General features: G+C 73.5%; 45 protein-coding genes and 4 pseudogenes (1 of these 49 cut by a window edge). 25 read left to right on the forward strand and 24 right to left on the reverse strand.

All coding sequences use genetic code 11. The annotated features are described in order from the left end of the window. Positions 1-93 precede the first annotated feature (93 nt). Positions 94-552 (reverse strand): universal stress protein, encoded by a 459-nt coding sequence (locus ABZ449_RS04555; RefSeq protein WP_360340067.1) that lies wholly within the window; start codon positions 550-552, stop codon positions 94-96. A gap of 236 nt (positions 553-788) precedes the next feature. Next, positions 789-1,034 (reverse strand): annotated as a pseudogene (locus ABZ449_RS04560) (ATP-binding cassette domain-containing protein); the annotation flags it as partial. A gap of 238 nt (positions 1,035-1,272) precedes the next feature. Between ABZ449_RS04560 and ABZ449_RS04565 the strand changes: the two are divergent. From ABZ449_RS04565 to ABZ449_RS04580, 4 genes are all read left to right on the forward strand, one after another. After that, positions 1,273-2,061, forward strand: coding sequence for a class I SAM-dependent methyltransferase (locus tag ABZ449_RS04565; protein WP_360340070.1), 789 nt, complete (start codon positions 1,273-1,275; stop codon positions 2,059-2,061). Between the two features lie 265 nt (positions 2,062-2,326). Further along, positions 2,327-3,826: a Y4yA family PLP-dependent enzyme gene (locus ABZ449_RS04570; RefSeq protein WP_360340073.1), complete on the forward strand. Its 1,500-nt coding sequence runs from the start codon at positions 2,327-2,329 to the stop codon at positions 3,824-3,826. Further along, positions 3,823-5,157 (forward strand): pyridoxal-phosphate dependent enzyme, encoded by a 1,335-nt coding sequence (locus tag ABZ449_RS04575; protein ID WP_360340076.1) that lies wholly within the window; start codon positions 3,823-3,825, stop codon positions 5,155-5,157. Before ABZ449_RS04570 ends, ABZ449_RS04575 begins: the two co-directional genes overlap by 4 nt. Before the next feature lie 12 nt (positions 5,158-5,169). Continuing rightward, the gene (locus ABZ449_RS04580; protein ID WP_360340079.1) at positions 5,170-6,369 is read left to right on the forward strand and encodes an aminotransferase class V-fold PLP-dependent enzyme; all 1,200 of its coding nucleotides are present in this window, start codon (positions 5,170-5,172) and stop codon (positions 6,367-6,369) included. Positions 6,370-6,417: 48 nt separating this feature from the next. Here the strand turns inward: ABZ449_RS04580 and ABZ449_RS04585 are convergent, their stop codons facing one another. Continuing rightward, a complete protein-coding gene (locus tag ABZ449_RS04585) occupies positions 6,418-7,131 on the reverse strand; it encodes a BTAD domain-containing putative transcriptional regulator (RefSeq protein WP_360340082.1) in 714 nt (237 codons plus the stop codon). Between the two features lie 505 nt (positions 7,132-7,636). On the opposite strand from ABZ449_RS04585, the gene ABZ449_RS04590 reads away from it, so the two are divergent. The 7 genes from ABZ449_RS04590 to ABZ449_RS04620 all read left to right on the forward strand — a co-directional run bounded on the left by ABZ449_RS04590 (position 7,637) and on the right by ABZ449_RS04620 (position 14,196). Beyond that, entirely contained in the window at positions 7,637-10,186 is a 2,550-nt protein-coding gene (locus tag ABZ449_RS04590) for a S8 family serine peptidase (RefSeq protein ID WP_360340085.1), read from the forward strand. A gap of 68 nt (positions 10,187-10,254) precedes the next feature. Further along, positions 10,255-10,437, forward strand: a complete 183-nt coding sequence (locus tag ABZ449_RS04595) for a hypothetical protein (RefSeq protein ID WP_360340088.1) — start codon at positions 10,255-10,257, stop codon at positions 10,435-10,437. Positions 10,438-10,504: 67 nt separating this feature from the next. After that, positions 10,505-10,705: a hypothetical protein gene (locus tag ABZ449_RS04600; protein WP_360340091.1), complete on the forward strand. Its 201-nt coding sequence runs from the start codon at positions 10,505-10,507 to the stop codon at positions 10,703-10,705. 112 nt (positions 10,706-10,817) lie between these two features. Further along, on the forward strand, positions 10,818-11,168 hold the full coding sequence (locus ABZ449_RS04605; protein WP_360340094.1) for a hypothetical protein: 351 nt from the start codon (positions 10,818-10,820) through the stop codon (positions 11,166-11,168). Between the two features lie 42 nt (positions 11,169-11,210). Continuing rightward, positions 11,211-11,414 carry a hypothetical protein gene (locus ABZ449_RS04610; RefSeq protein ID WP_360340097.1) on the forward strand — a complete coding sequence of 68 codons (204 nt, stop codon included), beginning with the start codon at positions 11,211-11,213 and terminating at the stop codon, positions 11,412-11,414. 169 nt (positions 11,415-11,583) lie between these two features. After that, entirely contained in the window at positions 11,584-11,874 is a 291-nt protein-coding gene (locus ABZ449_RS04615; RefSeq protein WP_360340100.1) for a hypothetical protein, read from the forward strand. 15 nt (positions 11,875-11,889) lie between these two features. Then, positions 11,890-14,196 carry an SAM-dependent methyltransferase gene (locus ABZ449_RS04620; protein WP_360340103.1) on the forward strand — a complete coding sequence of 769 codons (2,307 nt, stop codon included), beginning with the start codon at positions 11,890-11,892 and terminating at the stop codon, positions 14,194-14,196. A gap of 68 nt (positions 14,197-14,264) precedes the next feature. On the opposite strand, the gene ABZ449_RS04625 is transcribed toward ABZ449_RS04620, so the two are convergent. After that, complete coding sequence (locus tag ABZ449_RS04625) at positions 14,265-15,107, reverse strand: PIG-L family deacetylase (RefSeq protein WP_360340106.1); 843 nt, start codon at positions 15,105-15,107, stop codon at positions 14,265-14,267. A gap of 83 nt (positions 15,108-15,190) precedes the next feature. Further along, complete coding sequence (locus ABZ449_RS04630; protein WP_360340109.1) at positions 15,191-15,850, reverse strand: hypothetical protein; 660 nt, start codon at positions 15,848-15,850, stop codon at positions 15,191-15,193. A gap of 155 nt (positions 15,851-16,005) precedes the next feature. Between ABZ449_RS04630 and ABZ449_RS04635 the strand changes: the two genes are divergently transcribed. From ABZ449_RS04635 to ABZ449_RS04645, 3 genes and pseudogenes are all read left to right on the forward strand, one after another. After that, entirely contained in the window at positions 16,006-16,434 is a 429-nt protein-coding gene (locus ABZ449_RS04635; RefSeq protein WP_360340112.1) for a hypothetical protein, read from the forward strand. Further along, positions 16,431-19,205, forward strand: a complete 2,775-nt coding sequence (fxsT, locus tag ABZ449_RS04640) for an FxSxx-COOH system tetratricopeptide repeat protein (RefSeq protein ID WP_360340115.1) — start codon at positions 16,431-16,433, stop codon at positions 19,203-19,205. Before ABZ449_RS04635 ends, fxsT begins: the two co-directional genes overlap by 4 nt. Positions 19,206-19,313: 108 nt before the next feature. After that, positions 19,314-19,508: pseudogene (locus tag ABZ449_RS04645) on the forward strand (SAM-dependent methyltransferase); the annotation flags it as partial. 91 nt (positions 19,509-19,599) lie between these two features. Here ABZ449_RS04645 and ABZ449_RS04650 read toward each other — a convergent pair. Beyond that, a complete protein-coding gene (locus ABZ449_RS04650) occupies positions 19,600-20,679 on the reverse strand; it encodes an inosamine-phosphate amidinotransferase 1 (RefSeq protein ID WP_360340118.1) in 1,080 nt (359 codons plus the stop codon). A gap of 533 nt (positions 20,680-21,212) precedes the next feature. Next, positions 21,213-23,057, reverse strand: coding sequence for a hypothetical protein (locus ABZ449_RS04655; RefSeq protein WP_360340121.1), 1,845 nt, complete (start codon positions 23,055-23,057; stop codon positions 21,213-21,215). Positions 23,058-23,300: 243 nt separating this feature from the next. On the opposite strand from ABZ449_RS04655, the gene ABZ449_RS04660 reads away from it, so the two are divergent. The 3 genes from ABZ449_RS04660 to ABZ449_RS04670 are packed head-to-tail and all read left to right on the forward strand — an operon-like array spanning position 23,301 to position 26,047. Further along, the gene (locus ABZ449_RS04660) at positions 23,301-24,260 is read left to right on the forward strand and encodes a CoA ester lyase (protein WP_360340124.1); all 960 of its coding nucleotides are present in this window, start codon (positions 23,301-23,303) and stop codon (positions 24,258-24,260) included. 2 nt (positions 24,261-24,262) lie between these two features. Further along, positions 24,263-25,498, forward strand: coding sequence for an aminotransferase class I/II-fold pyridoxal phosphate-dependent enzyme (locus ABZ449_RS04665; RefSeq protein ID WP_360340127.1), 1,236 nt, complete (start codon positions 24,263-24,265; stop codon positions 25,496-25,498). An 18-nt stretch (positions 25,499-25,516) separates the two neighbouring features. Next, positions 25,517-26,047 carry a MaoC family dehydratase gene (locus ABZ449_RS04670; protein WP_360340130.1) on the forward strand — a complete coding sequence of 177 codons (531 nt, stop codon included), beginning with the start codon at positions 25,517-25,519 and terminating at the stop codon, positions 26,045-26,047. Positions 26,048-26,169: 122 nt separating this feature from the next. On the opposite strand, the gene ABZ449_RS04675 is transcribed toward ABZ449_RS04670, so the two are convergent. The 3 genes from ABZ449_RS04675 to ABZ449_RS04685 all read right to left on the reverse strand — a co-directional run bounded on the left by ABZ449_RS04675 (position 26,170) and on the right by ABZ449_RS04685 (position 29,328). Continuing rightward, on the reverse strand, positions 26,170-27,261 hold the full coding sequence (locus ABZ449_RS04675) for a zinc-binding dehydrogenase (RefSeq protein ID WP_360340133.1): 1,092 nt from the start codon (positions 27,259-27,261) through the stop codon (positions 26,170-26,172). Between the two features lie 32 nt (positions 27,262-27,293). Beyond that, positions 27,294-28,616, reverse strand: a complete 1,323-nt coding sequence (locus ABZ449_RS04680) for a peptide ligase PGM1-related protein (protein ID WP_360340136.1) — start codon at positions 28,614-28,616, stop codon at positions 27,294-27,296. A gap of 223 nt (positions 28,617-28,839) precedes the next feature. Then, the gene (locus ABZ449_RS04685) at positions 28,840-29,328 is read right to left on the reverse strand and encodes an ArsI/CadI family heavy metal resistance metalloenzyme (protein ID WP_360340139.1); all 489 of its coding nucleotides are present in this window, start codon (positions 29,326-29,328) and stop codon (positions 28,840-28,842) included. Positions 29,329-29,477: 149 nt separating this feature from the next. On the opposite strand from ABZ449_RS04685, the gene ABZ449_RS04690 reads away from it, so the two are divergent. The 4 genes from ABZ449_RS04690 (at position 29,478) to ABZ449_RS04705 (ending at position 32,332) form a co-directional block, all read left to right on the forward strand. Beyond that, positions 29,478-29,810 (forward strand): metalloregulator ArsR/SmtB family transcription factor, encoded by a 333-nt coding sequence (locus tag ABZ449_RS04690; protein ID WP_360340337.1) that lies wholly within the window; start codon positions 29,478-29,480, stop codon positions 29,808-29,810. Continuing rightward, the gene (locus ABZ449_RS04695) at positions 29,807-30,559 is read left to right on the forward strand and encodes an MIP/aquaporin family protein (RefSeq protein ID WP_360340142.1); all 753 of its coding nucleotides are present in this window, start codon (positions 29,807-29,809) and stop codon (positions 30,557-30,559) included. Before ABZ449_RS04690 ends, ABZ449_RS04695 begins: the two co-directional genes overlap by 4 nt. Before the next feature lie 37 nt (positions 30,560-30,596). Next, positions 30,597-31,019 (forward strand): arsenate reductase ArsC, encoded by a 423-nt coding sequence (locus ABZ449_RS04700; protein ID WP_360340145.1) that lies wholly within the window; start codon positions 30,597-30,599, stop codon positions 31,017-31,019. Positions 31,020-31,288: 269 nt separating this feature from the next. Then, entirely contained in the window at positions 31,289-32,332 is a 1,044-nt protein-coding gene (locus tag ABZ449_RS04705; protein ID WP_360340148.1) for an NAD(P)-dependent alcohol dehydrogenase, read from the forward strand. 179 nt (positions 32,333-32,511) lie between these two features. Here ABZ449_RS04705 and ABZ449_RS04710 read toward each other — a convergent pair. Both ABZ449_RS04710 and ABZ449_RS04715 read right to left on the reverse strand, forming a co-directional pair. Further along, positions 32,512-33,468, reverse strand: a pseudogene (locus ABZ449_RS04710) (chitinase); the annotation flags it as partial. A gap of 201 nt (positions 33,469-33,669) precedes the next feature. Continuing rightward, positions 33,670-34,401, reverse strand: a pseudogene (locus ABZ449_RS04715) (carbohydrate binding domain-containing protein); the annotation flags it as partial. A 149-nt stretch (positions 34,402-34,550) separates the two neighbouring features. On the opposite strand from ABZ449_RS04715, the gene ABZ449_RS04720 reads away from it, so the two are divergent. Beyond that, a complete protein-coding gene (locus tag ABZ449_RS04720; RefSeq protein WP_360340151.1) occupies positions 34,551-37,253 on the forward strand; it encodes a glycosyl hydrolase in 2,703 nt (900 codons plus the stop codon). 106 nt (positions 37,254-37,359) lie between these two features. Here ABZ449_RS04720 and ABZ449_RS04725 read toward each other — a convergent pair whose 3' ends face one another. The 6 genes from ABZ449_RS04725 to ABZ449_RS04750 all read right to left on the reverse strand — a co-directional run bounded on the left by ABZ449_RS04725 (position 37,360) and on the right by ABZ449_RS04750 (position 44,845). Then, a complete protein-coding gene (locus ABZ449_RS04725; protein ID WP_360340154.1) occupies positions 37,360-38,727 on the reverse strand; it encodes a hypothetical protein in 1,368 nt (455 codons plus the stop codon). 57 nt (positions 38,728-38,784) lie between these two features. Beyond that, a complete protein-coding gene (locus ABZ449_RS04730; protein ID WP_360340157.1) occupies positions 38,785-40,392 on the reverse strand; it encodes a S8 family peptidase in 1,608 nt (535 codons plus the stop codon). A gap of 370 nt (positions 40,393-40,762) precedes the next feature. Continuing rightward, the gene (locus ABZ449_RS04735) at positions 40,763-41,386 is read right to left on the reverse strand and encodes a CE1759 family FMN reductase (RefSeq protein WP_360340160.1); all 624 of its coding nucleotides are present in this window, start codon (positions 41,384-41,386) and stop codon (positions 40,763-40,765) included. A gap of 17 nt (positions 41,387-41,403) precedes the next feature. Then, positions 41,404-42,486, reverse strand: a complete 1,083-nt coding sequence (locus tag ABZ449_RS04740; protein ID WP_360340163.1) for an LLM class flavin-dependent oxidoreductase — start codon at positions 42,484-42,486, stop codon at positions 41,404-41,406. A 277-nt stretch (positions 42,487-42,763) separates the two neighbouring features. Beyond that, complete coding sequence (locus ABZ449_RS04745) at positions 42,764-43,291, reverse strand: MarR family transcriptional regulator (protein ID WP_360340166.1); 528 nt, start codon at positions 43,289-43,291, stop codon at positions 42,764-42,766. A 162-nt stretch (positions 43,292-43,453) separates the two neighbouring features. Then, entirely contained in the window at positions 43,454-44,845 is a 1,392-nt protein-coding gene (locus tag ABZ449_RS04750; RefSeq protein WP_360340169.1) for a DUF3533 domain-containing protein, read from the reverse strand. A gap of 271 nt (positions 44,846-45,116) precedes the next feature. On the opposite strand from ABZ449_RS04750, the gene ABZ449_RS04755 reads away from it, so the two are divergent. Further along, the gene (locus ABZ449_RS04755; RefSeq protein WP_360340172.1) at positions 45,117-45,791 is read left to right on the forward strand and encodes a MerR family transcriptional regulator; all 675 of its coding nucleotides are present in this window, start codon (positions 45,117-45,119) and stop codon (positions 45,789-45,791) included. 281 nt (positions 45,792-46,072) lie between these two features. Here the strand turns inward: ABZ449_RS04755 and ABZ449_RS04760 are convergent, their stop codons facing one another. Continuing rightward, a complete protein-coding gene (locus tag ABZ449_RS04760; RefSeq protein WP_360340175.1) occupies positions 46,073-47,674 on the reverse strand; it encodes a sialidase family protein in 1,602 nt (533 codons plus the stop codon). A gap of 594 nt (positions 47,675-48,268) precedes the next feature. On the opposite strand from ABZ449_RS04760, the gene ABZ449_RS04765 reads away from it, so the two are divergent. Beyond that, positions 48,269-49,567, forward strand: coding sequence for a hypothetical protein (locus ABZ449_RS04765; RefSeq protein ID WP_360340178.1), 1,299 nt, complete (start codon positions 48,269-48,271; stop codon positions 49,565-49,567). Between the two features lie 9 nt (positions 49,568-49,576). Here the strand turns inward: ABZ449_RS04765 and ABZ449_RS04770 are convergent, their stop codons facing one another. Continuing rightward, positions 49,577-50,785, reverse strand: coding sequence for an alpha/beta hydrolase (locus tag ABZ449_RS04770; protein ID WP_360340181.1), 1,209 nt, complete (start codon positions 50,783-50,785; stop codon positions 49,577-49,579). Positions 50,786-51,055: 270 nt separating this feature from the next. Between ABZ449_RS04770 and ABZ449_RS04775 the strand changes: the two genes are divergently transcribed. Beyond that, positions 51,056-51,802, forward strand: coding sequence for a SpcZ (locus tag ABZ449_RS04775; RefSeq protein WP_360340184.1), 747 nt, complete (start codon positions 51,056-51,058; stop codon positions 51,800-51,802). Positions 51,803-51,920: 118 nt separating this feature from the next. Here the strand turns inward: ABZ449_RS04775 and ABZ449_RS04780 are convergent, their stop codons facing one another. The 4 genes from ABZ449_RS04780 to ABZ449_RS04795 all read right to left on the reverse strand — a co-directional run. Beyond that, the gene (locus ABZ449_RS04780) at positions 51,921-52,793 is read right to left on the reverse strand and encodes a TauD/TfdA family dioxygenase (protein ID WP_360340187.1); all 873 of its coding nucleotides are present in this window, start codon (positions 52,791-52,793) and stop codon (positions 51,921-51,923) included. A gap of 33 nt (positions 52,794-52,826) precedes the next feature. Then, positions 52,827-53,522, reverse strand: coding sequence for a hypothetical protein (locus tag ABZ449_RS04785; RefSeq protein ID WP_360340190.1), 696 nt, complete (start codon positions 53,520-53,522; stop codon positions 52,827-52,829). Further along, positions 53,485-54,534: a GSCFA domain-containing protein gene (locus ABZ449_RS04790; protein ID WP_360340193.1), complete on the reverse strand. Its 1,050-nt coding sequence runs from the start codon at positions 54,532-54,534 to the stop codon at positions 53,485-53,487. The genes ABZ449_RS04785 and ABZ449_RS04790 overlap by 38 nt, the downstream gene beginning before the upstream one ends. Positions 54,535-54,687: 153 nt before the next feature. Beyond that, positions 54,688-57,671, reverse strand: partial view of an amino acid adenylation domain-containing protein gene (locus tag ABZ449_RS04795; protein ID WP_360340196.1) — the final stretch only. Its footprint extends 6,583 nt past the window's final position; 2,984 of the gene's 9,567 nt are visible here — the last part of the coding sequence; its start codon lies beyond the right edge, outside the window; the stop codon is at positions 54,688-54,690.

Genomic DNA, 57,671 nt, shown 5'->3' on the forward strand with positions numbered 1-57,671 from the left:
GGGCGGGGGGGGGGGCGGGGGCCGGGCCGGGGGCCCCCGGCCGCCCTGTGGGGCGGCCCGGGGGGCCGGGCCGGGCCCGGGCACCACGGTCGCTCACTTCTCCTCGTCGCGGACCACCACGACCGGGACGGTGGCGTGCCGGGTGCAGTGCTGGGCCACCGAGCCGATCAGCATCCCCGCGAAGCCCCCGAGGCCACGGCTGCCGACCACCAGCAGGTCCGCCCCCCGGGCCGCCTCGACCAGTGATCCTGCCGGGGAGCCGTAGCGCGCCTCGGTGCGCACCTCGACCGGCGGGTCCTCCCCCACGGCCTGCCGGACGGCCCGGTCGGCCTCCTGCCGCGCCCGGCTCTCCAGCGCCGCCTCGTCGGTGACTCCCGGGGGGAACCAGCCGCGCGCCCCGTGGTAGGTCGGGTACTCCCAGGCGATCACCGCCACCACCTCCCCGCCGGTGAGCTCCGCCTGGCGCACGGCCCAGCGCAGGGCCCGCTCGGACGACTCCGAGCCGTCCACCCCGACCACGATGCGGCCCTTCTCCTCAGGCTGGTCGGCCATCTGTCCTCCTCGACTCGACGGCGGCGGAGGATCGCACCGGGCGGTGGCCCGCCGTCACCGGGCTCGGGGTCCAGCCTGGTACCGACCGCACCCGGTCCGCAGTCCGGCTGGTCCGGGCGGGTGCGTGTGCCGGGGCCGGCGCGGGTGCCGGGGCCCGGGTGTGTGCCGCGGCCGGTGACCGGCGGGCCCCGGGTCGGCGGCGCGACCCGGGGCCCGGGGAAGGCGGAACGGGATCAGCCGTCGTTCTCCGGCGCCGGCAGCGCCCGGCCGACCGGCCTGCCCAGGACCTCCAGCTCGCCGCCGTCGGCGACGGCCAGCCCGAGCAGCAGCCCGAGCAGCGTGGTCTTCCCGGCGCCGTTCGGCCCGGCCAGCCCGTGGATCCGGCCGGGCGTCAGCTCCAGTCCGATGGCGTCGAGCGCCACGACGTCGCCGAAACACTTCGTCAGTCCCCGTGCGCGTACGGCGGGTTGGGTTCGGTTCATGGCTCCTTCTCGCAGGTCCCCAGGGAACCTAGGGGGTTGACGGGGCGCCGTCAGGAGCGCCTGGTTGAACTCCGTCGGAACAGCAGCGGCCGGGCCTGTGGCGGTCCTGCGGCCATCCCCGGGGCACCGAGTGGAAACCTTCAGATGAAAACGGATATCGTTTCGCTGGATCGCCCGCACCGAACCGGTTGCGGGGTTTGATGAACATGACAAACATTGGCAGAAGGCGAAGCCTCGAATGCGCACGGACACGGCGGCGGGAGTCGGGATGCGAGTGGACGCCGTTCTGGCCGAAACCTGGGTGGACCGCTGGGAACGCCAGCAGGAGCGGTACGCGGTGGAGCGCGAGGAACGCTTCACCGTCATCACCGACGTGCTGGAACAGACCGTCGGCCACCACGAACGGCCGCTGATCGCCGACCTCGGCAGCGGGCCCGGCTCGCTGTCGGCGCGCGTCGCGGCCCGCCTGCCGCACGCCGAGATCCTCGCCGTCGACATCGACCCGCTGCTGCTCGCCCTCGGCCGCGCCCGGCACCCCGAGGTCGCCCGCTGGGTCGAGACCCTGATCGGCCGCCCGGGCTGGGTCGAGGAGCTCGGCCTCGACCGCCCGCTGGACGCCGTGATGTCCACCACCGCGCTGCACTACCCGCCGCCGGACGCGCTGCTCGGGATCTACCGCGACCTCGCCGGCGCACTGCGGCCCGGCGGCGTGCTGGTCAACGGCGACCACCTCATCCCCGAGGACCGGCCGCTGGCCGAACTCGCCCTCGCGATCGGCCGGCGCCGGGCCCAGCGCCGGGGCGCCGACGCCGCCGAGGACTGGTCCCAGTGGTGGGCCGCGGCCGGGCGGGTCCCCGAGTTCGCCGACCTGCTGACGGCCCGGGAGCGCCAGCTGCCCCCGACCGACGGCGCCGGCAACGGCCTGTCGGCGGCCCGGCACGGCGAACTGCTGCGCGAGGCCGGCTTCCGGCAGGCCGGACCGGTGTGGCAGTACGGCACCAGCTCCGTCCTGGTCGCCCTGCGCTGACCCCGCCCGCGAACCGTCCGGACCGGCCGGTTCCGCCCGGCACAGTCTTTGCGATGGCATGGCGGACGCGCCCTGTCGATCACCCGGGGAAAGGGTTACGGTTTCCCTCGGTCGCCGACGCCCGCCGCGGTGGGAGCCGCACGCGGCGTCCGACCGCGCGCGCCCACGCCGACGCGCGGACCGCCGGGGGACGCGGGCCGACACGGGGCAGCCTGTCGGCGGCTGCGGACCCCGCACGCCGACTTCGACGGAGAGCTGGTTTCGCATGCGGCCCTTACCGCTGTATCTCGAACCACGGCTGGAGGCCCCGCTCCGATCCCTCCTGGAGGAACACGACCTCCTGCACACGCTGACCGACGCCCTGGGCTCGCCCCTCAACCTGCTCCTGCCCGAGCAGATCGCACGGAACCTGGAGCGCTTCCAGGCCGTCTACCGCAAGCACCACCTCACCGGCCGGATCCACTTCGCCCACAAGGCCAACCGCTCCAGCGCCCTGGTCCGCCGGCTCGCCGCCACCGAGGCCGGACTGGACGTCGCCTCGCTCGCCGAACTCCAGCACGTCCTCGGGGCCGGCTGCCCGCCCGAGCGGATCATGGCGACCGGGCCGAAGAACCGCGAGTACCTCTGGCTGGCGGCCCGCACCGGCGTCACCGTCCACCTGGACTCCCGCGCCGAACTCGACGACCTGGCCGACCTGGTGCGCAAGCAGGCCCTGCCCCCGGTACGCGTGATGCCCCGGCTGTCGGGCTTCCGGGCACCAGGGGTCACGGTGCTCACCCGGCCGAGCCGGTTCGGCACCGACATCGGCGAACTGGACGAGCTGCTCGACGCGCTCGAACGCCACCGCGACGCCGTGGAGACGACCGGCGTCGCCTACCACCTGGACACCACCGGCATGGCCGAGAAGGCCGTCGCCCTGGAAACCTGCGTCACGGTGATGAACGAGTGCCGGCGCCGGGGACTGCGGCCCCGCACCATCGACATCGGCGGCGGCTTCGGAGTCGACTACCTGGCCGACGGCGCCCAGTGGGAGCGGTACACCACCGAGCTGACCAACGCCGTCCTGGGCAAGCGCCCCCCGCTGACCTGGCAGGGCCACGGCTACGGGCTGCGCGCCGAGTCCGGCCGGCTGCGCGGCGCCCTCGGCCTGTACCCGGCGCACCGCCCGGTGGCCGCCGCGGACTACCTGGACGAACTGCTCTCCTGCCCGGCGCCCACGCTCGGACGGCCGCTCGGCACCCTGCTGCTGGAGAACCTCTACGACCTGGCGGTGGAGCCCGGCCGGGCACTGGCCGACCAGTGCGGGGCCACGCTCGCCCGCGTCCTGGAGGTCCGGCACACGGCGGGCGGCGAGCCCCTGGTGCGGCTGGAGATGAACGCGCGGGACGTCGGCCTGGAGGAGCACGGGGTGCTGATGGACCCCCTGCTGGTCCCCCGGCCCGGAGCGCCCGGGGCCTCTGCCGGGGCCTCTGCCGGGGACCCGGTCGGGGTCTACCTGATCGGCAACCTCTGCCTGGAGACCGACCTGATCACCCGCCGGACGGTCTTCCTGCCCCGCCTCCCCGCACCCGGCGACCTGCTCGCCTTCGCCAACACCGCGGGCTACCTCATGGACTTCAGTGCCGGCCGGGCGCTGCGCCAGCCCGTGGCGCGCAAGGTCGCCGCGTACCGGCAGGACGGCGCCTGGCGCTGGCGCCTGGACGAGCAGTACTGGCCCGTCGACGTGACGACGGGCGGAGAACACCGGGGGGACGGACAGCCATGAGGTACGACAGCATCACCGACGCCATCGGCAACACCCCGCTGGTCCGGATCGACCCGGCGGTCACCGGCCTGCGGCACATCGACCTGTACGCCAAGCTGGAGATGCTCAACCCCTTCGGATCCGTCAAGGACCGCGCCGCCTGGAACATGACCCGCGAGGCCCTGCCCGGCGCCGTCGAACGCGGCGACACCATCGTGGAACTGTCCAGCGGCAACACCGCCAAGGCCCTCGCCCTGATCGCCGGCCTGCACGGACTGCCGTTCAAGAGCGTCACCAACCGGATGAAGGTCCCCGAGATCAAGGACCTGCTCCTGCTGCTGGGCGCGGAGATCGAGGAACTCCCCGGCCGCACCGAGTGCCTCGACCCGACCGACACCGACGACCCGCTCACCCGCATCCACCGGATGCTCACCGAGGCCGACTCCGGCTACCTGCACACCGACCAGTACTACAGCCCGCTCAACCTCGACGCCCACCTCACCGGTACCGGGCCGGAGATCGTCCGGGACCTCGACGGCCGCGCTCCGGACCACTTCGTCGCCTGCGTCGGCACCGCCGGTTCGTCCACCGGCGTCGCGGCCGTGCTGCGCGCCCACAACCCGGCCGTCGAGGTGCTCGGACTCGTCGCCCACAAGTCCGACTTCATCCCCGGCATCCGCACCATCGACGAGGTGCACGAGGTCGGGCTGTTCGACCCCGCCACCTACGACACCATCGCCTCGGTCACCTCCGACCAGGCCATCGAGGGCATGCTCACCCTGGTACGCCGCTGCGGCCTGCCGGCCGGCCCCACCAGCGGCGGCGCCCTCTTCGGCGCACTGCGCCACCTGCGCACCGTGGACGCCGAGTCGACGCGACGGGCGACCGGCGAACGGCGCACCGCCGTCTTCATCGCCTGCGACCGGGTGGAGAGCTACCTCAGCTACGTCCGCCGCCGGCGGCCCGAGCTGTTCAACCAGCCCGCCCGCCCGAACTCGGTGGAGGCCGTGACACCGGCCGAGCTGGCCGCCGCCCGGACCATCGAGGTCGACGCCGCGCGCAAGTGGATCGCCGAGGAACGGCCGCTGGTGGTCGACCTGCGCGGCCCGCACGCCTACGCGGCCCTGCACATCGAAAGCTCGATCAACATCGTCGACGAGCTCTTCGACGAACTCCTGTACGGCGGCCTGCCGTTCGGCACCCACCAACCCGTGCTGCTGGCCTGCCCGGTCGGCGAGAAGTCCGCCCGGTACGCCGCGCTGCTCGGCCGGATGGGACACCGGGACGCGCGCAGCCTGACCGGCGGCGTCATCGCCTGGCGCGACGCGGGCGCCCCGCTGGTCCGGGACTGAACGGAGCCCGCCATGACGACCCACGACACGCTCCTCGCCGAACTCCGCGACTGGCACCGCGAACTGCGTGCCCAGTTCCCCATCGTCACCGGCAACCCGGACCAGGCCTACCTGGACAGCGCGGCCACCTCGCAGAAGCCCCGCGCGGTGCTCGACACCGTCCAGCGCTACCTGACCACCGCCAACGCCAACGCCGGCCGCGGCACCTACACCTGGGCCAACGCCACCACGGCGCTGGTCGACCGGACCCGCACCCGGGTCGCCCGATTCCTCGGCGACCCGGCACCGCAGCAGCGCTCCGGCGTCCACTTCGTCAGCGGCGCGACCGAGGGGCTGCGCACGGTGGCCCGGGACTGGCTCCCCCACCACCTGCGGGACGGCGACGAGATCATCGTGCCGTTCGCCGACCACCAGGCGAACGCCCTGCCCTGGTTGGAGGCACAGCGGCTGCTGGCCGCCCAGGGCGTGCGCATCACGGTGCGCGAGCTGCCGTACGACCCGGCCTCGCACGACTACGACCACCGGGCGCTGGCCGAACTCGTCACCCCGCGCACGGCGTTCGTCGCCGCCACCCATGTGCACCACGTGTACGGCGGCGACATGAACGTCCACCGCATCCGGGCCGCCGTCGGCCCGCGGGTGCCGATCTGCCTGGACGCCGCGCAGAGCGTCGGCCACCTTCCGGTGGACGTCGGCACGCTGGACGTCGACTTCGTCGTCTTCTCCGGGCACAAGGCCATGGCCCTGCCCGGCACCGGAGCGGTGTGGGCCCGCAACACCCGGGGCCCGGTCTTCGCCCCCGGCGGCTGGAGCGGCACCCCCAACACCAGCGGGATCGCCGGCCTGGAGGCCGCCCTGGACTGGCTCGAGGCCGCCGGGCCGGACCGCATCCAGCGCTGGAACACCGCCCTGGCCGCCCGGCTCACCGACGGGCTGCGCACCCTGGCCCCGTACGAGGTCCTCGGCTGCCAGTCGAGCCTGGCCGCCGACTCCGAGGTCCAGCGGCGCGAGGGCATCGTCACCTTCCGGCACCGCGGGATCGGCTCCAACGACCTGGGGTTCATCCTCGCCAGCCACGGCCTGATGGTGCGCGCCGACGGCCACTGCCAGGCACGCGCCGGCGAGAGCGAGAGCTCGGTGCGGGTCAGCCTGCACGTCTACAACACCCCGGAGGAGGTCGACCTGCTGCTCTCCGTCCTGCGCGGGCTGTAGCGACCGGGCCCGGCACCTCCCGTCGGACCGACGACTCCCGCCGGGCCGTCACATCCGCTGGAGGTTGCGCACCAGGCCGGTCATCTTCGGCGAGGGGGCGACGTTGAGCTCCCGCTGCAGGAACGAACGGTAGTGCTGGTAGGAGCGCAGCGCGCTGGCGAGGTTGCCCTCGGCGAGGTGCACCTCGACCACGATCCGGTGGGCCGTCTCCCGGACGGGGTCGATGGCGATCGCCGCCAGCGCGGTCTGGAGCGCCGACAAGTAGCGCTCCGCGTCGCACAGTTGGTGGGCCAGACCCTCCAGGGCGTACAGCCGCAGCTGATCCCACCGCTCGCGTTCCAGGGTCAGCCACTCCTCCTCCCAGCCCGGCAGGAGTTCGGCGGCGAGGTCGTCCACGATCTCGTCGCAGCTCGTCGGCAACTGGTCGAGCCCGGCGACGACTTGCCGCGCCGAGCGGCGGGCGGCGCGCAGGTCCACCCGGACCGCCGGCGCGAGGCGCAGCCACTGCCCAGGGCTCTCGACCGGTACGGCATGCGCGCGCCGCCGCACGTGGTAGAGGGCGGTGCGCAGGTTCGCGGCCGCACGGCGCTGGGTGCAGTCCGGCCAGAGCCGCTCGGCGGCCGCGCCGCGCGGCACACCGTCGTCGTGCAGGGCGAGGAAGGCCAGCAGGTGCTGCGCACTCACCGGGAGGGCGATGCGGTATCCCTCACCGGTGGCCTCGAAGCCCCGCAGCAGCTCGATGCTCGGACCGTCCCACAACACACCCCCACTCTGGCGCGGTACGCCGTCGCCCGCACCCGTTCGGGCGCGATCCGGTTGCGGCCGAGGCCCGTCACGGCCGTGTCCGTCCGGCTCCGGATCTCCGTCGCGCGCGCGTCACGCGGACGTTGCGGCGACGTCACGGCGCCGCCGCCCGGGCGTCGCGGCCGTCGTCGCCGACCGTCACGGCCACGCCCCGCAGTCGACCGGCCGACACCCTAATGGGCCGCCCCCGAACGGGTGTTGGAGCAACCGCCGGTCCGTCGCGGACATGCCGTCCGGTCCGCGGACACGCCGGCGGTCACGGTGCGTGCATCGACCGGCCCGTGACGAGGAGAACGTCCACGGCGGATCCGCCACGCGGAGGCGACGCGTCCGCGACGGCGCCCCGGCGCCGGCCGTGACGCTCCCGGGCACACCCGTGCGACGGGCGGCCCGTTGACTGGCACCACCTGCTGATCGGCGGGACGCACCCAGCGCACCGCCCGACGTCGGAAGGCGATCCCCCATGAAGGCCAGATCGGTGCTGCGCGGCATCCCCGCCCCCGAGGACGGACTCCTCGGTGACCCGGCCGTGTGCATCGCCGTCCTGGACGGTCCCGTCGACCTGTCGCATCCCTGCTTCGAGGGCGCGGACCTGACCCGGCTGGACACGCTCGTCACCGAACCCGCCGGCCCCGGCCCGATGTCGCTGCACGGCACCCACGTCGCGGGCCTGCTCTTCGGCCGGCCCGACGGCCCGCTGCCCGGGATCGCCCCGCGGTGCCGCGGACTGATCCTGCCGGTCTTCACGGACGCGGGCGAGGGACGGGTGCCCCAACTCGACCTGGCCCGGGCCGTGGAGCGTGCCGTGCAGGAGGGGGCGCACATCATCAACATCAGCGGCGGCGAGGCCGGCACCGGCGAGCAGCCGGATCCCCTGCTGGAGCGGGCGCTGCGGCTGTGCGAGGACAGCGGGGTCCTGGTGGTCGCGGCCGTGGGCAACGACGGCTGCGACTGCGCCCAGGTACCGGCCTCCGTGCCGACGGTGCTCGCCGTCGGCACGGCCGGCCCGGACGGCGAGCCGCTGGACATCAGCAACTGGGGCTCCGCGTACGCCACCCACGGTGTCCTCGCCCCCGGGAGCGACATCGAGGGCGCCGTACCTGGCGGGGGCAGCGCCGAACTGACCGGCAGCAGTTTCGCCACACCGCTGGTGGCCGGGGTCGCCGCCCTGCTGCTCGGCGCGCAGGTGCGCGCGGGTCGCCCGCCCGACCCGCGGGCGGCCGGCCAGGCCCTGTTGCGGGGCGCGCGGACCGTGCCCTGCGAACCCGCCGACGCACCCCAGTGCCGGCGCCGGCTGGTCGGCCACCTGGACGCGGCCCGTGCCTACCAGCTGATCACCCGATCAGACCTGACGGACCGGCCGGCCAGTGCCGGGTCCACGGCGGACGGCACCCGCCGCACCACCCTCTCCCCCGAGATCGGGCTCGCCACGGCCGGCGCACCCGCACTGCTCGGGACCTCCCCTTACGACTCGCACGAGGGAGCCAGCACCATGGACACCCAGAGCGTTCCCGTCGCCACCCCCGAGGCCGTTCAAGCCGCCCAGGCCGCACCGGCCGCACAGACGGCCCCCGTCGCCCAGGCCGCACCGGGCCCGGAGGCCGCCCAGGCCTACCAGGCCGCGCAGACCTCACCGGCCGCACAGGGCGCACCGTACGAAGCCCTCGCCACGGCCGCAGCCGCCGCCGGGGTGACGGGTGCCACCGCCGCGGGCATGCAGCCCGCCGGCGCCACCGCCGTCCCGCCGCCCATGCCACTGGCCGCGCCCGCCCCGGCCGCGCCCGCGCCGTCCACCGGCGCGACGGTGCTCGGCCAGGCCCCGGCGGCCCCCTGCGCGTGCCAGGGCGGCGGGCCTTCGGGGGCCGGGCTGCCGGGGGCCGTGCCGTCAGGGTCCGTACCGTCCGGGGCCGTGCCGTCGGGCGGCGCACCGTCGGGCGGCGGCGTCCGTCCCTCCTGCGCGTCGACCAACAACCGCCCGCTGGTGTTCGCGATCGGTCAGGTCGGGGTGGACTTCCAGACCGAGGCCCGCCGGGACAGCTTCCGCCAGCTGATGGACCCGGTCGAGCGGGAGGTCGAAGGCCATCCCGGCGTGACGAAGGAACTGCCCGCCAACCCCTACGACGCCGAGCAGCTGCACAAGTACCTGACCGCCAACCCGTGGGCCTCCGACAAGGTCACCTGGACGCTGAACCTGGAGAGCACACCGGTCTACGCGATGGAGGCCGAACCCGCGGCCGGCATGGACTGGACCAGCAACCCCCTGGTGCAGCTCGGGTCGAAGGCGGAGGTGGAGGCGATCGTCAACGACCGCAGCAAGCTCGCGGACGCCCTGCTGGCACTCGCCGCGCCCGCCGCCCCGGTGTCCACGATCTACCGGTCCTTCCGGGACGCCTACCTCGGCCAGAACAAGTACACCCAGGACGAGGACGGCTACATCTCCCGGATCTCGATACCCGGCCGACTGACCGACCGGACCGTCCGGCTGTTCTCCGGACAGGTCGTGCCGGTCGTCGAGGTCAAGAGCCGCGGCGTCTACATCTGGTACCAGAAGCAGCTGGTGGACGCCGTGGTGAAGGCCGTCCTGACCCAGGCGCACCACGATTCGCTGACGGTCGACGAGACCTACATCCGCAAGACCATGGACGCGTTCCTCGACAAGGTCTACTACCAGTTCCGCAACCTCGGGCAGACCTCCGCCGACCGGGCGCTCAACTCCGCCGGGACGAACGCGTTCTCGGTCGCCGGCCCGATCAGCAAGGCCATGCTGCTGGGCCAGAGCGTCCCCAGCACCGTGCGCAAACCCGACCAGCCGGTCTCCCTCTACTGCATCGACACCATCTCCGTCGGGAAGAGCCCGTACTGCCGTATGGGATCGGACTGCCAGGACGTGAAGGTGACCTTCTTCGACCCCGAGGACGACCGGCACGCGCGGGTCTCCATGCTGTTCACGATCGACGTCAGCGACGAGTTCCCCGTCACCCTGGCGCCGGCCCACCAGTTCCTGGAGTCCTGAGCATCCGGCACCGCCGGTGTCCACGCCGGCCGGACGCGCCCACGCCACCCGCCAGGAGGAGGCGGACCATGAAATCCACCGCAGCGCTCCCCAAGCCCACACCAAGACTGCCGGTCCTCGCCCAACCCGTCCGTCGGGACGGCCGGGACGAGGCCGGCCCGCTGCCCGGCGGCCCGGGCGTCGCACCGGCCCGGTCGGCCTGCGCCGGCCTCACCGGCCCCGCCCGGAGCATGTGCTACGCCGCCCTCTGACGGCCCGCCCCGCGGGACCGGCGCAGGACGGAGTGCCACCAGCACCACGAGAAAGGGATGAGCAGACATGACCAACGAAGAATTCCGTGAATTCCGTGAGGAGCGCCGGACGTGGTCCCCCACTCCGCAGCTCCCGAGGCTGGCCGAGCCGGTGGACCGCACCCGCCGCGCCGGCGGCGCCCTGGGCGACACCCCGGGCGTCGAGGCCGACTTCGACTGGGGCAAGCTCGCAGGCACTCTCGCGAACGTGGCCTCCAGCATCTTCTGACGAGGTACCCCGTGCCGGCGACGGGCCCGAGCGGTCCGTCGCCGGCCACCCCGCCCGGTGACCGAGCCGTGTCCGGCCGACCACCGGAGCACCGAACAGGAGAGACAGAACCATGTACGAGCAGCCGCCGCCCCAGGTGCCGCCGATCGACCGCACGGTCGGCTACGACCCGTACCTGAAGGTGTACAAGGAGACCGTCGACGTCGGCGACGGCCGGAACGCGGCCGCGCCGCCCGTCCGGACGCCCGTCGGATTCACCAGCGGCCCTCCCCCGACCGGCGTGGTGGCCCCCACCTTGAAGGCGGGCACGGCTCCCGCCGAGCACTCGACCATACTGATCATGGACGGCCCCGGAGGGATCTACGGCCCCAGCTTCGCGGACCCGGCCCCCTGGGCCTGCGGCGGCGCCCCCACCCCCGGCTGCCTGCCGCCCCCACCCCCCGCCATCGGAGGCCTCTACTGAACCCTGCCAGCCGTCCCCGTACACACGAAGGGAAGAGCGACCATGACCATGGAAGACGTCCGCGAGGAACACCGGGTGTGGTCCCCCACCCCGCAGCTCCCCAGGCTGGCCCCGCCGGTCGACCGCACCGGCCGCACCGGCGGTGCCCTGGGCCGGAACCCGGGCGTGGAGGCGGACAGCTTCTGGGACGACGCCTGGAGCGTCGTCAAGACAGTGGGCCCGATCGTCGGCGCCGCACTGCTCTGACGGCATCCACCCACGGACACAGCGTCCGTACCGTGCCGGCCGCGCGGCCCATCCGCCGCACGGTCGGCACACCGCTGTCCCGGTGCGCCCCGGTTCTCCCGCCCCCTGTCCGGCCGAACGTCCGCTCGGTAGCATGAACCCGCTTCCGCCCGTGGCCCCGAGGGGACGAGTGACCGCCGTGATCGGCCTGACCGCAAGCAGCGCGCACGACGTCCTGGACGTCGACGTGGACATCGACCTGCTCCTGGACGACGACGGCGACACCGCCGCGGTCCACCCCCCGGTACCGGAAGCCCCGGTGTCCGGGGCCCCGGTGCTGATGACCCCGCCGCAGAGCACCCAGGTCGTCTTCGAGTTCGACCCGCCGGTCCAGCTCGACCCGCCGCTCCTGGTGGACGCGCTGCCCCCGCAGGTCGTCCGGGCGGTCGTCGACGACCTTCCCGGCCCCGCCGACCGCTGAGGCCCGCGCCGCCGCATGGACCCCGACGACCCCGCCGCGCACCGCTACGCACACCCCTTCGACCGCTTCCCCTCCCACCGCGAGCACCAGGCCCGATGGGCCGAACTGTCCCGTGCGATCGCCGCGGCCGGCCCGCCGGACGGTGAACCGTCGGAGCGCAGGGGCGAGTTGACCGTCCTCGGCTCCGGCATCGAGGCCGCCGGCTTCACCCGGGCCGACGAGCGCCTGCTCCTCGAGGCCGACCACGTCTTCCACTGCGTGGCCGACCCGGCCACGATCGTGCGCATCAACGCCTGGCGCCCGGACGCCTACGACCTCGGTGTCCTCTACGACGACGCCAAGCACCGCTACCTGACGTACGTCCAGATGTCGGAGGCGATCCTGCACTTCGTGCGGGCCGGGCACCGGGTGGCGGCGGTCTTCTACGGCCACCCGGGCATCTTCGTGCTGTCCAGCCACCGCGCCGTCCGGATCGCCCGCCGCGAGGGCCACACCGCCGTGATGCGGCCGGGCATCAGCGCCCTGGACGTGCTCTGCGCCGACCTCGGCGTGGACCCGAGCACCCCCGGCATGCAGACCTTCGAGGCCTCCGACCTGCTGATCCGCGGCCGGCGCCTCGACCCCGGCCTGCACCTGGTGCTCTGGCAGGTCGGCATCGTCGGCGAACTCGACTACCGACGCGGCGGGTTCACCAACCGCCACCTGCCCGTCCTGGTGGACCGGCTGGAGGAGGTCTACGGGCCGGACCACACCGTGGTCAACTACGTCGGCGCCCGCTACCGGGGCCTCGACCCCGTCACCGACCGGCACACCGTGGCCGCCCTGCGGGACCCGGCCGTGCGGCGCACCGTCACCAGCGCCTCCACCTGGTACCTGCCGCCCGCCGTCGCCGCCCCGGCCGATCCGGCGGTGCTCGAACGCCTCGGTCTGCTCGGACCCGGTCGGACCGTCCGCCCGCCCGACGGCCCGCTCCGGGTCGTCGACGCGTACGGCCCGCGCGAACTCGCCGCCCTCCGCGACTTCGCCGACTTCCGCATCCCGCCCGGCTTCCACTGGCAGGAGGACACCCCCGGCGCCCGCTTCGCCCTCGCCCTCGGCGAGGACAGCGTCCTGCGCGAACGCTACGTCCGGGAGCCCGCGGCCGCCGTGGCGGACTGGGCCCCGCCGGACCTCGGCGCCGACGAGCGCGCCCTGCTGGCCCGGCGCGAGGACCTGGCCCTGCAGGCCGCCGCCCGGGGCGTCCCCCGGCAGCCCCGGCCGGAGGCGGCGCGCCGCCTGCGCACCCTGCTCACCCGCAAGTCCGAGGCCCGCAGGCTGGCGCAGGACGGCTCGGCGGGCTGGCCTTCGATCCGGCGCGACCTGGACGCCGTCCTCGGCGGGGCCCTGTACCCGTGGACGGGCCTGTACGGCACCCCGGACGGCGACCTCTCGGTCTACGTCCTGGGCCGCGCCACCGACCCGCCCCGGCACCGGGTTCACGTCGACGGCCGCCGCGTCACCGATCCGCGCTACGCGCACGGCGTGCTGCGCTGGCGCGCGGCGGACGGCGGCCCCGGCGGCGAACTGCGGACGGAGTTCGGCCGCGACGGGCGGCGTCGGCTGACCGGAACCGTCGCGGGCGCGGCGGTGCGCCTGACCGACTACCCGCTGCCCGAGGTGCCGCCGCTGGCCGACCTGGTCGGCGGGTACCGCAGCGAGGGCCTGCGCGTGGACGTCACCTCCGGCGCCCCCGGCTCGGCCCCGCGGCTGAGCGTCACCGTCGACGAGGAGCCCGTCACCGCCGCCGTGGTGGTCGGATCGGCGGGCTTCGAGGTGGACGGCGTCACCGTCCCGTTCTCCGCGGCGGTGGCGGAGGTCCCCCCGTGCCTGTACGGGGAGTACCGGCTGCGGCTGCCCGGCCGGCCGGGCGGCGCCCGTCTGCGGGTCGCCCCGGACGGTGTCGTGCTCGACGGCCGGCCCGTGGCCGAGGCCTCGCCGAGCGGCCGGCGGCTCGGCTGGCAGGACGGACCGGAACCGCTGCCCTCCGCCGAACTCACCCTGCTGCTCGACCCGATCACCCTGCATCCGATGCTGCACGGCACCGGCCGGACGGCGGACGGCGCACCGTTCCCGCTGCTCGGCATGGTCCCGGTCGACGACGAGGCCGCCCGGCTGCTCGCCGCCCGGCCGCGGTTCGGCATCCCGGCCGGCCCCTGGGCCCGTCTGACGGCGCTCGCGGCCAGGGCGAGCCACGACGGCGGGCTGTTCTGGTGGCACGGCTGGGAGCAGTCGGCCACCGCCCTGCGGACGGTGGAGCGCGCCCTGTGGGAGCGCGGTCCGTAGGAGGTCGGCCGGTGGCGCCCGGCACGGGCCCGGCCGTCGGCGGCCGGGCCCGTGCCGGGACGGGGGTGTCAGCGCAGGCCGGCGAAGAGGTCGTTCTCCGGAAGGGCCGCGCCGGTGGGGTCCTTGACCCGCAGGAAGGTCTCCACGCCCATCAGCTCGCTGAACCGCTCCTTGCCCATCTTCAGGAAGAAGATGTTCTCGCCCTGGCTGGCGTGGGCGGCCAGGGCGTCGAACTTCCGGCCGCCGAACGCGGTGGTGTCCACCCAGGTGGTGATCTCCTCGTCCGGCAGGCCGATCTCCGACATGTCGGGCATCTCGGCCGCCTCCGCCGGGTCCGGATCCTCCCAGTCCCCGCCGAACTCGCGCATGACCTCGCCGAACCGCTGCATCGCCGAGCGCGGCGCCGTCGTCCAGTAGACCTTCGGCGTCAGGTCGGTCAGCTCCAGCGCCGCCATGGTGATGCGGTGGGCCTGGATGTGGTCGGGGTGGCCGTAGAACCCGTTCTCGTCGTAGGTGACGACCACGTCGGGCCGGTAGTGCCGGATCAGTTCGGCGAGGCGGGCGGCGCCCTCCTCCACCGGCGTGCGCCAGAACGACCCGGGCGCGTCGTTGCTCGCCCAGCCCATCATCCCGGAGTCGGCGTACTCCAGCAGCTCCAGGTGACTGACCTTCAGCACCTCGCAGCTGGCCTCCAGCTCCTGCCGGCGCATCGCGGCGACGGCCTCGGGGTCGTGCCCGGACTCGCCCGGCTTGACCCCTCCCGGCCCGTCACCGCACCGGCCGTCCGTACAGGTGACGAGCACCGTGCGGATGCCCTCCGCCGCGTACCGGGCGAGGACACCCCCCGTCCCGGTGGCCTCGTCATCGGGATGGGCGTGCACCGCCATCAGCGTCAAGGGCCGGTCAGCCATGAGAATCCGTCCTCCGGTGTGAAAAGTTCGCGCCCCCAGTCTGCGCCACGGGGGCAAGTGGTTTCGCCCGATCCGTGGAAGACCTACGCACGCCCGGCGGCCAGGGTGACGGGCAGCCCGGCCTCGATGCGGCGCAGCAGACGGCCGCCGTGGACGCCGGGGGCGTCGAAGCCGCGCAGGTCGTCCGGGTCGTCGTCGGTGTCGCCGTCGGTGCACAGGACCTCGGGCACCAGCACGGTCCCGGCGGCGGGTATCCCGGCGCCGGAGGGGACCAGGTACGCGGGGGCGAGGACGGGCCCGTGCAGGGTGCCTTCGATCAGGTCGGGCTCGAACTCCCCGGACAGCACCGTCACCCGGGCGTGCAGGTCGCCGTGGAGCATGACCAGCTTGTCGGTCATGCTCCCGACGAAGGCCTCCACGTGGACGCTGCCGCGCACCAGCAGCTTGGCGTCCCCCTCCAGGTAGACGGCGGCCGCCCGCAGGTCGCCGAGCACGATCAGCGCGGGGCAGCCGTCGTCGGTGTTGAGGACGGCGCCGGTGACGTCGAGGTCGCCGTCGACGACGTAGCCGGTGCCCTCCGGCTCCGCGGCGTCGAGATCGAGGTGCCCGTCGATCGACAGGGCACCGGCGTGGACGTCGTACGACTCCTCGTAGAGGTTCTCGTACGAGGTGACGGGCAGGCCACGGTGCTCGAAGAGGGCCACCGACTCGTCCCAACTGTGCAGCGTGGTGGTGATGTTCATGCGACGAACTCTGCCACGCGGCACCGTCAGCCGATCGCAACCGGATCGAGACCGACCGTTTCGCCCAACCCGGGTCCGCCGCGCCCCGGGGTTCCCTACGCTGGGGCCGATTCACTTGATCCGGCCGTTTCGGCACGGGACTTCGAGGGGGAGCCATGGAGCTCGACGCGTTCATGGAGCTGGCCGGCCCACCGATCAGCGCCGCGATCGCCGCCTACGGGGGCGCGGTCCTCACGCAGGCGGAGGAGGCGGCCGCGAATGCCACCGTGGGCCTGGGCACCCGCATCCTCCAGCGCGTCTGGCACCGGCGCGACGAGCGGCAGCGCGAGGCGCTGGAGGCAGACGTCCTCGACGCGGCGGAGGAGGACGCGGGCGCCGATGCACAGGAGGCGCTGCGGCAGGCCGTCCTGCGGACGCTGCAGCAGGACCCGGAGCTGCTGGCGGAGCTGGCCGCGCTGCTGCCCCGGCCGGAGCCGTCGCCGGTCAGCATCGTCGTGTCGGGCCAGGGGGCCATCGTCAACACCGGCACCAACGAAGGGACGATGAGTACCAGGACGGTCATCCACAAGGACGGCACCCGGTGACGTCGCCCACGCACAACTTCAGCGGCGCCGGGCAGATCGCCAACTTCAACAGCACCAACGAGGGCGTGATCGTCACCCAGGTCACGACGATCGTGCTGCCCGCCGAGACACTGCACTCCGCGGCCGACACCCCGGCCGGCGGGGTCGTCCACCTGCTCCCACCGAACCGCCGCTTCACCGGCCGCCAGCGGGAACTGACGGCGCTGCGCGAGGAGTTGAGCGCCGAACGCTCCGAGCCCGGTGCCCCGACAGTGGTCGTCCACGGGCTGGGCGGGGTCGGCAAGAGCACCCTGGCGCTGCAGTACGCCCAGAGCTTCCGCGCGGCGTACGACCTGGTCTGGTGGATCGACGCGTCCTCCCCGGGGGGTGTCGAGGAGGCGCTGGCAGGGATCGCCCGGCGGCTGAGCCCCGCCTGGGCCGGAACCGCGCAGCAGCCGGAGCTGACCGCCTGGGCCCTGGCCTGGCTCCAGCACCACACCGACTGGCTGTTGGTGTACGACAACGTCGAGGACCCGGAGCTGCTCGCGCCGCTCCTGGGCAGCCTCACCGGCGGGCACCACCTGGTCACCACCCGGCTCGCCGACGACTGGGACGAGCTCGGCGTCGCCTCGGACGGCGCGCTCCTCGTACTCGACGTCCTCCCCCAGGAGCAGGCGGCCCAGCTGCTCTGGTCCTGGGTCTCCGAGTGGGACCGGTCCGAGGAGTCGCGCTGGGAGGTCGGGCAGCTGGCCCGGGAGCTCGGCGGCCTCCCGCTCGCCCTGGAGCAGGCGGGCGCCTACCTGCGCCGGACCCGCAGCACGGTCGCCTCCTACCGCCGTCGGCTCGGGCTCCAGCTGTCCAGGGCCCCCGCCGGCCAGGACCCGCAGCGCACCGTCGCCAGGATCTGGCAGGTCACCCTCGAAGCGGTCGCCGCCGACGATCCGGCCGCGGCTGACCTCCTGCACGCCCTGGCCTGGCTCGACGCCGACGGCTGCCCGCGCGACCTGGTGTCCGGGCTGGCCCCGGACGAGGTCGCGGCCGACGACGCGCTCGGCGTCCTGCACGCGTACAGCATGATCGGCTACGCCTGGCGCGACGTACGGGTGCACCGCCTGGTCCAGGGCGTGCTGCGGGCCGACGCCCTCGCCCGGCGCCGGCCGGGGGAGGCTCCCCGGGGCCGGCGCGAGGCCGAACAGGCCGTGCTGCGGGCCGTCCAGCCGGCCGGTCCGGAGCAGGAGGCCGACGCCGCCGAGCTGGCCCGGCTGGCCGGGCAGGTCCGCGCCCTGGCGGCGACCGACCCGCGGGACAGCTGCGACACGCCGGTGTTCAGGCTCTACGCCGACACTGCCGTGCACCTGGAAACGGAGGGTCAGACCGCCCGGGCGCTGCCGCTGTACGAGGCCTACGACGCCCAGATCAGGAACGGATTCGGGCCCGACCACCCGTTCGCGCTGGTGGCCCGCTGCGCCGTCGCCCGGGTCCACCTCGCGACCGGCCGGCCCGAACGGACCGTCGAGCTCCTCACACCGCTCCTGGAGCAGAGCCTGCGGGTCCACGACGCCGGGCACCTCACCACCCTCAACATCCGCAGCCACCTCGCCTCCGCCCACCAGGCCTGCGGCCGGGTCCAACAGGCGATCGAGGAGTACGAGAAGGCCGCCGCCGACAGCCGGGACGCCCTCGGCCCGGAGCACGTCCGGACCCTGACCCTGCTGAGCGACCTGGCCGGTGCCTACGAATCCGTCGGCCGGACCGACCGGGCCATCGGGATCTACGAGGACGTCGTCCGACGGGAGTCCGCCACCGGCTACGAGAACCTGCTCCGACCCTTGCTCCGACTCAACGGCCTGCGGCTGCGGAACAACCTCGCCGGGGCGTACGAAAGCGTCGGCCGCCACCGGGAGTCGATCGCCCTCTACCGGGAGGTGCTGGCCGGCTTCGAGGAACTGGCCGGCTCCGAACACCCCGACACCCTCACCTGTCTGAGCAACCTCGGCTACACCCACGAGTCGGCCGGCGACCTGGAACCGGCTCAGGAGATCTACCGGGACGTCCTCACCCGGCGTGCGGCCGCCCTCGGCGAGGAGCACCCCGACACCCTGCTCAGCCGGAGCAACCTCGCCTACCTCTGTCTGACGACCGGCGACATCGCGACCGGGTACGACCTCTGCCGGACGACCCTGACCCAGCGCACCGGCGTGCTGGGCCCGGAGCACCCCGACACCCTGGTCAGCCTCGGCATGATGGCCTCCGCCCACGATGCGGCCGGGGAGCCGGACCAAGCACTGGCCCTGTTCGAGGAGGCCCTGCACCTGCGCCGAAAGGTCCTCGGCCCTGTTCACCCGGACACGCTGCGGAGCGCGGGGATCCTCGCGTCCGCCTACCACGAGCGGGGGGAGTCCGCCCGGGCCGTCCCCCTGTTCGAAACCGTCCTGGCCGAACAGGAGCGACTGCTCGGCCCGGAGAGCCGCGACGCCCTCGTCAGCCGCAACAACCTCGCGGCGGCCTGCCGGGCCTCGGGCGACGTGGAGCGGGCACGGTCGCTGATCACCACCGTGCTGGAGCAGCGCACCCGCCTCCTGGGCCCGGACCACCCGGACACCCTCGGCAGTCGTGCCTCCCTGGCCCGGGTGCACCAGGCCTCCGGCGATCTCACCCGGGCCATCGACGGGTACCAGGCCACCCTCGCCAGACTGACCGAGGTGGTCGGCGCGGACCACCCCGTCTCCACCGTGGTGGCGGGCCTCCTGGCCGCTGCCCTGCGCGGACGGGACGACCCCAGTCCGCCGTAGCGGCCGGGCGGTGTCACCCGTCCCGTCCCGACTCGTCCGGCGAGCCGGGACGGGACGGTTCTCCTACGATCGGACGCGACAGCGGCCCCCAGGGACGGGTTGGTTCCCATGACCGATCACATCGACGGGATCGACCCGTCGACGCCGAGCATCGCCCGGGTGTACGACTACCTGCTCGTCGGCACCGACAACTACGCCGTCGACCGCGAGATCGGCGACTTCTTCCTCCGGGAGCTGCCCGGTTCGGTGGCCTTCCCGCTCTCCAACCGCAAGGCCCTGGTCCGCGCGTTGATCGCCCTGGCCCCCGACCGGCACGGTCCCTGACCTGTCCGCACCCCGGGCAGCCGGGCCCGGCCGACCTGCGCCGACCGGGCTCCTCGCGCGCCCGCCCCGGTCAGGACAGGTAGTCCTCCAGCCCGCCGTCGCGCCGGGTGTCCAGGGTGACGCAGTGGAAGCCGCCGCCGAGCGCCCGGGAGTGCCGCAGCCGGTGCGGCAGGACGGTGATCCCGGCGTGCTCCAGCAGCTTGATCAGGCTCTCCTGGCCGGACTCGACGATCGCGGTGTCCGGGGAGACCATCAGCAGGTTCATGCTGATCCAGCTCTCGCTGAGCGCGTGCTCGGGCGCGTCCCCGGCGGGTTCGGCCGGCGGGCACCACAGGACGTCCCAGCCCTTCAGCGGCTCCGGGACGGTGTCCGGGCTGATCCGGTCGGGGTTGAGCAGCACCAGACCCGGCCGCAGCAGGGCGATGGTGCTGTCGATGTGGGTGTAGCCGTAGATGTCGCGCAGCGGGTGCAGCCGCAGGCCGCCGTCACCGAGCAGGCCGAGGGTGGACTCCAGCCACCGCAGGCCGAGTTCGTTCCCGCTGCGGGAGACCTGGTAGAACACGTCCCGACCGAGTCGCAGCACGTTCGCGGCGTCGAAGACCGGCTCGGCCTCGCCCAGCAGCGGAAGCCCGTCCTCGTCGAACTCGAAGAGCGCGTCGCTCAGCTGCGGCCGGGGCGCGGCCACCCAGCGCGCGCCGCGGCGCAGGTAGTCCTGGAAGAGTCCGCGCAGGCCGAACACCTCGAAGTAGCGCTGCCGCATCGGGCTCGCCACCTCGATCACCGTCTCGCCGACCACCAGGGTGAGGTCCCGCGGGCAGTAGGAGTGGAAGCCGCCGTCGGCCTTCCAGAGCGGGGAGGCGAACTCGGCCGCGTGGTCGACCGCCTCGGGCCGGTGGACGGTGACGCCGAGGCCGCGCAGGGTGGCCACCAGCGCGTCCAGGTCCTCCTCGGTCTCCTCCACGACCTGTCGGGAGTAGGGACCGACCTCGACCGAGCCGAGGTCGGCGGCACTGGTCTTCGGGAAGCAGGACAGCCAGGAGGACGGCTCGGTCTGCTCGGGCAGCCGGGCGCCGACGGCGGTCCCGACCACGATCTCCCGCAGTGTGGTGAATTCGTCCCAGCTGTGGACCGGACGGGCCGAATCGGACATGGCTCTCCCTTGACACGGGTTTTGGGGAAAAACGCAGACAGGACGGCTTGCGCGACGGATCGGAACCGGGCCGACCGGAACCGTGCGGCTCCGATGCGTTCGGCCTCGAACCGTACGACCCCGAGCCGCGGGGATTCGAATCGCACGAATTCGAACAGCACCGCCGGACGGCAGCGCCCGGCCGGCGCCGAAAGACCGCGAGCCTCCGACGGAGCGGCGGCCCCCCCGAACACGCGGAACCAGCGACGGAAATCGGGACGGATCAATCGCCGGGCCGGCTCCGGCCGACCACGAAGTACGGGAAATCACCGACGGGGCAACCGAATTCGCCTTTCGAAGGCCGGGATCGACGTCAAGCTACCCGGACGACCGACGGCCGCGCAAGGACCGTGATCGGCACCGGAAGCGCCAACGCCACGGCCCTGCGTCCGGCCCGCCCGTTGTTCGACTCCCCTGCTCCGACGCCGATCAACACCCGGACGGCCGGCCCGATCACCACCCCGACGACGCGGCTGCGCGCCCCGCCCCGCGGTTCACCACCGCCAGGCCCGACGGATCCGGCTCCCGCCCGCCAGGGCCAGCAGTGCCCCGCCCGCGGCGGCGACCCCGGCCACCGTCAGGTTCTGGCGCTGCGCCCGGCGCCGGTCGGCGACGGCCGCCTGGGCGGAGGCCGCCAGGAAGGCCCGCTCGACCCCGGCCGCGGCCAGCTCGCCGGCCGCCACCCGCCGCATGAGCTGCTCCAACCGCACACCCCGGTACAGCAGTTCCGGGTCCCGGTCGGCGGCAGACCAGCCCCGGGCGGCCGCGGAGAGCCTGCGCTGCTCCCCCAGCGCCTCGCCGCCCTCCGCCAGCCACTCGCGCAGCCTGGGCCAGGCCTGCGGCAGCGCATGGTGGGACAGTTCCACGCTGTCCCGGTCCACCACCACGAGACGTGCCCGGACCAGCCGTTCCATCACCTCCGGCACACCGGGGTCGTCGAACTCGGCCCGCCGGACCGGCCTGCGGGTGCCCTCGTCCCCTCCCGGCAGCAGGTCCCCCGCCGGCAGGAGCCCGCCGCCCGGCGTCAGCGCGTCACCCAGGACCATCGCGCCGTCGGCCACGTCCTCGCCGGCCCCGAGCAACTCCCCGCCGAGCCGCAGGAACACCGCGCGGGCGCGCAACTGGCCGGCCGGGTCCAGCCCGTTGTACAGCGTCTCCGCCGTCCGGGCCAGCGCGCCCTCGAAACCTCCGGTCGCCTGGAACCCGGCCAGGGTGAGCGCGTTGCCGCTGCGCCGCCGCCAGGTCTCCAGCAGCGCCGCGGACACCAGCGGGAGCGCGCCCGGCTGCTGCGCGGCGGTCGAGATGAGGACGGCCAGCAGAGCGCCCTCGACGGTACAGCCGGAGCGTAACGCCGGCTCGGTGATCGCCCGTCGCAGCTCGTCCGGCGCCGGACGGCCCACCGACAGCATCGCCTGCCGGCCGGCCTCGGCCAGCCCCGGGTGCTCGGCGAACAGCGGCCCGCACTGGTCGGAGCGGAGCACCAGCACCACCCGACACCGGGCCGGTGCCGGCACCGGCAGCCCGTCCGGCGCCTCGCCCGGAGCGCCCGCGGCGGTCGCCACCAGCGCGTCCAGGAAGCGCGCCCGCTCGGCGGCGTCCCGGCAGCGGGTCCGCAGCTGCTCGCCCTGATCCACCACCAGCACCGGATCCCCGGCCGTCGGCCCGGCGGTACCCCGCGCCGGCTCCCCGACCCGCTGCCCGAGCCGGGCGAGCGCGAGCGCGAACGCCTCCATGGGTCGTTCACCGGGAGTCAGCAGCGCCACCGGAACGCCGCCGTCGACCGGAGGCCGCCGCACCCCGCCACCGGCCCCGGCTCTTCCCCCAGACGCCGCCGCGGCGCCCGGGGCCCCGCCGAGCCGGGCCAGCAGACCGGCTCTGACCAGCGAGGACTTGCCCGCCCCGGACGGCCCGGAGAGGATCACCAACCGCCGTTCGGCCAGCAGAGCGGCCAGCCGGTCCAGCAGCGCCTCGCGGCCGAAGAAGCGCTCGGCGTCGGCCGCCTCGAACGCGGCCGGGCCCGGGTAGGGGGCGCGTCCGGCGTCCTGGGAGCGCCGCCGGGCGGCGGTGTCGGCGGCCAGTTCGGCGGCGAGCAGCTGCCAGCGGTGCCGCCACTCCCGCACGTCCCCGCCGCAGGCCTGCACATAGGCGACGGTCACGGCGAGGCTGGGCAGCCGACGGCCGCCCGCGGCCACCGACAGGCTGGCCGCCGAACAGTGGGCCCGCAGCGCGAGTTGACGGTACGGCGGACTTCCGGCGCTCTGCCGCAGAGCCCGAAGATCGCCCGCGAAGCGCAGCAGCGGCCCGTCCCCAGGGTCCAGCGGACTTTCCCGACGCGGCACAACGGCCCCCTTCTCGGTTGAAGCGGTGTCCTGAAACCTTGAGTTCCCACGCACCACACGCGCCGCGTGCGCCTCGTGTCCATCCCCCCGTTGATTCATCATGCACAGGACCGTTGGCGTCAAACAATGGTGCGTGCGGGTCGGTTGTTCCGAGTTGATGTTCAATGTCCAGCCGCACGGCGCCGAACAAAGCCGTTGGGATAGAACCGGAACCCGCAGCCTTCGCTGACTTCGGAGATATCCATGAGGTTCACGCGGTACTGCCGTTCCCTCCTGTCCACACCCGCGATGGCGGTGGAGCGGTACACCAAGAGCCACCAGTCCGGGGCCGACATCTCCATGGTCGACCTGGAGGATTCGGTCCCACCCGCCCGAAAGGAGGAGGCCCGTCACCTCGCCGAGGAGTTCTTCGCGCTCCCGTCCGCCAAGCTCGCGCGCAGCGCGGTGCGCATCAACACCCTTTCCGGACCGGACGGTCTGCGCGACCTGATCGCCATCGCCCGGTACCGCGTCAAACCGGACCTGGTACTGATCCCGATGGCCGAGTCCCCCCGGGACATCGAGATCGCCGCCGGCGCGCTCGCCGCGGACTGCCCGGAGACCGAGTTCCTGGCGGTCGTGGAGACGCCGCTGGGCATCGAGCACGCGCCCGCCATCGCGGCCGCCGGGCACCGGCTGCGCGGGCTGGTCTTCGGCTCGGCGGACTACGCCTTCGCGGTCGGCGCCCGGCTCTCCTGGGAGGCCCTGTCCCACGCCCGCGGACGGGTCGTCAACAGCGCCCGGGCGGCGGGGGTGGAGGCGATGGACGCGCCGTTCTTCGAGGTCTCCGACCTCGTCGGACTGCGCCGGGAGGCCGGGCTCGCCCGGGACTTCGGGTTCAGCGGCAAGATCGCCGTCCATCCGCGCCAACTCGAGCTGATCAACGAGATGTTCAGCCCGGACGAGGAGCTGCTGGAACGCGCCCGCCGGGTGGTCGCGGCCGGTCTGGAGAACGGCCGTTCGGTCACCGTGGTGGACGGGGTGATGGTCGGCATGCCGTTCTTCGAGGCCTCGCAGCGCCTCATCGAGCAGTTCGACCCGCCCCGGCCGGACGTACCACCGCATTCCCACCCATCACAGCGCTCACAGCACTCGCAGCACTCGCAGCACCGACCGCAGGACCACGCGCCCACCGACCCCCCGACCCACCCGACGGAGAAGTGACGATGACCGAAGAATCCATCCTCGGCCCGCGCCGGTACCGCAACGCCGAGGCCATGCTGGCCGCCGCCGACCCGGTCTGGCAGGCGGCCGCCGCCAACGGACTGATCGGCATCACGGCGGACTCGGAGTCCAACAACCGGCTGATCGTCCGCGAGACCGGCCACGAGTTCGCCAACATGGTCTCCTGCTCGTACCTGGGCCTGAACAACCATCCCGCGGTCCTGGCCGGCGCGGTGGACGCGCTGACCGAGTCCCGCGGCACCTCGCTGGTCCTCTCCACCACCCGGATCCGGCACAACCTGCTGGTGCGGATGGAGGAGGAACTCGGCGAGCTGTTCGGCGCCCACATCCTGCCGGGAGCGTCCTGCACCACGCTCACCGCCGGCATCCTGCCGCTGATCGCCTCCGGCCACCTGGACGGCACCTGTCAGGGCGGCGGCGGGCCCCGGGTGATGGTCTTCGACCGCTTCTGCCACTTCTGTATGGCGTACATGAAGCCGATCTGCGCGGACGAGTCGCTGGTGCTGACCTGTCCGCACAACGACCTGAACTACCTGGAGGACATCTGCCGCAAGTACCCGAGGGTCGCCTACGTCGCCGACGGCGCCTACTCGATGGGCGGCACCGCGGCCCTCGACGGGCTGCTCGAGCTCCAGGACCGCTACGGGCTGTTCCTCTACATCGACGACTCCCACTCGCTGTCCATAGCGGGCGAGCGCGGCGAGGGCTACGTCCGCTCCCGGCTGGAGATGAACCCGCTGACGGTGATCACCGCGAGCCTCGGCAAGGCCTTCGGCACCAGCGGCGGCGTCGCGATGCTCGGCAACCGCGAGCAGTTCGAGTTCCTGCACCGGCACGCCGGCCCGATCGGCTGGTCGCAGAACATCCCGCTGCCGATGGTCGGCGCCTCGCTGGCCAGCGCGGCCATCCACCGCTCCCCCGAACTGGCCGAGCTCCAGGGGAAGCTGGCCCGCAACATCGAGCTCTTCGACGAGCTGCTGCCGACCACCTTCGCGGGCAACGGCCTGCCGGTGCGCCGGGTCGACGTCGGGGAGGCCGAGCGCGCGGTCAAGCTGTCCGCCCAGCTCTTCGAGCGCGGCTACTACAGCTCCGCGGTGTTCTTCCCGATCGTGCCCAAGGGCGAGGCCGGGCTCCGGCTGATGCTGCGCGCCGACATGGACGAGCGGCTGATCCGCGACTTCGCCGGCCACGTCAAGGAACTCACCGCCGACCTCTAGGACCTGGGAGCAGCCGCGATGGACACCACCGAACCCGCCGGCTACCGGCGGATCGGCGAGCGCCGCTACCGCGAGGTGGTCGGTCGCTACTACGAGGAGTTCGAGGTCGGCGAGGTGGTCGAGCACCGCCCCGGACGGACCGTCACCGAGCTCGACAACGTGCTGATGAGCATGCTGAGCATGAACGACGCCCCGCTGCACATCGACGCCGCCTACAGCGCACACACCCCCTGGGGAAAGCCGATCGTCTCCAGCCTGGTGACGCTCAGCATCGTCGGCGGGATGACCGCCCGGTCGACGAGCGGGCGCACCATCGCCAACCTGGGCTGGGAGAACATCCGGATGACCCATCCGGTGTTCACCGGCGACACCCTCTACGCGGAGACGGAGACCCTCGCCAAGCGGGTGTCCGAGAGCCGCCCCGGGCAGGGCATCGTGCGCTGCCGCACCACCGGGACGAAGTCCACCGGCGAGGTCGTGGTGGTGTTCGAACGCAGCTTCCTCGTCCCGCTGCGCGGCCACGGCCTGGACGAGGTCGCCGGGTACTGACGCGGCATCGCGCGACCGGGCCCGACGGTGGGAACCGTCGGGCCCGGTCGCGTGGGCGGGGAGGGCGGCCGGTCGCCCTCCGCCTCCGCGGGGAGGGGCGGCCACCCCTCCCCGCACACCGGTCACTCCTCGCGGTGGACGTCCACCAGCACCTTGCCCCTGGTCTGCCGCGCGGCCATCGCCCGGTGCACCTCGGCCACCCCGGACAGCGGCACGGTCCGGTCGATCCAGGCCACCACCCGCTTCTCGGCGGCGAGCCGGAACAGGTGGTCGGCGACCCCCTCGAACAGCGCCCGGTCCGCCAGGACGTGCTTGAGCCAGAAGCCCTGCGCCCCCGCCGAGCCCTCGGTCAGCTCGCCCATCGTGAAGCCGTCCTCCACTCCGCCCCGCGCCCCGACCGACACCAGCCGCCCGAAGGGGGCCAGTCCGGCCAGCCCGGCGCGCAGCACCCGGCCGCCGACCGAGTCGAGGAACAGGTCCAGCCCGCCCGACTCCGCGAGCCGGGCGGCCAGGTCGGGGTCCTCGGAGTCGAGCACGGAGTCGGCGCCCAGCGAGCGCAGGAACTCCCGCTTCTCCGGCGTGGAGGCCAGGGCGACCACCCGGGACGCGCCCAGCTCCCTGGCCAGCTGCACCGCCAGGTGCCCGACCCCGCCCGCCGCCGCGGACACCCCCACCGCGTCGCCCGGCCGCAGCCGCCCCGCCAGGACCAGCGCGCCGTAGGCCGTCCCGCCCTGCTCCAGCAGCGCGAGCGCCTGCTCGTCGTCCACGCCGTCCGGCACCTCCACCGTGTGCGCCGCCTCGGGGACGGCCACCCCGGCGTACCCGCCGCCGGTGCGCAGCAGCGCGACGACCCTCCGGCCGTCCTCGCGGCGCCGCCCGACCACGTCGACGCCGAGCACCGCCGGCAGCGGCAGCTGCAGGTACTCGCCGGCGCGGATCTCCAGGTCGGCGTAGTTGAGCCCGGCCAGGGTGACGTCGACCAGCACCTGGCCCGGGCCGGCCACCGGTTCCGGCACCGTCTCGATGCGGAGCTCCTCCGGCCCGCCGTAGCGGTGGATCACCACCGCGCGCATGCCCTTTCCCGTCCCGGTCCCGTTCTCGTCCACCTGGTCCCCTACCGCCTTGCCCACGGTCACCTCGTTCACGTCGGTCACGTCAGTCACGTCGGTCACATCGGTCACATCGGTCACATCGGTCACGTCCACCTCGTCCACGGCCGTCCCTCCCCCGTCCGCCCCGGCCCTCATCAGGCGAACAGCGCGAGCAGCGCGGTCTCCAGGGTGCGGGCGGCCTCCGGGCTCTCGGCGACCGCGCAGTACATCACCGAGCCGTCGGCCGGCCCGAAGTCGCTGCTGAACAGCACACCGGTGCCGCGCTGCCGGTCGAAGGCCAGACCGGCCGCGCCGGTCTCCGCCACGGCCTCGGCGAAGGACGGCACCTTGAGGCCGGCCAGCTCCAGGAGGTGGCGCGAGCCGCGGTGCTCCTCGCGCAGCAGCCGGCCGCGGAAGACGTCGTGCAGGTGGCTGGAGCCGGTGAGCCGGCCGTTGGTCTCGTGGAAGTAGATCTCGCCCTTGGGAGTCAGCACGGCGTCCGCGCTGACCGTGCCGCGGTAGCCGATCACCCGCAGCGACTCGCCCAGCCGGGCACCCAGCTGGACGAGTTCGGCCCAGGCCCCGGCATCCGGGGTGACCGGCGGCGTGATCTCCCCGACCACCACCGGCCGCATGACCATCTCGCCGCAGCCGGACAGGACCACCGCCTTGTCGCTGATGGCGAACTCGGCGTACAGCGGCGCACAGTCGGGGAAGTACCGCTCCACCACCACCCGTTGGCCGCGCCCGGCGGTCAGCCAGCTCCACCGCTCGGCCACGTACGCGGCCACCGCCGCCCGGTCCGGCAGCGGCACCACCCGCTCGGCGCCGACCGCCTCCACCCGCTCGTCCCGGGCGAGGATCTCGTTGCCCCGGCCGCCCACCTGGTACTCGACCTTCAGCATCACGCTGTGCCCCTGCCCCAGCAGGTGCTCGACGGCGGCCTCGACCTCGGCCGGCGAACCGGCCACCCGCCCGGGCGGGATCGGCACCCCGGCGCCGGCGGCCAGCGCCCGGAACCCCGCCTTGCTGTTGACCAGGGCGTTGCCGCCCTGCGCGGCGAAGTCCAGGCCGGGCATGGCGTGCGCCACGCCGAGCGCGGCCGCCAGCTCCGCCGCCGCGCCGTTCGGCGAGACGGCCAGCACCCGGTCGACGGTGCGCCCGTCCAGGGCGCGGCCCAGCTCCGCGAGGAAGCCCGGGTCGACCAGACGGTCCGCGGTGAGCACCTGGTCGCCCTGGTCGCCCGGCGGCGGCACCACGAAGGTCAGGCTGTCGGCCCGCACCCCGGTCAGCCCGGTGACGTACGCCAGGTACTCCGGGTCCGGGCCCCAGGGCAGCACCAGGACGTCGCCGTCCTCGGCCCACCAGAGCATCCGCTGTGCCCCGCACCCGGCGTACCGCAGCTCCAGCGGCATCGCCCCGGTGGGGTCCCCGACCATCTCCTCGGTGCGGTTGTTCGCGATGCAGAGCGTCGTCATCTGGTGGACTCTCCCGGCGTTCGGCGCTGTTGCGACCCAAGGTCCTGGTCCCACGCACGGCACGGGTGTGGCGTGCGGTACCGGTCTAGCGCACCGGGGTTGTTCTGGTTCGGCCCTCGGTCATTGAACAAAACGCCGAACAACCGGTGGCCCCGTGACCTGCGCGGTCGGGCCCGCGGAAGGCCCGTCCGGCGGCGGCCACCCGCGTCGACGCCGCCGGGGGCTACGAGCCGCAGCACGCGCCGCCCGCGGCGGCCTCGGCCGGGGTGCGGCCGGGCTCGACGGTCTGCCCCTCGGGCGTGCAGCAGGCCTCCGGTGTACCGTCCGCGCTCTTGCCGAGGGTGTCGGCGTCGGCCTTGACGACGTAGACCTCCCACGGCTCCTTGCCGGGGCCGGTCACCCAGGTCTTGTCCTGGAGGGCGTAGCAGCAGGAAGTGTCGTTCTCCTCGAAGGTGGCCAGGCCTGCACCCTTGAGGCGAGCGGTGGCGGCGGCGACCTGCTCGGTGCTCTCGACTTCGATGCCGAGGTGGTCCAGACGGGTGTCCTGGTCCGGTTCGCCCTCGATGAGGACGAGCTTGAGCGGCGGCTCGGCGATGGCGAAGTTGGCGTAGCCGGGGCGGCGCTTGGCCGGCTCGGTGCCGAAGAGCCTGGAGTAGAAGGCGATGGAGCCTTCGAGGTCGGCGACGCGCAGGGCGAGCTGTACACGGGACATGGCGGTGCTCTCCGATCCGAGGTCTTGTTTCGACAGGTGTCGATACAGCGAGCTTGCCCCCTGGCTTCGACAACTGTCAACATAGACACATGTCGAATTCAGTGCCGGCCCTGGCCCGGCTGGACGAGGTCGTGGCGTGCTGCTCGCCGATGGTCCGCGAGCCGCTGGACGAGGAGGTCGCGGCCGATCTGGCGCGGATGTTCAAAGCACTGTCGGACCCGGTGCGGCTGCGACTGCTGTCCCTGATCGCCTCGCACGAGGGCGGCGAGGCCTGCGTCTGCGACCTGACCGGCCCCTTCGACGTGTCCCAGCCGACCATCTCCCACCACCTGAAGGTGCTGCGCGAGGCCGGCCTGGTCGGCTCCGAGCGGCGCGGCACCTGGGTCTACTACTGGGTCCTGCCCGCCGCCCTGACCAGGCTCTCCTCCCTGCTCCGGACTCCGGCCGGCACCACCGCCACGACCGCGGGAGCCGCCGGATGACACGGATGGCACCGCTGGGCCGGCGGACCGCGGTCGAGTTCGTCGGTACGGGCGCGCTGGTCGCGGTGGTCGTCGGCTCCGGCATCCAGGCCACCAGGCTCTCCACGGACGTCGGCGTGCAGCTGCTCGCCGACTCCCTGGCGACCGTGCTCGGCCTGGGTTTGCTGATCCTCCTCCTCGGCCCGGTCTCCGGTGCCCACTTCAACCCGGCCGTCACCCTGGCCGCCTGGTGGACCGGCCGTCGCGGCGGCGAGGGCCCGGGCCTGCGCGAGGTCGCCGCCTACGTGCCCGCACAGATCGCCGGGGCGATCGGTGGCGCGGTGCTGGCCGACGCGATGTTCGCCGAGCCACTGGTGCGCTGGTCCACCCACGAGCGCTCGGCCCCGCACCTGTGGCTCGGAGAGGTGGTCGCCACCGCCGGACTGGTCCTGGTGGTCCTCGGCCTGCCCCGCACCGGCCGAGCGCGCTTCGCCCCCGGCGCGGTGGCCGCGTACATCGGAGCGGCGTACTGGTTCACCTCCTCCACCAGCTTCGCCAACCCCGCCGTCACGATCGGCCGGGCCTTCACCGACACCTTCGCCGGCATCGCCCCCGGCTCGGTGCCGCCGTTCGTCGCCGCCCAACTCATCGGCGCGGCCGTCGGCACCGCCCTGGCCGCCGCGCTGTTCGGCCGCCCCTCCGCCACCTCCCCCGCCGCCGACGTGGTGCCACCGCACGGCGAGCACCAGCCCGCCGTCCCCGTCCGCTGAACCGCCCCCTCCTCCGTCCCGAAGGATGAACCCGCCCGTGAGCACCTCCGCCGTCCCGTCCGTGCTGTTCGTCTGCGTGCACAACGCCGGCCGCTCCCAGATGGCCGCCGCCTTCCTCACCCACCTCGGCGGCGACCGCGTCGAGGTGCGCTCCGCCGGCTCCGTCCCGGCCGACACCGTCAACCCGGCCGTGGTCGAGGCCATGGCCGAGGCCGGCATCGACATCTCCGCCGAGACCCCGAAGGTCCTCACCACCGAGGCGGTGCGGGCGTCCGATGTCGTGATCACCATGGGCTGCGGCGACGTCTGCCCCCACTTCCCCGGCAAGCGCTACCTCGACTGGACGCTGGACGACCCCGCCGGCCAGGGGGTGGCCGCCGTCCGCCCGATCCGCGACCGGATCGAGCAGCGCGTCCGCGCCCTGCTCGCGGAACTCGGCGTCGAGGCCGCCGCCGGCTGAACGGCACGGTGACCGTCACGGCGATCCCGCACCTGAACAGGCAGGGAAATCGCGGAGATCGGCGAGGGCTGCTCGCCCCTCGGCTGACGTCCCCTCCGGGATCATCCCCCCCGGGGGCCGGACCTCCCGCCCTCACCCGATCGGCCGACAGCACGGCGTACCGTCCTCGCGGGTACCGTGGGTGTGCTGATCATCCGACCCGTCCGGCTCGTCCGACCCGACCGGCCCGATCACCGCGACTTCGTCCGCGGAAGAAGGAACGACATCCCATGACCACCACCGTCGCGGCCTACGCCGCACCCGCCCCCAAGGCACCGCTGGAGCGCACGACCATCGAGCGCCGCGCGGTCGGCGAACACGACGTGCTGATCGACATCGCCTTCGTCGGGATCTGCCACTCCGACATCCACCAGGCCCGCGAGGGCTGGGGCGAGGCCACCTTCCCGATGGTGCCGGGGCACGAGATAGCGGGCGTCGTCGCCGAGGTCGGCCCCGGCGTCACCGGGTTCGCGGTCGGCGACCGGGTGGGCGTCGGCTGCATGGTCGACTCCTGCCGCGTGTGCGACAACTGCCGGGCCGGGCTGGAGCAGTACTGCGACGACGGCCCGGTGTGGACGTACAACGCCGTCGGCAAGGACGGCCGGCCCACGTACGGCGGCTACGCGAAGAACGTGGTCGTCGACGAGAACTACGTCGTGCGCATCCCGGACGCGCTGCCGCTGGACACGGCCGCCCCGCTGCTGTGCGCGGGCATCACCACCTACTCCCCGCTGCGGCACTGGAACGCCGGGCCCGGCAAGCGGGTCGCCGTCGTGGGCCTCGGCGGGCTCGGCCACATGGGCGTGCAGATCGCCCACGCGCTCGGGGCCGAGGTCACCGTGCTCTCCCAGTCCCTGCGCAAGAAGGACGACGGCCTGCGGCTGGGCGCCGACCACTACCACGCCACCAGCGACCCGGCCACCTTCCGTGACCTCGCCGGCACCTTCGACCTCATCCTCAACACCGTCTCCGCCCCGCTCGACGTCGCCGCCTACTTCTCCCTGCTGCGCACCGACGGGGCCATGGTCAACGTCGGCCTCCCGGAGGAGCCCCTGGAGGTGGACCTCCGGGCGCTGAGCGGCAAGCGCCGCAGCATGAGCAGCTCGGGCATCGGCGGCATCGCCGAGACCCAGGAGATGCTGGACTTCTGCGCCGAGCACGGCGTGGCGGCCGAGATCGAACTGATCGGCGCCGACCGGATCAACGAGGCCTACGAGCGCGTCCTCGCCAGCGACGTCCGCTACCGCTTCGTCATCGACACCGCCACCATCTGACGAACGCCCGGCCGCGGCCGGGCGTTCGACGGCTCGCGCCCCGGGCTCCGTGTCGGGCGCGGCTCCGGTCGGTGACAGGAGCCACGCCCGCCGGGGTGCACCGGGGCGCGAGTGATCAGCGGGACGTCAGGGGGACATCCGCGGGCGTTCGACAGACCGCCAGCGGGAGCCCCGGTAGGTCAACGCCCCTGGAGGCGCTTGACGTTGTCGCCGAAGGACCAGCCCTTCGAGCCGTCCCAGTTGACCGACCACGTCATGAGCCCCTTCAGCGCACCGCTGAACGCGTTCCACGACTGGCCGACCAGGCCCGGGTCCATGTAGCCGCCGCCCGCGCCGGGCTGGGCCGGCAGGCCGGGGACCTGCTTGTCGTAGGGCACCTTGATGGTGGTGCCCTGGATGGTCAGGCCGTTGTTCAGGCAGGTGGTCTGGGCGGTGAAGCCCTGCACGGTGCCGGCCTGGTAGGAGTCGCCGGAGCAGCCGTACATGCTGCCGTTGTAGTACTGCATATTCAGCCACCACAGCTGCCCGTTGTCGGCGTACTTCTTGACGATCGGGAGGTAGGCGCCCCAGATCGACCCGTAGTTGACGCTACCTCCGGTGACGTACGCGGTCTCGGGGGCCATCGTCAGGCCGAAGCCGGCCGGCATCTGGGACAGCACGCCGTCGATGATGCGGATCAGGTTGGCCTGGGAGGCGGACAGCGTGTTGATGTTGCCGCTCCCGGACAGGCCGGTCTCGATGTCGATGTCGATCCCGTCGAAGTTGTACTTCTTGAGGATCGGTACGACGGTCGCCACGAACTTGTCGGCGACGGTGCTGGAGCTCAGGTCGATGCCCGCGGCGGCGCCGCCGATCGACATCAGGATCGTCGCCCCGGCGGCCTTGGCCTGGCACATCTCGGCGGGGGTCGAGACCTTGACGTTGGCGTCCATGCCGTCCTGCCACAGGACGGTGCCGTCCGAGAGGATCACCGGGAAGGCGGCGTTGATGACGTTGTAGCCGTGCGCGGCGATCCGGCTGTCCGTGATGGGCACCCAGCCCATGCCGGGGTGGACGCCGTTCAGGGCGCCGTCCCAGTTCTCCCAGTAGCCCTGGAGGACCTTGCCCGACGGCTTGGGCTTCGTGGGGCAGGTCTCGCCCGGCGGCGTGGTGGTGGGCGTCGCGGTGGGCGTGGACGTCGGCGTCGTGGTCGGCGTGGACGTGGAGGTCGGCGTCGTGGTCGGCGTCGGCGTGCTGGTCGACGTCGGCGTGGCGGTCGGCGAGGGGCTGCTGCCGCCAGGGCCGGTGAGCGACACGTCGTCCGCGTAGAACGCGGGCTGCCCGTACCAGCCGTGCAGGAAGACGGTCACCGAGGTGGTGTTCGCCCCGGTGGTGAAGCCGACGCTGAGCTGGCCGTACGAGGCGCTGTTCGCCGTCCAGGTGGAGGCGTTGCTGAGGCCGGTGCCGGTGGCCCCCAGGTAGACGTAGCTGCCCTGGACGTAGGCGCTCAGCGTGTACTGGGAGTTGGGCTGAACGCTGATGGTCTGGGTGCACTGGGCGGTGTCCTGGCCGGTCGGCGTGGCCTTGAGCGCCGAGGCACCGGAGTGGACCGGGCTGCTCACCGCCGCGCCCGCGCCGCCGGAGCAGGTCCAGTCGGAAAGCCCGTTCTCGAAACCGGGGTTGGCCACCAGGTTGGGGGTGGCGGCGCCGGCGGTGACGCCGCCGGCCACGGCGATGCCGGCGCCGATGACGGCCGCGGCGCTCATTCCGGCGAGGAAGCGCCGCAGGACGGTCGACCCGTGCTCGGCGCGGCCGGTCCGGTGCACCTGTACTGCGCGGTCCACGGCCGCCCGCTCCGGGCGGAAACCGCCCGACGGGCGTGGGGTGCGCGACCTCCGACGAAACATGGCTGTGCTCCCTTTCCGCCGAGCGTCATGGACATGACCGACGCGTGGGGGCGTGACGCCCGGCTCTGGGTGAGGTGGGGAAACATGTGGGGCTGTGCCGGTCCGGATCGTAGGAGGGGCGGCAAGGGGAGTCAATAGGTCTGGACCAATTGCGAGGCGCGCTCGGCTCGCCGACCCCGCCATTCGGTGAATGCGATCACCTTTAACAGTCGTACTTTTAATAAGTCGTTATGCGCGTTGCCCTTCCTCAGCCACGGCGCACCCGCAAGGCTTCGCCTGTCTCCGCCGGAACGCGCGACCGCGCCGCCGGCACTTCACGGGGAGGACTCCACGTGCCCAACAGGCGACGCAACAAGCTGCTGCTGAGCACCGTCACACTGACCGCGCTGGGCCTGGCCACCACCCAGGCGCTCGCCGCGCCCGCCGACTCGCCCGGGCCGCGCCCGCACCAGGCCCGGCACCAGGCCGAGATCGGCCAGAAGCACGCCGAGAAGGTCAAGGCCAAGGCAGCCTCCGGACCGGCGTTCACCGCCAAGTCCGAGGCCCCCGGTGAGGACGAGGGCGACGAGGCGGAGAACTCCGCCGAGGGCACCGCGCAGTACACCGAGGCCCGCACCGCCCCCGGCGTGGTCGCACCCGGCGCCTACGGCGCGGCCTGGGCCCAGCTGCAGTCGATGCCGCACACCGCGGGCAGCTGGGACCACGTCACCGACAAGCCCTACGACTCCGACGACCCGCGCTACCGGGACGTCAACTCCAACTCCAGCGGCGGCTCCGGCTACGTGACCGGCCGGATCACCGGGCTCGCGGCCGACCGGGACGGCTACGTGTACGCGGGCGGCGCCAACGGCGGCGTCTTCCGCTCCCGCACCGGCGGCGGCCAGTGGCAGTCCATCTCGGACAGGCTCCCTTCCCTCTCGACGGGCACCCTCGACCTCGACGCCGGCGGCCGGCTCTGGTACGCCACCGGCGAGTCCAACACCGGCGCGACCTCGTACGTCGGCACCGGCGTGTACGTGCTCCCGGACCCGAAGCACGGCGAGTTCCAGCCCGGCGACCGGGTCGGCGGCGCCGAGCTGGAGTCGACCATCATCCACGCGCTGCGCTTCGGCGGCGGCAAGGTGTGGGCGGCCACCAGCCGGGGCGTGTGGAGCCACTCCACGACGGAGCTGTCCGGCCCGTGGACGCTGGAGTTCGCCCCCAACCCCGAGTACCTGCCCGGTGGTTCGAAGGCGGGCGACCCGGCCGCGCCGTACAAGAACATCGCCAACGACATCGCGATCGACCCCAAGGACCCGGGCAAGGTCGTCCTCGCCGTCGGCTGGCGCGGCGGGGACAGCTACAACGGCTTCTACGGCAAGGCCGCGGGGGGCACCTGGCAGCGCGTCGGCTCGCTCGGCGACCTGCCGACCGACGCCGCGAACGTCGGCAACGTGACCTTCGCCGCCTCGGCCGACGGCTCGCGCTACTACGCCATCGACCAGTCCCCGGAGGTCATGGCGACCGACCCCGACACCGGACTCAAGGGCATCTACGTCTCCAGGTCCGGCTCCCCGTTCGGGCCGTGGACCCGGATCGCGGACAAGGACAAGCTCAAGAACTCCGGCTCCGCGCTCCAGGACGAGGGCTACCAGCCCGGCATCCAGGCCTGGTACAACCAGTTCCTCCGGGTCGACCCGACCGACCCGGACCACGTCTACGCGGGCCTGGAGGAGGTCCTGGAGACGAAGGACGGCGGCTCCACCTGGACCGTCCCGGGCCCGTACTGGAACTTCGGCTTCCCCTGCTGGAGCATCGACCCGGCCAAGCAGACCGGCGACTGCTCGCAGACCACCCACTCCGACCAGCACGCCGTCGCCTTCGGCACGTACCAGGGCAGGACCAGCGTGTACGTGGGCAATGACGGCGGCGTCTACAGCCGTCCGATCGACGGCGCGGCCGACGCCTCCGGCCACGCCACGGACTGGAAGTCGCTGGCCGACGGCACCATCGACACCCTGCAGTACTACTCGGTCGGCGTCGGCAAGGACCCGGCGGACCGCTCGGGCCGGGGTGTGATCGTCAGCGGCGGCCTCCAGGACAACGGCGAGTCCATCCTGCGCGCCCACGACAAGGTGATGGGCTCCGACTTCGGCGGCGACGGCGCCGACACCCTCGTCGACCCGGACAACGGCTGCAACATCGCCGAGGAGTACGTCTACCTCGACGTCTGGGTCACCCAGAACTGCGCCGTCAACAGCGGCGTCTGGAAGACCGACCCGACCAAGGCCACCTCCTACGAGGTCGCCCCGCCGGACAAGGACACCGGCTCGGCCCGCTTCATCGCGCCGATCACCTCGGACCCGAAGGACGTCAACACCTGGATCGCCGGCGGCCGGCACGTCTGGGTGCAGCACAAGGGCTACGCGATCCGCAGCGGCAGCGAGTGGGCCGACGCCTACGACCTGGGCGCCGGCCACGTCGCCACCGCGGTGGCGACGGTCGACGGCACGGTGTACGCGGGCTGGTGCGGCCCCTGCAACAACGTCGGCTTCAGCCGCGGCATCGCGGTCGGCAAGACCGACGGCACCGGCTGGCACCAGCTCGACCTGCCGGTGGAGGGCACCCTGCCCAACCGCTACATCTCCTCCTTCGCGGTCGACGAGAACGACGCCCAGCACGTCTTCGTCGCCTTCAACGGCTTCTCCCGGACGTGGACCGAGGGCCCCGGCGCCGGCATCGGCCACCTCTTCGAGACCCGTGACGGCGGAGCCACCTGGACCGACGTCTCGGCCAACCTGCCCGACGTCCCCGCCACCTCGGTGAAGATCCTGCCCAACGGCGGCCTCGCCCTCGGCAGCGACCTCGCCGCCTTCTACCGCGCCCCCGGCACGACGGACTGGCGCGTCCTCGGTCGCAACCTGCCCACCGCCGCGGTGCAGCAGCTGAAGACCGGCCCCGACGGCAGGCTCTACGCCGCCACCTTCGGCCGCGGCATCTGGTCCTTCGACCTGCGCCGCCTCGGCCACGGCCGCTACGACGAGACGGACGGCTGACCGGCTCCGCCGCCGCACCCCGGTCGACCGCCGCTGCCCGGTCCGCTCCGTACGAGCGGGCCGGGCAGCGGTCTCGCGCGACGGCCCCGGTCGGTCCGGAGCCGTCCTACGCGTGCGCCGCGGCGGCGGCCGCCGCGAGCGCGGCGACCTGGGGCTTGCGGATGTCGGAGTGCGCGCCGGCGAACGGCTGGCCGTCGACGTCGTTGATGACGGCGGCGGCGTTCACCCGGTAGAAGGTTCCGGGTGCGAAGGCGTAGTCGATGCCGCCCTCGGCCGGCATCACCCGGTCCGCGGCCGGCGCCACGGCCTGGTACCCGTCCGCGCCCATGCCGTCCCAGCGTCCGGCGACCTCGGCCTCGGAGTCCTGGCGGGCCAGGAAGGACGCCTTCGGGTACCACACGCCGACGGCCCAGTCGTGGACGCTGTAGGTGCAGACGAGCGGGCCGTGCACCCGGTCGGCGAAGGCGTTCAGCGCACCCGCGCTGCCGAAGGGATTGTCCTGGGCGTGGGAGAAGGTCCAGTGCGAGAACGCTCCCTGGATCAGCATCAGTGAGGTGACCGGGCTGTCGGCGGGGGCGCCGACGCCGGCCAGGGCGAAGGAAACCAGCCGGGCACCGAAGCTGTGGCCGACGAGGTGCACCCGCAGGCCGGGCGAGCGGCCGTGCACCGTGGCCAGCAGCGGCCCCAGGCCGGCCCGGCCGATGTCGCCGGCCCGGGCCTTCATGATCGAGTACGAGAGCACCCGCAGTACGTCCTTCGCGCCGTTCACGGCGTTCCGGAACCAGTCGCCGATGCCCTGCGTGGAGGAGCCGGGCGGCGCACTGCCGAAGGCCTCGGCGGCGGCCTGGTACGAGGTCTTCGGGTCGGTGTCCAGGAGCAGCGCGGTCTCGCCCGCGTCCTCGAACTCGCCGTCGGGCCCGGGCGGCGGCACCAGGGACCGGACCAACTCGTGGATGTCCGCCAGTCGTTGCTCCTTGGCCGCGGCGGTCTCGCCCGCACCGGCCTCCGCCACCGCCTCGTCGATCCGTCGGCCGAGCTCCGTCACCGTCTGCTGCTGCGCGGGGTCGGCGAAGCCCTTGGCCAGCGACGCGGCGATGTCCGCCCCGGAGACGGCCGCCGTTCCGGCGCTGAGGGCCAGCACGGCGCCCTCCCCGGCCTGGGGCGAGGCGACCGCCGCCGGCGGGGTCGCCGGCGTGGGCGGGAACCAGAGCGCGGGCCAGTAGATCCCCGCGAACCCCACCGTGCCGAGGTTCGCCGCGCCGCTTCCGGCCTCCCGGATCAGCGGGAACATCGCGTCGTAGAGCTCGCGGGCGCTCTGTTCGGCCACGCCCCACCCGTGGCTGAACACGAACAGGTCCGTCACCCCCTCGGCCGTCACCTCGTCGAGGAAGTCGCCCGCCGCAGGCGCGGTCAGCACTCCCTTCTCGTCGAAGGTGAGGTCCCACACGGGCTCATCGGTCGGCAGTCGCCTCATCACACATGACCTTTCGGGGTGGCCGTTCGTCCGCTCATCCGCTCGTTCGTCCGCTCGTCACACGTTCGCCAGCATCCGCATCAGGTCCACCAGGCCCGCCCCCTGCGCGTACCGCTCCCGGCCGAGGTCGGTGGCGGAGGCGGTGAGCAGCCTCTTGACCTCCCGCGGGCGGCCGATGAACTCCGGGCGGGCGGACAGGAAGGCCGCGATCACACCGGACACGTGCGGCGCCGCCATCGAGGTACCGGACTGCTCGGCGTACGTCAGCAGGCTCTCCGGCACCGGATCCCCCGGGGCCGGTTTCAGCCCGGCGGTGGCCCGCACGTCGCCGCTGGCCGCCGAGGAGATCCACTCGCCGGGCGCCACGACGTCCGGTTTCATCCGGCCGTCGAGCGTCGGGCCCTTTCCCGATGTCCAGGTGACGCCGAACGCGTGCGGCGCCTCCCGGTGGGTGGAACCGACCGCGATGCAGTCCTCGGTGTGGGCCGGTTCGGTGATCGAGCCCATGTTGGCCGAGGTGTTGGAGGTGCCCTGCTGCAGGATCTGGGCGCCGAAGTTGCCGGCCGAGATCACCACGACCACACCGGAGGCGACCACCTGGCCCACGGCCTGGCAGAGCGGCGACTGGCCCGCGGCGTACTGGGCGGGCTTCCACTCGCAGCCCAGGCTCATGTTGACGCCGTGCACGCGCAGCACCGCCGGGTCCACGTTGACCTCGGTCCGCAGGTAGGTCAGCGCGCGGATGACCGCGCTGGAGGAGGTCACATAGGTGCCCTGGCGGCTGCGCCGCATGACCTTGATGCTGACCAGTTCGCAGTCCGGCGCCATCCCGGACAGCCGGTCCGCACCGGCCCTGGCGACGAATCCGCCGTCCACGGGCTCGTCCGGCGTCGCCACCCGCGGCGTCATGCCCTCCGGGGTGCAGCCCGCGATGATGCCCGCGACGTGCGTGCCGTGCCCGCTCTCGTCCACGAGCGGCGGCGCCGGGTTCGGGCCCGGCGCCTCACCGGGCGGCTGCGCCACCGGGTCGTCCGGGTTCACCAGGAAGCTGAAGTCGCGGTGCAGCCGGGTGGTCCGGCCCTGCAGCAGGTCCTCGCCCCGCCCCTCGGCCGCCAGCTCCAGCCGGGAGAAGTGCGGGTGGGCCGCGTCGATGCCGCTGTCGATGACCGCCCACACGATCCCGCTGCCGCGCGCGTCGTAGGCGCGCCAGGCGGCGTTGGCCTTCACGGTGGGTGCCGAGCGGTCGATCTGGGGATCCAGCGGGTAGTCCGGCCACACCCGGAAGATGACGGGCGGCCGCCCGGTCAGGGCGGCGGACCGCCGGTCGTCCTCCACCAGCTCGCGGAGGTCCCCCCGGGAGAGGACGGTCTGGTACAGCTTCGGCGCGACCAGTGCGAGCCCCTGCGGCACCTCGGGCTGCACATGGCTCCCCGAGCTGACCTCCATCGGCCACCAGCCTCTCGACCGTCCCGCGTAGTGCCCCCAGAGCGCGTAGAACTCGTCGCGGACCGCCTGGAGTCCGCCGGGAAAGCGCAGGTTCAGCTCGATCAGCATCGGCACCTGCTGATCCGGGTCCGTCCCGGTCTCCACGGGCACCGCGGCGTCGCGCAGCCCGATGCCCTCGCGGACCACGGCGCCGGGCGGGGACAGGTTGAGGTCACCCACGATGGGCGACCTGAAAGGGCTCTCCGGCTCGTACGCCATGACCGGCCTCACTTCCCGGGGCGGGCGCGGCGGCCGACTCGTCGGCGCCACCGCTCCTGCTTGCGAGTGTCAGCCGGTCCCCCACCCCCTGCAACTCGCCGGGGCCGGCCCCGGCACCGTCCTCCTCCCGCCCTGGACCGCACCCGCTCCCTCCCACCGGTCCGGGGGTCTCGTCGCCGCACCCCGGAACGCCCCGGAGCGCCCCGGAACGCCCCGGAGCGCCCCGGAACGCGGACGCTCCCGCCGTCGCGAAGGTGACGGCGGGAGCGGAACGACCACGGGAGTCGGGCACGAACGGGCGCGCCGACGCGGGGTGAGGGTCTGCGCGGCGTCAGTGGAAGCCGAGCGCGGAGGGCGTCACCGACGGCCGGTCGGCGGGCCGCGGGTTCGCCAGGGCCGCGAGGGTCAGCGCCGCCAGCTCTCCCCCGGCTCGTTCGATCCGCGCCGGCAGGCTGTCGGTGCGCGCGTCACCCGCCCCGCCCCAGTCCTCGGAGGCCGCGAAGACGGCGGTCGGGGCGACCAGGGCGCGCTGGTAGGCGAAGAGCGGGCGCAGCGCGTGCTCCAGGGCCAGGGAGTGGCGCGCGGTGCCGCCGGTCGCGCCGATCAGCACCGGCTTGCCCGCCAGGGCGCCGGGGTCGAGCAGGTCGAAGAACGACTTGAACAGGCCGCTGTAGGAGGCGGAGAAGATCGGGGACACGGCGATCAGCGCGTCCGCCGAGCTCACCTCCTCCAGGACGTCGCCCAGGGCCTGCGAGGGAAATCCGGAGAGCAGGTGGTGCGCGATGGGGGTGGCCAGCGGGCGCAGGTCGTGCGGGCGCACCCGGACTTCACGGCCGCCGCCCGCCAGGTGGGCGGCGGCGGCCTCGGCGAGGCGGTCCGCCAGCAGCCGGGTGGACGAGGGCAGGCTGAGGCCGCCCGAGACCACGGCGAGCGTGATCGGCGAGGTCGGTTCCATGGGGACTCCGTTCCGGGTCAGGAGGCGGCGGGGACGGTGTCCCGGAGCGTGGCGTGGGTGGGGGCGTCGGGAACGGTCGCGGGCCGGCCCTTGGCGAACTCCTCGCGGAGCACGGGCACGACCTCCTCGCCGAGGATGTCGAGCTGCTCCAGCACCGTCTTCAGCGGCAGGCCGGCGTGGTCCATCAGGAACAGCTGGCGCTGGTAGTCGCCGACGGCCTCGCGGAAGCCGAGGGTGCGCTCGATGACCTCCTGGGGGCTGCCCACGGTGAGCGGGGTCTGCTCGGTGAACTCCTCCAGCGAGGGCCCGTGCCCGTACACCGGCGCGTTGTCGAAGTACGGACGGAACTCGCGCACCGCGTCCTGGGAGTTCTTCCGCATGAACACCTGCCCGCCGAGGCCGACGATCGCCTGCTCGGGCGTGCCGTGGCCGTGGTGGGCGTAGCGCTCGCGGTAGAGCTCGACCATCCGCCGGGTGTGCTCCTGGGGCCAGAAGATGTTGTTGTGGAAGAAGCCGTCACCGTAGTACGCGGCCTGCTCGGCGATCTCGGGGCTGCGGATCGAGCCGTGCCAGACGAACGGCGGCACGCCGTCCAGCGGACGGGGCGTGGCCGTGAAGCCCTGCAGCGGGGTGCGGAAGCGGCCCTCCCAGTCGACCACGTCCTCGCGCCACAGCCGGTGCAGCAGCGCGTAGTTCTCCACCGCGAGCGGGATGCCCTGGCGGATGTCCTTCCCGAACCACGGGTAGACCGGGCCGGTGTTGCCGCGCCCGAGCATCAGGTCGACGCGGCCGTCGGCGACGTGCTGCAGCATCGCGTAGTCCTCGGCGATCTTCACCGGGTCGTTGGTGGTGATCAGCGTGGTCGCGGTGGACAGGACGATCCGCTCGGTCCGCGCGGCGATCCAGCCCAGCATGGTCGTCGGCGAGGACGGGACGAACGGCGGGTTGTGGTGCTCGCCCATGGCGAAGACGTCCAGGCCGACCTCCTCGGCCTTGAGCGCGATCGCCAGCATCGCCTTGATCCGCTCGCGCTCACTCGGCTCCCGCCCCGTGGTCGGATCGACCGTCACGTCACCGACGCTGAATATCCCGAACTGCATGGGCCGTTGCCTTTCCACTGACTGATCGCGGCCCGACCGGGCCACTCGACGAACCTAGGCAGCGGCGGGCGCGCGAACGGCGTCGCAGCGCATCACCGGTTGCCCGGCAGCGCACTTCACCTCCGTCGACGGCCCGGTGAGCGTGGCCGTGCGCTAGGGGAACAGCCCCGGGCGCGGACACGCCACCACGGGCTCGGGCTCCCGGAAGGGAAACCTCCAGGAGCCCGAGCCCGTCCGCACGCCACCACCCCTTCGGCGACTCCCGCGGCAGGTGCGGTCAGCGGACCCGAACGGGAGCGGGGCCGGGCCGGGGCCCGCCGTCGTCGGCTTCGAGGAACTGCTCCAGCCTGGTGAGCAGCCCGGCGAGGGCGCGGCGCTCCCCGTCGTCGAGCCCGGCCATCAGCCGCTGTTCCATCAGGCGGTGCCGGGCGATGACCTGGTCGACGAGGCGCAGGCCGTCCTCGGTGAGCCTGAGGTGGATGATGCGGCGGTCGCGTTCGTCGCGCTCACGGGCGATCAGCCCCTTGCGTTCCAGATGGTTCGCGCGGGCCGTCATGCCGGAGCAGGTGACCATCTCGCCGGCGGCCAGTTGTCCGGTGGTCAGGCGGTGGGAGGGCCCGGCCTGGCGCAGGACGGCGAGGACGTGGAAGTGGGCGACGGTGAGCCCGTGCTCCTTGAGGGCGGGCGCCAGCTGCTCCTTCCAGAGCGCGATGACGCGGTACATCCGGTCGAGCGGCCGTACGGGCAGGGCCGACGGGAGCGGCGGGAGCGGCGGGAGCGGCGCTGCGGTCGCGTCCTGGGACATCACGGTTCTCCCGGTCTTACTGGTTCGTCGGGTCGACGGCTCGACGGCTCGCCGCCGGAGGTGTTCGGGGCGGCGAGCCGGCCACCCACGGTCGTGGTGCGGGTCCGGTGCCGGGCCCGGGCAGGCCCGGGGAGAGCCGGCACCGGACCCGTCACGGGAGGGTCACCCGGCCACCGGGGCCGGCTGCGGCGCGTGGGCGTGGGCGTGGCTGCGGTGCAGCCCCTTGCGGTCGTAGAGGCGGGTGACGGCGAAGCCGAGGGCGAGGGCGATCACGAAGCCGATGCCGACCATGGCCCAGGCCCGGCCGAGCCCGGCGTCGGCCTGCGCACCGAAGTAGAGGATGGAGCGGACTCCGTCGACCACCTGGCGGAAGGGCTCGAAGTCGGCCAGGAACCGGTAGAAGTCCGGCAGCGCCTCCAGCGGGATGGTGGCCCCGGCGGACGGGATCGCCAGGCCGATCAGCACCAGCATGGACACCAGCGGGCCCGGGGTGCCGAAGGCGGCGAGCAGTGCCAGCGCCGTGATGCCCATCGCGGCCGTCGCACAGGTCCCGAAGAGCCACAGCATGGGCAGGTGGGAGGCGTCGATGCCGATGATGCCGACGGCCGCGGCCATCGCGAGGGCCGAGGTCAGCGCGGAGACGCCGATCATCAGCACCGAGGCGACCGCGAAGTGGCGGGTCCGGCTGATGTGCTGGGCGGGCGCCGTGCTGCGGAACGGACCCTTCTCACTGGAGATGTAGCCCAGTGAGGTGTCCACCTGGGTGTGGATCACGTTCGCGCCGAGCATGCCGCCGAGGACCAGGACGAGGGTGTAGAAGAAGGCGCTCAGGCCGAGGCCGCTGTGGTGGCCGAGCGGGTGGCCCTCCTGGATCACGGCCTTGACCGGGTCGGCGACCATCAGCTGGGCCGCGGCGCCAGGCGCGGCCTGCTGCGCCGCGGAGCCGTCCGCCGCGGGCCGGCCGGCCGGGTGCTCGGCCTTCTGTGCGGCCTGCTGCGCCGCCTGCTGCTTCGCGAGTTGCTCGGTGAGCTGGTGGCCGACCTGGACGGACGTGGCCTGGACGACGTTGCGGTTGATCTCCGTCGCCATGGAGGAGCCGAAGCTTCCGGCCGCGGGGTTGGTCAGCACCGTGATGGTCGGGGGGTGCGGATCGTGCTGGGCCGGCCCGGCGAGCGCGGCGACCGAGGCGGAGAAGTCCTCGGGGATGACGAGCGCCCCGAAGACCTTGTCCTTGCCCAGGAGGTCGTCGGCGGTGGCGCGGTCGACCTGCTTCCAGGCGACCTTGCCCTTCAGGTCCTCGGATCCGGTGACCTGCGCGACGATCTGCGCGCCCAGGTCGATCGGCCGGCCGGCCACCTGGGTGCCGCGGTCCGCGTTGACCAGCGCGATCGGCATGTCCTTGGTCGAACCGACCGGGTCGTTGTTGGCGCCCAGGTACAGCAGGGACAGGACGAACGACAGCAGGCCGACGATGACGGCCGAGGGCAGCCACAGGCTCTTCCTGCGCAGCAGTCCGCGGGCGCTCACGCTCAGGGCGCGGATCGGCTCAGACATCGCTCCTCCCGAGGATCCGGGGCGAGGCGGGGGTCGCGGCGCGGCGCCCGGTTCCGATGGGGCTGGGGGCTGGCATGGTGCTCCGGTTGCGGTATCGCGCCGTGAGGGCGCTGGAGACAGGGACGAACAGCTGGTTCCGAAGCGTTTCAGCTGGTCAACAGCCCACCTGGAACCTTCACTATCTAGCCCGATAGTGGCACTATCAGTGGATGGAGTCCATTCGACGGCCTGCGAGACTGATCACAGACACCGAGTCCGAGCGAGAGCGCGCATGAAGATCTCCGACCTGAGCCGGCAGTCCGGGACACCGGTCGCCACCATCAAGTACTACGTACGCGAGGGCCTGCTGCCGCCCGGGCAACCGCTCGGCGCCACGCTCACGCTCTACGGGGACGAACACGTCCAGCGCCTGCGGCTGATCCGCGCCCTGACCGCCCGCGGCGGCCTGTCCATCGCCGCCACCCGCGACGTCCTCGCCGCGATCGACCAGCCCCTCGACCCGCTCGCCACGCTCGGAGTCGTCCACTATGCCCTGCCCACGCCCGTCGACGCCGCCGAGACGGACGCGGTGGACGAGCAGACGCACCGGGTCGACGAGCTGCTCGGCGCCATGGGCTGGGACGTCTCCGCGGACTCACCGCACCGCCGGGCCCTCGCCGCGAGCCTGATGGACCTCGACCGCCTCGGCGTCAGTTACCGCACCGAGGACCTCCTCCCCTACGCCGAGGTCGCCGCCACCGCCGCGCGGCTCGACCTCGACCAGCTGGAGGACATCGAGGACCGCCACCGGCTCGTCGAACACGCCGCCATCGTCGTCCTCCTCCTCGAACCGGTCCTCGCCCTCCTGCGCCGCCTCGCCCAGGAGCACGAGTCCCAGCGCCGCACCGCCTGGGCCCGGCCCACCGAACAGCCCGGACAGCCCGGACAGCCCGAGGAGAACGGCTGAGACGGCAGCACGGCTGTGCGGCGGGGCGGCCCGGCCTGCCGAGCCGCCGCTCCGGTCCGGCTGGCGTCGGCCGGCCCGGGTCCGGACCTTTCCGTCGCACCGCCCCCTGCTGCAGCTCGACCACGTCCTCGTGGCCGGGCTCGAACCGCACCGGGCGGCTTCGGTGCGGGCGCCCAGGACGCCGATCTCGGACCACCGGCCCCTGGTGGTCGAACTGCCGCTGCAGGTCGGGCCCGCCCTCCCGTCGGGCGGGACTCCGGGCCCGACCGGTCAGCGGCCGGTCACCAGCGGGTCACCGGCGAGCGATGCCGCTCCTGACCGGGCGCGGTGACGACGACCGGCCCCGTGCTGGAGGGAACGGTGCCGGCCCGGACGGCGAGGCCGCCCGCGACGGCGTACATGGCCTCGTCGAAAGCCTGGCCGCCGGCCGGCGCCCTGCCGACCGCGAAGACGGCCACGGCCCGGCCGTTGAGGACGGACGCGGAGAGGTAGTCACCGACCATGCCGCCCCCGCTCGTGGCGGCGATCCGGGACAGCGCCATCGGGCCGGCGACGGTCCGCGGCGTGCTCCAGGTGGTGCCCCCGTTGGTGGAGGAGACGAAGCCGACCTCCAACTGGCAGGTGTCGGCGGTGCAGTCGGCGTTCGGGTAGAAGTAGTAGTACAGCCCGAGCCCGGCGGTGCGACCGGAGGTGGTGCGGTCGACGCCGAGGCCGGGGATGAAGTGGTCGACACCGCTGGTGGTGGGGTCGATCGGCACCCGCGTCACGGCGGACCAGGTGGTGCCGTCGGCCGAGCTCGCGTAGACGATGTCGTTGGCCGCGCAGCCGGCCCGGAAGCGGCAGTCCTGCCAGGCGACGTAGACCCTCCCGTCGGCGTCGATCTCCGCCGAGGGCAGGCCCTCACCGTCGCGCAGCCCGCCCGCGACCTCGTGCGCGACGACGTCGGCGACCAGGGCCGTGGAGCTCCAGGACCTTCCGCCGTCGGTGGAGGTGAAGGAGCGGATCGAGGTGGTGTCGGTCGAGAACGGGACCACGACCGTCCCGTCGGGCCGCACCAGCGGTTGGCCGCCGAGGCCCAGGTTGACGCCGGACGGGCCGGTCGGGGCGGACCAGGTGACGCCGCCGTCCCGGGAGGCCGACATGACCATCAGGTTGTCGGAGGAGGGGATGTCGACCTCGATGTAGCAGGTGCCGAAGTACGGGCTGGTCGGAGTGTTGTCGCAGACGATCCACTCCTTGTCGTAGGCCTGGCCGTCGTGCCCGACCGCCCGCACCGGGTCCTGCCAGTGCAGGCCGTCGGCGGAGCGGCTGACGGTCACACCCACCGGGTTGCGCCCCGAGTCGATGACCAGGCCGGCCACCATCCAGGTGCCGTGCCTGGCGTCGTAGGCGACCGAGGGGTCCGACGCGCGGGCCCAACTGCCGCCGCCCTGGTGGGTGGTGAGGCCGGGCAGCATGCCCTGCTGCCAGCTGATGCCGCCGTCCAGTGAGGTGCTCCAGCCGAGACCGGCCGCCCCGCCGTCGGTGAACCGGCCCACCTGGGCGGCGGAGACGACCGCACCGCCGAAGGCGAAGGTGTCGGGCTCCACCTCGGTGGCGTACTGGCTGCCGGCGCCGGTGAACGGGTCACTGCTCACCCGGACCAGGCCCGGTCCACTGCCGTCGACGGTCAGGATGGGGGCGTCCGTGCCGGTGGCCGGGGTTCCGGCACCGGTCACGGTGATCGGATGGGTGCCGGACGTGGCGTCACCGGCGAGACGGGACGGCGGGGCGGACGCACCGGCCGGGCTCGCGTTCCAGGCCGCGCCGGCCAGGACGAGGGCGGCCGCGGCGACGGCGGCGAACGGCCGGCGCCAGGGTGTGGGGGTGCGCGGATGCTTCATCCGAAGCTCCTTCGCGTGCGGGGTGGTACGGACGACCCGGCGGGTGCGGCGAACCGCACCTCGTGGTCCTTGCCCTCGCCCCGGTGCTCGGGCTCGGGCGCGATGACGGCGGCAGCCGCCGGACCCTCAGCGAGGTGGGGGTGTCGTGAAGGCCGGCGGCGCGGGAGGCGGCGGACCGCGCGAGCGCGGCGAGCCGTCCTCTTCTCAGGGGGAACGTGACACGGAACGTCCCTTCGACCGCCGGGGATCCCGGCAGGCGAAAGGGTGAAGGGCGCTCACACGGAGGTGCACACGTGTTCGCAAATCGGAGTGTGAGCCGGATCATGACATCGCACAAGGTGTACGACCGAAACTCGCGGAACGACGGCTCCGGCGTTTAATCCCTTGCGGGGACAGGGAATTGAGCAGGAACACGAGCCCTCGCGTCCACGCCCGTGCCCGTGTCCGTGCCCGTGTCCGCCGGGGCGCGACCGCAGTGGAAGACCCAGGAGATCCGGGGACGGGAAGGCGGTCGACGCACAGCCGCGAGCCTCGGCGCGACAGGTGCCGGTCGTACCGCCGGTGGATGTCAGCGGGCTCTGCCAGGATGTCGACGTGCCCGACTACGACCTGACCCGCCTCGGGTCCCGCGCTTTCGAACAGATGGTGGTGGCTCTTTCCCGGAGGGTTCTCGGGCCTGGTGTCCAGGCTTTCGGAGACGGACCCGACGGTGGCCGGGAAGCGACCTTCGAGGGAACGATCCGCTGGTCGGCGACATCCTCCGGACTCGCTTCGACGATCGAGGACTGGACGGGCTTCACCGTTCTGCAGGCGAAGTTCCAGGTTAAGCCGAAGTCGAAGCCGCAGGCCGACGGGCTGTGGCTGCAGGAGGAGATCCGCAAGGAGATCGACGGCTGGGCCGATGCCGCCGCAAGGAACTCCCGGACCCGCCTCCCCGACTACCTGATCTTCGTCAGCAACGTCGAACTGTCCTCCTCCGCCCGAACCGGCGGGATCGACCGGCTCAACGCCTACGTGACGGGACGACTGGCGGACGTCGCACGATCCGGCGTCGGCCTGACGGTCAAGGGGTTCGTGATCTGGCACGCCGACCAGCTCAGGTCCATGCTGGACGCCGACGAGGACGTCCGACACGCGTTCCCGTCACTGCTCAGCGTGGCCGATGTGCTCTCCATGCTCGAACCCAGGACGACGGGCCCCGGCCTGCCGGCAACGGAACAGCCCGTCCCCGGAGGGCCCCCAGGGCCCCTGACGCGGTCCATCGACCGGATCACGGACCCGTTCGAGCTGGAGGTCCACCGCGCCATCGCCCCGTCGGCGGACGAGATCGTTCCCGCCCTGCCGGCCTACGTCGAGCGGGCGCACGACCTCGTTCTGGCCGAGGTCGCCGCGCGGGCGGCGGCCGGCAGCAGCAGCCTCGCCGTCCTGGTCGGTGACTCGTCGACGGGCAAGACCCGCTCCTGCTGGGAGCTGATCCACGGACTCCCGCCCGGCTGGCGTCTGTGGCACCCGATCTCGCCCAGTCCCGCCGAAGCGGGCCGAGGAATGGCTTCTGCGGCAGGCCGAGGCCGGGCACCCGTCGGCGCTGGCCCGCGCCGTCGAGCTCCTCGCGTCCCAAGGGATGGAGGAGAAGACCGAGCGTCTCCGGCGGTACGGGATCCAACCGGGCGGCCTCATCGCCACGCCATGGTCACCGCCGGTTCCGGACCTGGAGGATCTCGGCTGACGCAGCCTCCACGCGCCAGCCACTCCCGATGCTTCCGGGGCCTGCGCCTGCACGTGCTGTGCACCCTGCACGGCCTGCCCGTCGCCTTCGCGCTGACCGGCGCGATCTGGCACAACGACCACACCGGCCAGCCCGTCATGCGCTCCCTGACCGCCTACGACCACTGACCCTTCGCATCAATCATCCAGCTGGTGCTGGAAGAGTACTTCCGGATTGTTCGGCGAGGGGCCGTCCAGCAGCGGGCTGTGGATCCCCTTCAGCGTCCGGTCGAAGAACGCCGTCACGTACTCGCGGGTGATCACCACCCCGCGTTCCGGGGAGAGGGGCGGCGTCGGGAACCCGGCCTCCTCCAGAAGCAGGTCCAGGTCGCTGAAGCTGAAGTGGTCGGCGCCGGCGACCGCCAGCCACTTCTTGTAGCCGCCGAGGGCGGCCCAGGCCTGCCCCCAGTTGTCGCCGCCGGCCGAGAGGTTGTCGGCCGCACCCAGCATGAGGAACGGCCGGTTGATCTGGCCGGGCATCGGGGCCGGGTGGAAGGAGCCGTCCATGTTCACTCCGGCCCGTACTCGCGGGTCGGCGATCATCGTGGCGGCGGCCGCCGCTCCGCCGAGGGAGTGTCCGGCCATGCCGATCTCGTGCTTGTCGATGAGGTGTGCCAGGCGCCACGCGGTATTGCCGTGCGTCAACCGGTCGATCACGAAGGACACGTCCAGCGCACGGCTGGCGGCGACGGAGTCGAAGTCAAGCCCCGCCGGGCCATCGCAGATCGCGCACGGCGACGTCCGGCCGTTCGCCAGCGTCTCGCCGCTGTCCTCGTAGGTGTGGCCGACGAGCGCGACGACGTAGCCGTGACTGGCCAGGTCGGTCGCGAGCGAGGTGAGCGTCATGCGCGGGTCCTCGTACGCGGGTGAGAGGACCACCAGCGGATGCTTGCCGCTCTGCGGCCGCGCGCCGTCGAAGGCGTGCGTGGTGACGCTGGAAAGGTTCTGCGGGGTGACGCCGGAGCTCGCCGGCAGCTTCCGGCGCTGGAGGACTCCGGCGGCCTCGCCGAGGGTCATGTAGGGGGCCGGAGTCCCGGTCCCGGGGACGGCCGGGTAGACCATCGTGACGGTCAGTTGGCGGGGGCCGGATGACGGCACCCACGGGTCGGGACGGCTCGTGTCGGTGAGGTGGATGACGTCCTCGCCGGCGGCGTAGGGGCCGGTCGGCGCGGGGAGCGTGCCCTGGAAGGACCGCGGGGGCGCGGCGGCAGCTGTGGCGGCGGTCGCGTGCACGGTGGACGGCGGGGTCGTGGCGGCGAGTCCGGTGCCGGTCGCGGCCACTGATGCGGCGAGACCCAGGATTGCGACAGCGCTGATACGGCGCTTGCGGTTCGAGGTGGTTTTCACGGGCACGATCCTGCCCGGCCCCGCCCTGACGCTCGATCATGCGGGCTTCCGTCTTGAGGGTGGTACTGGTTACACCCTGGGATCCCCAGCGGCGCGAGGTTCGGGGATCCGCTCCTCGCCCCGAACCGGGAACCTCTCTCCCGTCTTGTGCTCCCGAGTACGATCTTCTGACCAGACCGGTAGAGCCCCACCGCCCCACCGCTCCGCCGGACTTCGCCGGTTCGGCATGCCCGGCCGGGTCGGAGACGAGCCCCCTCTGGAGCGGAGCAGATGACCTCACCCGAGACCTTCCCGGCCTACTACTCCTCCCTCGGCGCCGCCGCACCCACCCCGGGCGGCCCGGCGTCGGTGCCGCCCTGGCTGGCGCAGGTGTCGGAGGTGCTGTTCGACGGCATGGACGCCGAGGCGGCGAGGGCCTGGGCACGCCGGGTGCACCGGGAGTTGGAGCGGTTGAGCGGCCGGGTGCCCTTCAGCGTGGTCCATGACTGGTACTGCTCCGCCGTCGGCCCGATGCTGGCCGAGGCCGGTGCACGGCGCGGCGGGTCCGCCGCGCAGCAGCACGTGCCGGCCTTGCACGCGGACGCCCTGGCCGGCGGTCGGATCGACGAGGGCACGTGGCGCGGGGCTCTCGAACCGGAGCTGCGGGAGCTCTTCCACCACGCCTACCCGTACGCCGAGGCCTACGCCACCTCCGCTGCCGCCGCCGGCTCCTACGCGCTCGCGAACGGCTACGACGCGGCCGAGGCCGCCCGGTACGGCGAGACCTACGCGGAGCTCAACACCGCGGCCAACGTGCGGGCCCATGCCGACGCGAACGCCCTGGCCAACGCGGCCGCCCTGGCGGCCGCGTACGCGGCGGCGGACCCGGACGCCTACGCGGCGACCTGTCCCGCCGCCCGGGTCCGCGCGGTGGTGCGGGTGCATGCCGACCCGCAGGACGAGCACGGCGAGCACGCCGCCTGGGCACGGCTGGCCGACGGCCTGGCCGTCTGCCTGGCCCGCGCGGGCGCGGCCTGATCCGGCCCCGGACCGGACCTGAGCCGGCGCCCGGTCAGGGTCCGGGTCCAGGTCCGGGGCCGGGTCCAGGTCCGGGACCGCATCGGGGACCGCATCCGGGTCCGCGTCCGCGTCCGGCTCAGCCCTTGAGCGGCCCCCCGTTGATGGCGACCCGGCGGCCGTAGCGGGTGTGCGGGTGGTAGTCGTACGTGGCGTGGTGCTGGACGCAGCGGTTGTCCCAGAACACCAGCGTGTTGGGGCTCCAGCGGATGCGGCAGGTCAGCATGGGCCGCTGGGCGGGCAGCGCGCAGAGCAGGTCGAGCAGGGCGCGGCTCTCGTCGGGCGACAGCTGGGGGATGCGCGCGGTGTAGGCCTTGTTGACGTAGAGGATCCTGCGGTCGGTGTCGGGGTGCCGCACCACCAGGGGGTGCTCGTTCTTGGGTATCACGTACCCCTCCGGCGGGGTGTAGCCCTGGAAGGCGACGAGGCCGTCGTGTACCGCGGTGAGGCCGTCGAGCAGCCCGCGCATCGTCGGGGACAGCATCTCGTACGCCAGGTGCATGTTGGCGAACAGGGTGTCGCCTCCGCTGCCCGGTTCCGGCACGCGGGTGATGTAGAGCATCGACCCGAGCGAGGGTTCGGCGTCGGCGGTGCCGTCGGCGTGCCAGCCGTTGCCGGCGACGTTGTCCGCCTCGGCGCCGGTGCTGATCTCCAGGATGTACGGATCCGCGTCGACCGGGGGCGGGTTGACCGGGCGCAGTTCGCCGAAGTGCCCGGCGAAGCGCTTGTGGTCCTCGTCCGTCAGCTGCTGGTCGCGGAAGACGAGGACATGGTGGTCGAGGAACGCCTGCTTCACCTCGGCCAGTTGGTCGTCCGACAGCTCCTTCGAGAGGTTGACGCCGGAGACCTCGGCGCCGATCACCGGGGTGACCGCGTCCACCGTGATGGTCCGGTACTCCTTGGCGGGCCTGGTGGTGACGGCCCTGACGGCGTCCAGCTCGTACTGCTCCATGACCTGCTCCTGTGGTGGGGGGATTCGGTGTCGTCACAGCCCGCGGGCCAGCAGGTCCGCGAGGACCAGCCGGCCGAAGGCCAGGTTGCCGTGGATGGAGTCGTCGGCCTCGCAGAACTCGGGGCGCTGGAAGCCGTCCGGTCCGGTGGTCCGGGCCCGGAGGTCGACGAGTTCGACGCCGAGCGCGTCGAGCGCGCTGCGGACCGCCTCCTGCGCGGCCGTGAACACCTCCGGGTCGGACTGCTCCGGTACGCGCTGCGGCGGCAGCACGGCCAGCACGCGCAGGCCGAGGCCGAGGGCGTGGCGGTAGAAGGCCAGCGCGTCGCGGACGGTGGCGCGCACGATGGCGTCGAACAGCGGCCCGGTGAGGAAGCCGGGGGCGAAACCGCCGTCGCGGTCGCGGTAGAGGTGCCAGTTCTCCCGGGTGGCGACGAAGTGCGAGCTGAGGCCGAAGGTGCACACCAGCGGGACGGCGAGGCTTCCGAGGCCGTCCACGTCCAGGTCGGCCAGGAAGCCCCGGTAGTACGCGTCGGCCTCGGCCTTGTGGAACACCACGTCACGCTCGCGCGGTGCGAAGAAGTCGTCGGTGAACTCGCGTCCGGCGCCGATCGGGCCGCCCTGGAAGGGGATCCGGGCGGCCTTCGCGGCTCGTCCGATCGGGCCGGCGTGCGAGTCGCCGAGCAGCAGGAACCTAGCGGGGGCGGTAGTAGTCGAGGACGGCGTCGTCACAGGTGTCCACCCCCTTCGGCTCGGCGACCGGCGTTCCGCTCCGGACCGGTCGCGGGTCCGGAGCGGTCCGCGACAGCCCGGCCATGAAGTGGCGCATGACGAACTCGACGCCCTCGGAGGTCACTTCACGCAGGTTCGGCGCGTAGAACCCGCTGCGGAACGGGAGGCCGGTGATGAGTTCGTACGCCGGGAAGTAGTCGACGTCGTCGAGCTCCTGGGTCAGCTGCCCGGCCACCGTCCGCAGCAGCGACTTGGAGTAGGTGTTGGCGACGAGCGCGTGGCCGCCGGTCGCCGTGGCGGTCAGCGGGTGCGGTGAGACGGTCAGCAGGACCCGCAGCCGCGGGTTGGCCTCGCGCGCCAGGGCCACGGCGTCCGCCAGGTCGCGGCGGACCTCGTCGAAGGTGAACTGGTGGAAGACGTGGCGGTCCGGGTCGAAGGTGCCGCGCACGGTGCCGGGGCAGGACGGGAGGACGGTGCCGGTCGCGCGGTCCCGCCACGCCTCGGTCAGCCCCATGGTGAAGACCAGGCAGCCGGCTTCCGTGACGGCCTCGCGGATGGCGGCGAGGGTCGTCTCCCGGGCCGCCAGCATCTCCTCGGGCGAGGCGTGGCCGCCGGGTTCGACGGACGGACGGACGGGGTCGTGGTACCTGCCGTCCTCCGGCCACGCCTCGGTGGGCGCGGCCGTGTGGCCGAAGGCCCAGGAGAGCCACTGCCGGAGCACGGCAGCGGTGTAGATGTTCCCGGTGCGGAACGAGAACACCCCGTAGTGGCGGGCCCTGCGCTCCTCCTCGGTCAGCCCGGGCGGGGCCGGCTCCGCGTCGCACCAGTTCATGCCCCGCTCCAGCAGGGCGCGGCCGATGTGCGCGGCGAAGCAGGACCCTGCGGTGAGGACCGGCTCGTCCTGCCCGATCGCGAACGCGGGCGTCCACAGGTCGTCGATGGCGAGCGGGTCCGGCTCGGCCACGGCGGAGCGCCAGAACGAGCGCGCCGGTAGTGACTGGTAGGGGTTCACGAGGGTGGTCTCCGATGGTCGGACGGCGGCGGAGGTCGGACGTGGCGTCGGTGCAGGACGGCCGAGGGACTGGGTCGGACGGGGCGTCGGTGCGGGCGGCCGAAGGGCTGGGTCGGACCGGGCGGGGGCGGCGTGGACGGGGGCGGCGCGGGATCACCTCCGGGGGCGGTCGGCGCGCTCCCCCGGCGGGTCCTCGGACGCCGCGGCGATCGCCGCCGCCACCGCCTGCACATGGGGCGGGCGGACGATGCCGTAGTGCGTCGTGTCGAGCCGGTGCCAGGTGCTGGGTTCCGGGAGGTACGGGCGCCACCGCTCCCGCTGCCGCTCCGGTGACCCCGGCGAGGGCAGGCCCGCCACCGGCCGCTCGGCCAGCCACAGCTGGCTGGGCGTGGCGCTCAGCAGCGGCATCCGGTACTCGGCCATGCTCCGCAGGTTGGCCCGGCAGCACCGGACCAGGCGTTCGGCGTAGCCGTGGGCCACGGGACCGCCCGACCCGGACCCGCCCTGGCCGAGCTCGTGCGCGAACACCGCCTGGAGCTGGGTGTCGTCGTACTCCTGGAAGAGCGGGCCGGAGCCTGGCGGCGGCGGATCGATCAGGTGGACGCCGTGCACCGGCCGGCCGATCGCCTCCGCCTCCGCGGCCATCCCCATCACCGCCCAGGCGCCGAAGGACCAACCGGCCAGGTGCAGCCGCCGGGTGTCGTCCGCGAGATGCGCTCGCAGGGCCGCGGCGTAGCGGCGTGCCCGCTCGGCCAGCGTCCAGTCCGCGGTCCCGGGCCGTTCCAGCGCGGGATCGGCGATCAGACAGACGGTCAGCCGGGGGCCCAGGGCCGACACCAGGGACCGGTAGGCCTGGATGTCGCCGCCGACCGGGTGCACCAGGCAGAGCACGTCGGGTCCGGTGCCCTGCTGCCAGGTCTCCACTACCACCCCCTCCGTACCGACGGCCGTCGCGGACGTCGCCTCGGAGAGCCGGGTCAGGATCTCGGCGAGGGAGACCCGATGGCTGAACCGCGTCAGTTCCAGCTCCACATCGAAGTGACGTTTCACCACGCCGATCAGGTCGAGCAGGGTGAGCGAGTCGACGCCCAGGTCGTAGAGCGGGGCGGCGGGATCGATGTGGTCGAGGTCCAGCCAGTCGCACAGCCAGTCGTGGAGCAGGGCGGCCGCACTCCCGTCTGCCGCGTCGGTCTCCACGGTGCCTCCGACGGACACCGGCACGGTCCCGCCGGTCCCGCCGGGCACGACAGGCACGACAGGCACGACAGGCAAGGCGGGACCGGCGGGCCCAGCGGCCACGGCAGGAGCCGACGACACGAGGGCCCGGGCGCCGGGGAGCGCCGAGTAGAACACACGGGATGCGTGGAGGTCCGTGGTGGAGACCAGCACCTGCGGCAGCTGCAGTCCCATGGCCCGCGCGAACACCCGCTTGCCCTCGGCCACCGTCAGCCCGACCGACAGGTGTGCCCGGTGGCGTGCGTCGGCCCGCGGCGCGCGCAGCGCCATGCCGGTCTCGCTCCACACGTCCCAGTTCACGCCGAGCCGCACCGTGGTCTCGGCGTCGCCGGACCGGTACTGGGCGAAGCCGTCGAGCAGGCTGTTGGCGGCCGCGTAGTCGAACTGGCCGACGCCGCCGAGCTCCGCCGACATCGACGAGCAGTAGACCGCCACCGACGGCCGGTAGCGCTCGATCACCTGCTCGACCAGCAGGGCGCCGTGCAGCTTGGCAGCGGAAGCACGCGCCGCCGCCCCGGCGTCGCGCCGGGCGATCAGGGCGCCGCTCGCCACCCCGACGGCGTGGATCACACCGTCGAGACGGTCGGTGCGACGGCCGACAAGGGCCATGACCTCCTCGGGCGCCGACTCGGCGAGATCGGCTTCGACCAGCTCGACCCGGTCGGCCCAGGGCGTCAGTTCCTCCGGCAGCCGCGGGCTCCTGGCCAGCAGCAGGACCCGGGCGGCGCCGTTCTCCAGCAGCCAGGCGGCGATGCCGCGGCCGATCCCTCCGGTGCCGCCCAGGACCAGGTGCACGCCCCGGTCGGGCAGCCCGACGGGGCCCGGGCCGGCCGCGGACACCGGCAGCGTGACCTGCTCCCACCAGTGGCCGCGGCGCAGGGCCAGCCGGCGCGGGAGGGCGGGCGCGTCCGCCGCGGTCGCGGCGTCGGCCTCGGCCAGCAGCGCCGCCAGCGGTGCGGCCCAGTGGGCGGGCTCCGCGCCGGGAAGGTCGACCCAGCGCCCCGCCTCGGCTCCCTCCTGGGGTGCCACCTCGACGGCACCCGCCAGCAGCCCCGCCTCCGGCCGCCCCACCGGGCCGTCCACCGGCCTCGCCCGGTACGACAGCCACCACGGCCTCAGCCGGAGTGGCCCATCGGCCTCGGCCATGGCCCGCACCAGCGCGGCCGGCGTGTCCAGACAGGCCCAGCGGGCCCGGGCCAAGCTGTCCCGGCCGACCGGGCCGCCGATCCCCAGCGGCAGCGCGTGCAACCAGTCGATGCCGTGCTCGCCCGCACCCGTACCCGCCAGCGCGTCGAGGAGCCGACCGAGCGAGGCGGGATCGGCCGGGTCGACCTCGTAGACGTCGTCGCCCCGCCGGGCGAACGCCTCGCCGCCGCGCACCCGCACCACCCGGGCGTAGGCGGCCTCGAAGGCGCGGACCGCCTCCGGGGGCGCCGGTCCGTCCGTGAGCAGCACCAGCAGCCGGGAGGTGCGCGCACCGACCACCGAGCCCGCTCGGCGCAGCCGGGCCCAGTGCGGCTGGTGCAGCCAGGCGTCCTCCGGAAGGCGCCGCGGGACCTCGGCGGCGGCCGGCCCGGCCGGAACCGGGACCGGCTCCGGGGCAGGGGCCGACTCCGGGGCAGGGGCCGGGGCCGCCGTGGCGCGTGGGAAGTCGAATTCCGCCAGCTCGAAGGCGGGCGGCGGGAAGTCCCACGGGGCCTGGGCCGGGCCGGCGGGCCAGTCGATCCGCTCGCCGGACAGCCAGGCCGCGGCCGCCTGCTCGGCGGTGAGACCTTCGCTCGGGACCGGAGCCCCGGTACGGGCCTCCCCCGCTCCCGCGTCCGTGATCCGGCCCGCGCCGCGCAGCCAGGCCACGGCGGCGGATGCGTCGGGGCAGACCGCCGCCAGCCGTCGGCGACGAG

This window comes from Kitasatospora sp. NPDC005856 (assembly GCF_040629945.1).
Lineage (GTDB): Bacteria > Actinomycetota > Actinomycetes > Streptomycetales > Streptomycetaceae > Kitasatospora.

Bases quoted from the DNA above. Each gene is read 5' to 3' on its own strand.
- ABZ449_RS04625 (WP_360340106.1), bottom strand. From the start codon at position 15,107: ATGGCTGACCGGCCCTTGACGCTGATGGCGGTGCACGCCCATCCCGAT.
- ABZ449_RS04705 (WP_360340148.1), top strand. From the start codon at position 31,289: ATGACCACCACCGTCGCGGCCTACGCCGCACCCGCCCCCAAGGCACCG.
- ABZ449_RS04650 (WP_360340118.1), bottom strand. From the start codon at position 20,679: ATGTCCGATTCGGCCCGTCCGGTCCACAGCTGGGACGAATTCACCACA.
- ABZ449_RS04580 (WP_360340079.1), top strand. From the start codon at position 5,170: ATGACGACCCACGACACGCTCCTCGCCGAACTCCGCGACTGGCACCGC.
- ABZ449_RS04555 (WP_360340067.1), bottom strand. From the start codon at position 552: ATGGCCGACCAGCCTGAGGAGAAGGGCCGCATCGTGGTCGGGGTGGAC.
- ABZ449_RS04610 (WP_360340097.1), top strand. From the start codon at position 11,211: ATGACCATGGAAGACGTCCGCGAGGAACACCGGGTGTGGTCCCCCACC.
- ABZ449_RS04780 (WP_360340187.1), bottom strand. From the start codon at position 52,793: ATGGAGCAGTACGAGCTGGACGCCGTCAGGGCCGTCACCACCAGGCCC.
- ABZ449_RS04685 (WP_360340139.1), bottom strand. From the start codon at position 29,328: ATGTCCCGTGTACAGCTCGCCCTGCGCGTCGCCGACCTCGAAGGCTCC.
- ABZ449_RS04670 (WP_360340130.1), top strand. From the start codon at position 25,517: ATGGACACCACCGAACCCGCCGGCTACCGGCGGATCGGCGAGCGCCGC.
- ABZ449_RS04745 (WP_360340166.1), bottom strand. From the start codon at position 43,291: ATGTCCCAGGACGCGACCGCAGCGCCGCTCCCGCCGCTCCCGCCGCTC.
- ABZ449_RS04600 (WP_360340091.1), top strand. From the start codon at position 10,505: ATGACCAACGAAGAATTCCGTGAATTCCGTGAGGAGCGCCGGACGTGG.
- ABZ449_RS04570 (WP_360340073.1), top strand. From the start codon at position 2,327: ATGCGGCCCTTACCGCTGTATCTCGAACCACGGCTGGAGGCCCCGCTC.
- ABZ449_RS04665 (WP_360340127.1), top strand. From the start codon at position 24,263: ATGACCGAAGAATCCATCCTCGGCCCGCGCCGGTACCGCAACGCCGAG.
- ABZ449_RS04605 (WP_360340094.1), top strand. From the start codon at position 10,818: ATGTACGAGCAGCCGCCGCCCCAGGTGCCGCCGATCGACCGCACGGTC.
- ABZ449_RS04750 (WP_360340169.1), bottom strand. From the start codon at position 44,845: ATGTCTGAGCCGATCCGCGCCCTGAGCGTGAGCGCCCGCGGACTGCTG.
- ABZ449_RS04760 (WP_360340175.1), bottom strand. From the start codon at position 47,674: ATGAAGCATCCGCGCACCCCCACACCCTGGCGCCGGCCGTTCGCCGCC.
- ABZ449_RS04575 (WP_360340076.1), top strand. From the start codon at position 3,823: ATGAGGTACGACAGCATCACCGACGCCATCGGCAACACCCCGCTGGTC.
- ABZ449_RS04630 (WP_360340109.1), bottom strand. From the start codon at position 15,850: ATGAACATCACCACCACGCTGCACAGTTGGGACGAGTCGGTGGCCCTC.
- ABZ449_RS04755 (WP_360340172.1), top strand. From the start codon at position 45,117: ATGAAGATCTCCGACCTGAGCCGGCAGTCCGGGACACCGGTCGCCACC.
- ABZ449_RS04680 (WP_360340136.1), bottom strand. From the start codon at position 28,616: ATGACGACGCTCTGCATCGCGAACAACCGCACCGAGGAGATGGTCGGG.
- ABZ449_RS04620 (WP_360340103.1), top strand. From the start codon at position 11,890: ATGGACCCCGACGACCCCGCCGCGCACCGCTACGCACACCCCTTCGAC.
- ABZ449_RS04660 (WP_360340124.1), top strand. From the start codon at position 23,301: ATGAGGTTCACGCGGTACTGCCGTTCCCTCCTGTCCACACCCGCGATG.
- ABZ449_RS04565 (WP_360340070.1), top strand. From the start codon at position 1,273: ATGCGCACGGACACGGCGGCGGGAGTCGGGATGCGAGTGGACGCCGTT.
- ABZ449_RS04590 (WP_360340085.1), top strand. From the start codon at position 7,637: ATGAAGGCCAGATCGGTGCTGCGCGGCATCCCCGCCCCCGAGGACGGA.
- ABZ449_RS04725 (WP_360340154.1), bottom strand. From the start codon at position 38,727: ATGAGGCGACTGCCGACCGATGAGCCCGTGTGGGACCTCACCTTCGAC.
- ABZ449_RS04740 (WP_360340163.1), bottom strand. From the start codon at position 42,486: ATGCAGTTCGGGATATTCAGCGTCGGTGACGTGACGGTCGATCCGACC.
- ABZ449_RS04775 (WP_360340184.1), top strand. From the start codon at position 51,056: ATGACCTCACCCGAGACCTTCCCGGCCTACTACTCCTCCCTCGGCGCC.
- ABZ449_RS04735 (WP_360340160.1), bottom strand. From the start codon at position 41,386: ATGGAACCGACCTCGCCGATCACGCTCGCCGTGGTCTCGGGCGGCCTC.
- ABZ449_RS04695 (WP_360340142.1), top strand. From the start codon at position 29,807: ATGACACGGATGGCACCGCTGGGCCGGCGGACCGCGGTCGAGTTCGTC.
- ABZ449_RS04690 (WP_360340337.1), top strand. From the start codon at position 29,478: ATGGTCCGCGAGCCGCTGGACGAGGAGGTCGCGGCCGATCTGGCGCGG.
- ABZ449_RS04635 (WP_360340112.1), top strand. From the start codon at position 16,006: ATGGAGCTCGACGCGTTCATGGAGCTGGCCGGCCCACCGATCAGCGCC.
- ABZ449_RS04595 (WP_360340088.1), top strand. From the start codon at position 10,255: ATGAAATCCACCGCAGCGCTCCCCAAGCCCACACCAAGACTGCCGGTC.